Below are 57,671 nucleotides of genomic sequence, written 5' to 3'. Positions count from 1 at the left end.
TCTCTTTTCTTTTTTCAAAGCTGCCGCAGGTACACCTTTGGCAGTGACATCCTGTGTTTTCATTCATATAGCCTCCCTTCATCATTATGCATGTGTACACTGTATCTTAAGAATGAAAAATCCGTCTACAATCATATCATCAGATCATATTTCCTTAGGGGAAACTACTCAAAACGTTACATAAAACATAAGAAAATGATCCTAATCACAGAAAATGATTATTGACAAACCTACCAGTTTTTTGGATTAATAAATAGAGGGGATAGACCGTTTCGTTGAAAATGGGGGGGTTTTATGAAAAGAAGGCAATATAAATTTTATTACAAGCTTGTGACGTTTTTTTTCATCCTTAGTACGATTCCTGTTATCATAGTCGGTATTTTTTCTTATCAGCATTCACAAAAAACAGCACTTGAAAATATCTCAAATGAAAAACTGGATAGCGTCAAACAAACACAATCCAACATTGAACATATGTTAAAAACAGTGGATCATTCTCTCACACACTATGTCAGTTCGCCGCCTCTCCTTCAAACACTGACAGAACCTTTAAAACCGGACCAATTCCAGCTCTATAATCAAGTACAACAGGAGCTGAACTACCTACAAACCTTTGACACAGACCTTTCCAATATTACACTCGTTAGCGAAATAGAAGACTGGTACATGAACAATTCAGGCCTTTATCATGTTACGAACAGTGATCAAGAAAAGACGTTACAATCTTATATCAACATTCCAAGTCACTCTAGCTGGGCACTTGAAGAGAATAATTCACTTGTCTCGACAAAAGAAGGAAATGGTTCCTCTTGCAAATACAATGTGAATTTAATCAAACAGCTCCCCATGAACAGCGTTCAAAAAAAGGGAATCGCTGTTGCCAGCATTCCAAGCTGTGTGATCGCTGATAAAATACCTGACTTCACTCAATCTGATAGCATGTTTGTCATTGATACAAAAGGGAAAGTGCTACTACATAATCGCAAAGAACAAATCGGGACATCATTGAAAAAACAAGACTTTGTCAAACGTGTGCTATCACTTGAAGAACGTTCAGGACAATTTGATATGCGAATCGACGAGATGAATTATCAAATTACCTTTCAAAAATCTGATTATAATGAATGGACATATCTCTCATTTGTCTCCATCCCAGAGTTGAAGCAACAAACGAAGTCAATCGGATGGATCACCTTTATCATTTGCTTCTTTTTGTTAGCGTTTTCATTACTTTTTTCTTGGTTTGGTTCAAAACACTTTTATCAACCAATCCGCTTATTATACGAATCATTCGCCCGTAACGAATCATTTTTACAAAAGCAGCCTTTTCAAAATGAATTTGAACTGATTGAATCAAGCATCAACCAAATCAAAGAACAGAATCATGATTTAGAAGAGCGGATTGAGCAGCAAGTCACTCATTTACAGCAATACTTTATGGTACGGCTTTTACTCGGAAAATTAACGGAAGAAGAAATTCATAATCGATTCCAAAGTCTCGGATTCCCTCGTGACTGGTCCAGCTTATCCATGCTCGTCACACAAATTGATACATTAAAAGGCACACAATATGAAAAAAAGGATGCCGATTTGCTCTTGTTTGCGATCAACGGGCTCATTGAACAAATCATTCCACAAGATGAACATCTCCAACCAACTGTCGTGGGGCAGTATCAAACAACGATTGTTCTCAATCAGGTCAAGTCAGAAGAAGAATTTACAGAATATTTAAACCAATTGACCGAAACGATCCAGGAACGAATCGAAGAGGAGCTTGGCTTATCGATTAGTATCGGAGTCAGTCGTCAGTTTAAAGAGCTCACCATGGCCAAGCATGCATACATTGAAGGGACAGAAGCCTTAAAATACAGACTCAAAGCAGAAAAGAAATCGATTATCTTTTATCAACATGTGCAGCAAGGAAAAACGTTTAAAACCCATTTCCCAAAACAGTTACAGCGTGATTTATTCGATGCTGTGAAAGCAGGAGATCAGGGCAAGGCGGACCATTATTTACATGTGCTCTTACAATCTATTTTCTCTAAAAATGCAGGACCACATGAATACCATATCGCACTCGCTCGTTTTTTAAATAACTTGATTGAGCTGATGCACTTGTTAGGGATTGAGTTATTTGAAGTTGAAGACAACAAAATGTTGTATGATACGATCTTCGAGTTTAAAACATTTGAAGATACAGAGGCATGGCTCAAGCACGAGATCATTCGCCCAATCATCGAACAGCTTAGTGCACGTGAGGACTCGCAATACAAAAACATCTCAGAAAAGATCATTCATATCATCCATCAAGAGTTTGACTCAGATCTGACACTGGATGAAATCGCCACACGCCTCCACTACAATCCAAATTATTTAAGCAGCATCTTCAGAAAGGAAATGGACATCTCCTTTAGTGAATACCTCTCCTCCTACAGACATCATGTCGCCAAAAATTGGCTTGTGGAAACAGATATGTCTGTGAAAGAAATCTCAGAAAAGCTAAAATATAAAAACCCACAAAATTTTATCCGGTCCTTTAAGAAATTAGAAGGCACAACCCCTGGCAAGTACCGTGAACACAAAAAAGGAACCTAACAAAAAAAGTCCCATGCTTCATCAGAAGCGGGACTTTTTTTATTTAAATTGTTCATTCAGAATGTTGTCTTCCAGCACAGAAAGTGGCTCTCCGTATACACGCTCAATATGGGCTGCTCCCCAGTCACATAAAGCATTAAGGATTCGTTCAAGCGACTGTCCGTATTCACTTAATTCGTATTCCACCTTAGGCGGCACCTGTTCATAGACAATGCGGTTAATCACACCATCACTTTCAAGCTCTCTTAGCTGCTGTGTGAGCATTTTCTGGGTGATATTTGGCATGAGTCGCTTCAGCTCGCTCGTCCGCTTTTTCCCATGTGTCAAATGACATAGTATGACACACTTCCACTTCCCGCCGATGACCTCAAGCGTTGCCTCGACAGAAATATTATACTTTTTCTTTTCCATCAATGTTTCCACTCCTTTTACGCCTATAGGTACTTTTTAGTACCTATATTACAAAAAAGTACGTACTATTTTTCTTGTCATCTATGTTAGATAATAACTCTTGTCGATCGACTTCGTCTATCAAAATGTCAGAAAAGAAGGATGTGGTGTTGTTTGGAAACAAAGGAAACCAATCAAAACCGTTTTGCACTCTTTGCACTCGCTATTAGTGCATTTGCCATCGGAACAACTGAATTTATTAGTGTTGGCCTGTTGCCGATGATCGCTGCGGATTTCCATGTGAGCGTGAGTCAGGCTGGCTGGACCGTCTCTTTATATGCGCTTGGTGTAACCTTCGGCGCACCGATTCTTACTTCACTCACCTCAACGATGAGAAGAAAAACACTGCTTTCGTCCATTATGCTTGTCTTTTTGGTGGGAAATATCCTTGCCACAATCGCCCCAACTTTCTCAGTGTTACTCGTTGGGCGTGTGATTTCAGCGTTATCACATGGTGTCTTTATGTCCATCGGTTCAACGATTGCCGCAAGCCTTGTAGTAAAAGAAAAACGAGCGAGCGCCATCGCTTTGATGTTTACCGGTTTAACGGTCGCCACTGTCACTGGGGTGCCATTCGGTACGTTTTTAGGTCAGGTATTCGGCTGGCGGATGTCATTTGGCATCATCGTCATCATTGGTCTAGTTGCACTGATCGCCAACTATTTTCTTGTCCCGTCTCATTTAAAACGAGGCATAAAAACAACGTTTAAAGACCAAGCAGCCTTGTTAAAAACAAAAAGAATTGTCCTGCTGTTTCTCATTACAGCGACAGGATATGGTGGAACTTTTGTTGTCTTTACGTATTTGTCACCACTGCTACAACATGTGACTGGTCTTCAGCCTGAAACAGTCGCCCTGATGCTTCTGTTATATGGCATTGCGATTGCCTTCGGGAATATGATTGGTGGCAAGGTAGCGAACAAGCAACCACTAAAAGCGCTGATCTATATGTTTATCATTCAAAGTATCATTTTGTTTATTCTTCACTTCACGGCCGCATACACGATCATAGGTATTGGAACAGTCATGCTGATGGGACTATTCGCATTTATGAACGTTCCAGGTTTGCAATTATCCGTTGTAGACTTTGCAGAGAGATACGCACCAAGAGCAGTAGATGTTGCCTCCGCTCTTAATATTGCTGCCTTTAATGCTGGCATCGCCATTGGTTCATTGTTAGGCGGAATCGTAACAGATACATTAGGCCTTGTGCATACAGCATGGGTTGGCGGCATCATGGTACTGATGGCATCGCTTCTCACAATGATTAGCTATCAGATCGAACAAAAAGCATCACCAAAATCGTGAAATCACATAAAGGAGTCATGAAAATGAAAAACTTACAAAGTACAAAAACATTAAATAACGGTGTAAACATGCCAGGCTTTGGCCTTGGTGTTTTCCAAGTAGAGGATGGAGTAGAATTAATTGAAGCGGTGAAAACTGCCATTCAATTAGGCTATCGTAGCATTGACACAGCTTCTATTTATGGAAATGAGGAAGGCGTGGGCAAAGGGATACAACTTGGCTTACAGGAGACAGGACTTCGCCGCGAAGATGTGTTTGTTACCTCAAAAGTGTGGAATGCCGATCTCGGCTATGAAGCAACACGAAAAGCATACGAGGAAAGTGTCAGAAAGCTTCAGCTTGATTATCTTGACTTGTATCTCATTCATTGGCCAGTTGAAGGAAAATACAAGGAAGCTTGGCGTGCACTTGAAGACCTTTATCGAGAAGGAAAAGTGAAAGCCATTGGGGTGAGTAACTTCCAGCCACATCATTTAGATGAACTATTAAAAGACGCACACATCACACCGGCGATCAATCAAGTAGAATTTCATCCAAAGCTCACTCAACACGAGCTACACACGTATTTGAAAAAACATGGTATCCAAATGGAAGCTTGGTCACCCCTTATGCAAGGCGAACTATTGACACACCCGCTCATCGAAGAACTGGCGACAGCATACAGCAAAACCCCTGCACAAATCATTTTACGTTGGGATATTCAGCAAGACGTCATCACCATTCCAAAATCAACGAAACCCCATCGTCTAAAAGAAAATGCAGACATTTTTGATTTTGTTCTATCCGATGAAGATATGCAGCGGTTATCCGATCTAAATGAAAATAAACGAATTGGTCCTGATCCGGACAATTTCGACTTCTAATGAAACATCCCCCGCTCTTTTATCGAGACGGGGGATGTTTTATTTATTCTTTTGCTTTCTTAAATGAGGCTTCATATTCCTCTATGATTTTGTTTCCACCATTTGATTTCCATTTCTCTATTTCTTTCTTAAATTGTGCTTCATCAATATCTCCAAGAATAAACTTATACGTCGCATCATCGACTATCTTCTTCAGTTCATTCCCCCGCTCTGATGCTGTCTCTGAATACAAACTTTCAGCAGGATTGGCGACAATGATGTTTTGATTATCCGCTTCAAGTTCTTCATATTTTGTGCGAACAGGGTCACCCTTGTTTTTCAAATAACGTTTCTCGATGCCAACAAGACTCACAAGCGGCTGTACATCTGTTTGCCAGCCTTTCACTTGACTCTCTTCACGGACAAATGTATTCCCTTCCTCTTTCTTATAATGCTTTCCGTCAACCCCATACGTCATTAAACCATAGACATCCTCTTCAGCAATGCGATCAAAGAAAGCCAAAATTCGTTTCAACTCTGCCTCTGATTTCACACTTGTTTTAGGAAAGGCGAAAATGCCATTATGTCCGCCTGATGCCCATACGCGCTCTTTCCCATCAGGTCCTTTAATGCGATTGATGATATCGACTTCCAGATCTTTATCTGAAGCATCATCTCTCAAATTCACTGCATCGACCATATTCCCAACATAAATGCCTGCTTTTCCTTGTGAGAATAATTCCTGCTGTTGTGTTTTGCTTGTGACAGGGAAATCCTTATTGATGAAGCCATTGTCCCGAAGTTTCTTCATGTATTTCATTGTATTCATGTACTCATTTGTCATAAAGTCTGGCGTGAATGTACCATTTTCCTCTTTCCAATCTGTCGGCATTCCTTCGTATGACCCAAGTGTTTTAAATGCCCCATAGATCAAATCATTACGATCTGTAAAACCAATCGTATCCGCTTTACCATTCTGATCTGGATCTTTTTCAGTAAATGCTTTGGCTACTTCATAAAGATCATCCAATGAGTTTGGTGTATCCAAATTTAAATTTTCAAGCCAATCCTTTCGAATGACAATTCCTTGTCTTGAAAGTGGTCTCTCTCTATAAATGCCATAAAGCTTACCGTCTATAGAGGCGTTTTTATTAATCAGTTCGTTCATCTTACTTAAATTTGGATAATCCTTTAAATACGGACCGATTTCCCAAAACATGCCTGATCTGAACGCATTAATCGCAGACGAGTTCTTAATGTCTTGTATTGTCACAATTTGCGGCAGATTCCCTGCGGCAAGTGCAGAATTTAAACGGTCTTCCTTCACCGCATCAGGCACCCATGTGATATCAAGCTCTGTATTTGTGAGCTTCTCAATCTCCTTTAACACTGAATCTTTTGGTGGCTGCTGATGATACAAAATGGCCATCCACGTCAGCTTCACCTTTTTGTCTAAATCTACCTTCTCATCTGATGCATTTGTTCCTTGACTTGAACATGCTGAAAGAATGCCACTCGCTGTAAACAGCAGGACAAACGCAATCAACCATAATTTCTTTCTCCCCATAAGATCCCTCCGTTGTACTATCTTTTTAGCCCTTTACAGAACCAAGTAAAGCCCCTTTGTTAAAATGTTTTTGAATAAATGGATAGACAAGTAGAACCGGAATCGTCGCCACCACAATGACAGCCATCTTAATGGTTTGATCTGGCGGTGGTGTAGATGAGCCCATATCCGACATATCTCCCTGCATCCCACTTGAGACAATGACGATTTGCCTTAGCAATACTTGAATGGGCCATTTCACAGAATCATTTAAATACAAAATGGCAGTCATGTACGTATTCCAATACGTCACAGCATAAAAAAGTGAGATCGTTGCAATCGCCGGTAAAGAAAGTGGCAGCACAATTTTAAAGAAAATCCCTAAATCGTTGCAGCCATCCATCTTCGCTGATTCCTCCAGACTCGCAGGAATGTTTTGAAAGAAGTTCTTTAAAATGATCAAATTAAATGCATTGATCGCAACTGGTAGAATGAGTGACCAATAGGAATCAAGTAGTCCAAGTGTTTTCACGACAATAAACGTCGGGATCATCCCTCCACTAAACAGCATCGTGAACACCACGAGAAACATGAGTGTTCTCCGGCCTTTTAACTCGTGACGAGACAATCCGTATGCCATGAGTGAGGATAAGAACATACTAACGGCAGTTCCAACGAGCGTGACAAGAATCGATACAATGAGGCTACGATACACAATATCTGTGGAAAAAATATATTCATATGCCTCTAAAGAAAACGTCGTCGGAAACAAAATAAACTTCTTCGAGATAACCTCTTCAACCGTCGCAAAAGAGGCGGCAATGACATGGATGAACGGAAGCACACATATTAATGCGAACATGAGGAGAAAAGAGTAATTGAATATATTGAACAATCGGCCTTTAATAGAACGATCTATGTTCATCACGTCCCTTCTTTGAAAGCGTTATCATTTCACTTTGACATTCGCTGCAGCTTGTGACGATATCGTGATTAAAATGTAACAAAAAGGGAAAGACAGCGTCTATAATCATCTCGACAGTCCAAACGGATAGCCATGCTCTTTGTACTTCTTTTCCTATGAAACAAAAGAATAAGAGCATGAACTGATGAGATGATTATCACCTATGACTGATCATGTTCTTCAAGTATGTTTGTTGTATTCATATCCGGTCTATAGCCTAACTCCTGTTTCGCTTTTTCTGTAGACCAAGGCTTACCCTCGTTTTCTGACACAGCATAATATGTCCCAAAAGATACGTCAGTTTCAATCGCCGCTTTTGTGATAGCGAACAGATCTTCATGCGAGAGCAGTGTTCTCTTCGTTCTTTTCTTCTTGTGTAATGCTTTCATCTCATCTGTCACGACCGTTCCTATCCGCAAATTGATGACAGACATCCCAGTTTGATCATGAAACAAACGACCTAATTGTTCAGATGCGAATTTTAAAATGCCGTACACATTTTTCGTCGCAGGTACATCATCTGTCGTAATATCTCGTCCTAATAAGGAACAGCCATCTTGCTCATAACGATCCGTCACATGATTACTGCTTGCAAAAATGACTTTTCGAATGTTGTAACGAGCCGCTGATCGAAACATCTGATACGTGCTTTTCCAAAAGATATCACTCATTTTCGCAAACTCCTCTGCATTCATCACGTCATGCGACATGTCCATGTTCAAAAGATGAATGATGACATCGGTCTCTTTCGGAATCGCCCGATATAATTCCTGTTCATTTGTTGCATCTGCTTGAATCACTTCTGCTACACATTTCGCTTGATCAATGATGGTCACATCATATTCTAAAGAAAGTTCTGTTGATAAAAGGCGTCCGATGACACCACAGCCGCCAATGATGGTGATGTTCTTCATACGTCTCCTCCTTTTGGCGTAGTATGTCCAAGCCTTTCAATCCTTACAGCCACTTTTTCAAAAAACGGGTGACCTCATGGCGCATAGCTGCGGTTTCAAAATGCCCTGCATGAAAACCAACAAGCTGATATCGCTCTTTTAATGATCCAGCTTGATACGTCTGACTCAACCTTTTTTGTATGCGCTGGACCCCTTCTGATGGGGTCAGTCGATCTAATGTACCGATCAAACTCAAGTGTGGTCTTGGGAAAATTAACTCCTGTATCTCTCCCGCAGTAAAATGCTTGGCTAAACTCGGTACATAATAATAAAAACTGTGCCGATCTAAATTGTTTGTCTCAATTAATGTATGATGATCTACTTGTGCACATAAGTCGATACAAACACTTACCCTCTCATCAAGTGCTGCTGTCCACCACGAGAGTAAGCCCCCCATCGACATCCCTAACACAGCTAGCCGCTCTGGCAAAACATCAGACCGAGATAATAAATAATCAATGGCACACATGCTTTCATGCAACATCATTCCCCACATGACCTTCCCTGTTATCAGCATTTCCTTAAAGATTTCACTTTCTGTTCTTCCTCTTCTTTCACCAAATCCGGCATGATCAATTGCCAACACACTATACCCTTTAGACGTGAATTCTTTTGCATTTGAAGGCGTTTGTAAATAATGCGCCCCCTGTAACAACTCTTCTTTTCCATCAGTATAATTTCCCCCGTGAGAATGCTGGAATAAAACAACAGGCCTTTTTTTCACAGTGTCTTTCGGCTTCACAAAATAGGCAGGAATCTCCTCCACTCCATGAATGGACAGAATAAGCGTTTCAATTAAGAAAGATTCACGTTCTTCAATTTTTAATGTATAAGCTTCGACAGGCTGGCGTTCTGGCATATCACCTAAAAGACTGAGCAGTTGTTCACGTTTGCTTTCTTTTTCCATCGACGTCACTCCTCATTTTCTTAATCTCCATTAAAATACGAGATCAAATCAGCAATCACCTTGTTTTCGACAAAATTATGTCCCGGGAAATAAAACACACCCATCGGATTGTTCCGATGGGTGTGTTGGAATTAGTTAGCTACAATATTCACAAGCTTTCCAGGAACGGCAATCACTTTACGAATTGTTTTCCCTTCAAGCTGCTCTTTGACTCGTTCATCATTTTTCGCAAGCTCTTCTAGTTGCTCTCTTGTTGCGTCAGCTGGAACCGTCAGTTTCGCTTTCACTTTACCATTTAACTGCACGACAATTTCCACTTCATCATCGACAAGTTTTGACTCTTCGTATTGTGGCCAAGCTTCGTACGAAATCGAACCTTCATGACCAAGTTTATTCCAAAGCTCTTCCGCTATGTGCGGCGCAATTGGAGATAGAAGTTTGATAAAACCTTCTGCATATTCTTTCGGCAATGTTTCTGCTTTGTATGCATCGTTGATGAATACCATCAATTGAGAAATCCCTGTATTAAAACGTAAGTCTTCATAATGATCCGTTACTTTCATCACCGTCTCATGATAGCTTCGCTCTAATGCTCCACCCGATTGCTCGGTGATTTTCTCACTGATTGTCCCATCCTCATTTGTAAACAAGCGCCATACACGGTCAAGGAATCGACGTGCGCCATCAAGTCCTGTTTCTGACCAAGCGATTGAAGCATCTAAAGGTCCCATGAACATTTCATATAGTCTTAATGTGTCCGCACCATGAGATTCTACGATATCATCTGGGTTTACGACGTTCCCTTTAGATTTACTCATTTTTTCATTGTTTTCACCAAGAATCATTCCTTGGTTAAACAATTTCATGAATGGCTCTTTTGTTGGAACAACCCCAATATCATACAAGAACTTATGCCAGAAACGAGCATATAAAAGATGCAATACGGCATGTTCCGCTCCACCAATGTACACATCAACAGGCAGCCATTTTTTCAGCTTTTCAGGAGATGCCAGTTGTTCTGAGTTATGTGGATCAATATAACGCAAGAAGTACCAGCAGCTACCAGCCCATTGCGGCATCGTGTTTGTTTCACGACGGCCTTTTTTGCCCGTCACTGGGTCCACGACTTCTACCCAATCTTGGATATTGGCTAGTGGTGATTCACCTGTTCCACTCGGCTTAATTTCCGTCGTTTTCGGCAAGATCAATGGAAGCTCTTCCTCTGCAACAGCTGTAGAAGTTCCATCTTCCCAATGAATAATTGGAATCGGTTCCCCCCAGTAACGTTGACGGCTGAATAACCAATCTCGTAAACGATACGTGACTTTTTTCTCACCTTTTTTATGATCTTCAAGCCATGCTATTGCCTTTTCGATCGCTTCTTCTTTGCCTAAACCATTTAAGAAGTCAGAGTTCACATGCTTCCCATCGCCAGTGTATGCTTCTTTGTCAACGTCTCCACCTTCTACAACTTCTTTGATTGGGAGGTCGAAAGCTTTGGCAAATTCGTAGTCACGCTCATCATGCGCTGGTACCGCCATAATGGCACCTGTGCCATATGTGGCTAACACGTAATCAGCAATCCAAATCGGCATCTTTTCTCCGTTAATTGGATTGATGGCGTAAGCACCTGTGAAAATACCTGTTTTCGTTTTGGCAAGATCTGTCCGCTCCAAGTCACTCTTCGACTGAATTTCTTTCAGATACGCGTCTACTGCTTCTTTTTGCTCTGTAGTTGTAATTTTTTCAACAAGGGCATGTTCTGGTGCAAGAACCGCATATGTTGCACCGAATAGCGTATCAGGACGTGTCGTAAACACAGTAAACTGTTCGTTATGTCCTTCTACTTCAAAGTGAACATGTGCCCCTTCAGAGCGACCAATCCAGTTACGCTGCATATCTTTAATGCTTTCAGGCCAATCAATTTCTTCTAAATCATCTAACAGCCTGTCCGCATAAGCCGTAATTTTCAGCATCCACTGTTTCATTGGACGTCTTTCAACTGGATGCCCTCCGCGTTCACTTTTACCATCAATCACTTCTTCGTTCGCAAGGACTGTACCAAGCGCTGGACACCAGTTAACAGGTACTTCATCAATATACGCCAAACCTTTTTCGTACAATTTCAAGAAAATCCATTGTGTCCATTTGTAATAGTTTGGATCTGTCGTATTGATTTCACGATCCCAGTCATACGAGAATCCAAGAGATTGAATCTGGCGGCGGAAATTATTGATGTTCTGTTCTGTAAATAGAGCTGGATCATTCCCTGTATCAAGTGCATACTGCTCTGCTGGAAGTCCAAATGCATCCCATCCCATCGGATGCAGCACATCATATCCTTGCATACGCTTCATGCGTGAAAGGATATCAGTCGCTGTATAGCCCTCAGGATGTCCTACATGTAGCCCTGCACCTGAAGGATATGGGAACATATCCAGCGCATAAAACTTTGGTTTATCTTCCGAGTCAGATGTGGCGAATGTTTTATGTGTCAGCCAGTAATCCTGCCACTTCTTTTCCATTTCCCGATGTTGAAAACTCAATGTGAAAACCTCCTTTAATATGTACGGCTTTATCTGCTAAGTGGACAATGGGAGAATTCAGACTTTTCTAAAATCAACAAAAAACCCTCATCCCTGGAAAGGGACGAGAGATTTTTGTTTCCCGCGGTACCACCCTTGTTAGCGTAACATGCTTCACATACGCTCACTTAATATCTTTAACGCAGACATGCGACAGAAGCTTTAACGCAACTGCAACTCTGAGGCGAGTTCAGAAGCAGATTTGATTGACTTTCACCAGCCGTCAATTCTCTAGGGACAAATACTGCTTTCTTACTACTCCTCTTCACTGTTCTTATCGTAACCGTCATCTAAGTAGTATTTTATAGAATTATGATCATAAGTGCAAGCAGGTTTGTATACAATGGGAATGTACCCTAGGCTAGGGTAAAGTAGAGGATATTTATTCGTGTGGAGAACGGTTGTGACGGTTGGAGTCTGCATCCTGTGAACGCTGCTCTCTAACAAAATCAAAGCTTCGCAGAACTGCTTCTCCTCCGTAACCTGAAATAATTGATAAAATGACTAAGTGCAGACTTGAATCGGGATTTGAGGATAATACAAGCAGTGTAGCGGCAATCATCCCAACGAGCCAATCTTCAATAAACCCTAAGTAAATAAACTTCTTTGTCATTCTGGGCTTCTCAAGCCTGCCTTTTTTCTTTACGTGACCGAGAATGCCCATGACCCCTCCAATGGCGCAAGCAATAATGACTTGTTGCAGCATTTTCATCACCTTCCTAAAGCCCTTAGAATAGTAAAGCGACTTCAGGCTGTCCAGCCCCCTGTAATGCCATTCTGCTGTTCGGTCATAATCCATGTCAAAAGGTCTATTCTCTCTAACGAAGAAAAAAAAGCTTGTTTCTTCCATTATATGTGAATGACCCAGAAACAATCTTGATGCATTGGAATCATTTTTACCTAATACATATTAACCATTTTTATTATTATATGAATAATAAGTAAATGATTACCTATTTTTCAAAATAAAAGTCTCCTTACTAACTCTATTCTAATGGAGGACAAACAATGATGACAAATTTAACAAAGCGTTTGCAATCATTGAAACAGAACATACGTTATGTTACGTTATTAAAGTATGTTTTGGATAGAATATATCTGATAAGCAGTTAAGGAGGGTAATATGGTCAGCTCAAATATTTTCGGCGTACAAAAACAGCTCGAACTCATAAAAAAGGCGCTAGATCATGCGCGAATTGGTGTTGTCATTACAGACCCTTCTTTGGAAGATAACCCGATCATTTATGTGAATCATGGTTTTTCACAACTAACTGGATACCATCCAGATGAAATTCTTGGTCAGAATTGTCGTTTCCTACAAGGAAATGAAACAAACCAAGAGCAGATTGCTCTAATTCGTCAAGGAATCCAAAACAAAACACCTATTACCACTCAGCTAAAAAATTTTAAAAAAGACGGCACTTTATTTTGGAATGAATTGAATATAGATCCTCTATACATTGAACAGGATGACAAAACATTTTTTATTGGATTTCAAAAGGATATCACCAAACAGAAAGAATATGAACAACTCCTTGAAGATTCCTTAAAGGAAGTCACCTCCCTTTCAACGCCAATCGTCCCGATTAAAGATGGTGTGTCCGCTCTTCCGCTGATCGGAAAGCTATCTGAAGATCGTTTTGATGCGATTGTAGCCAAGCTTACTTCGATATTAGGAGATTCAAAAGATGATTACTTAATTTTGGATCTGTCTGGTTTAATTGATGTAGATGAATCAGTGGTTGTACGAATTTTCAAGCTCCATCAACTTCTCAATCTAACCGGAACAGAACTAATCATCACTGGAATCAAACCACAGCTAGCGATGAAAATGAAAGACTTGGATACAGATTTTCAAAACACCATGACGTATTTGACAATCAAAGAGGCCATCAACCATTTGCCATTAGCTGAAAACCCTGTGTAAACAGTTTTTTAAAATCGCAAACAATGGTCAAGCATTCCCTGCACATAAAAAACCTCCTGTCAGCCAATCGCGGACAGGAGGTTTTTTTATATTTCTCTTCTTAATGCTGTTAACACATTTGTTTTCGTTGCTTTACGTGCTGGATTAAGACCTGATATGATGGCAACACCTGCACTAATCAACGTCGCAGTGATCACAAGACTTAATGGGATGTAGGAGAAGGTAATAGATAATTCCTCGCTCGATCTCCCCTCAGACATGGAAGATAGAATCGCTGGAATGATTAAATTCATGGCGAAACTAATGATATACGAGATGATAATCCCTATGACAGAGCCAATCACGCCAATATACGCACTTTCCATTAGGAACATTCGCTTAATCATTGAAGGGTTAGCTCCTATCGCTTTCATAATTCCAATCTCTTGTGTTCGTTCCGTTACCGCCATTGTCATCGTATTAAAAATACCGATCGCAGAAATAATCACTGCAATACACCCGACAAAGATAAGTCCAATTTTAAAGACGTTAAAAAACATATCCATTCCCTCTAATTGATTCGTTACTGAGACCACCTGATAGCCGTCATCTGTCAGCTTATCCGTCAATGCACCAACATTGTCGAATTTATCAGCATAGACAGAGATCTTCCGTTCGACATTGCCACCATCTTCAGACAAATCCATCATTTGGCCAAATTCTTTTTGGTAAGCATTCGGAATGAGGATTCTATCATCTATCTGCCAATCTGTATTTGGCTTTTTCAAGACACCTACAACACGAAAATCAAATGTTTTTTCTGCAGTGACTTCATTTTTCTCATCGAATTTTGGGACTTTGATTTGGATCACTTGATTTAAAATATCCTTCGTGTAGCCTTTTGGCTCTTTAGGAATCTCTTCATCGTTCGACGGCTGGTTGGATTCCTTTTCGTACGCTTTTCGTTCCTTTTCAGTCCACAGCCCTTTTGCCATGTGATAACCCACAACGACTTCATTTGCTGATGTTGGCACTTTCCCACGATCGAGTTCAAGCCCAGCTCCCTTTTCTTCTTTCATATTCGTAAAGGAAATTTGCAATTCACTTGAGCGATTATCTAGGTCCACTTCTAACAGTGAAGTAATTGACGTTCTTGAGACAACGGATTTGACATGATCATAGGACTTCAAATCCTGAACCTTGATGTCTCCTTTCTCTTTCCCAAACACATTAATTTCAGTGATAATTTGCTGGTTCATGATTTCATCCTGTGCTGACTTTTGCAAACCAAAACCGACAGAAGCAAGCACAATTAAGAAAGAACAGGCCATTGTGGTTGCAAGAATGGTCATAAACACACGCAATCTATTTTTCTTCATATTTCTTCTAATGAATTTGACCTGATCTCTAAACTTCAATGGACTTTTCCCCCTTCTGTAGCACTCCGTCATGAAGCTGGAATGTCGTGTCTGCGATTGAAGCAACTTCATCGTCGTGTGTAATGATGACAAATGTAATGCCTTTTTCACGATTTAGCTGCTGAATCATATCTAGAATTTCTCTTTCTGTTTCAGAATCAAGACTACCTGTTGGCTCATCCGCTAAAATGATAGACGGATTTAAAATTAAGGCTCTTGCAATACTGACCCGCTGCTGTTGTCCCCCAGATAGTTCATTTGGATAATGTCCCGCATGGTGTTCGAGCCCCACTCGTTTCAACATCTCTTTGACCTTGATCTTTCGTTCAGACGGCTTCACCCCTTTTAAGGTAAGCGGCAGTTCAATATTCTCAAACGTTGTTAAGCTTGCGATCAATTGAAAGCTTTGAAAAATAAACCCAAAATGCTCTAATCTAAAATCTGCCCACTTTTTTTCATTGAAGCTCGTCACATTGGTCCCATTGATGATAATTTGTCCGTTTGTTGGGGGAATGTAGCCCGAGATTAAATTGAGCAAGGTTGATTTACCGGAGCCACTTCGACCAACGATACAGGCAATTTCCCCGCCTTTAATGGTTAAATCAATGTTTTTTAACACAGGTATTTTATTTTCCCTACCCTTTTTCCCAATGATAAAGGCGTGGTCTAATGATTGAATCTGGATCATTTCTTCTCCTCCACTCTCTGTTTATTATTTTTTTCGATAGATTAAGATATAGCTCAACAAGGCGCCAACAGCCCCACCTATCAGCATGAAAACGATATAACTAAATAATGATGAATTCTCTGTAGGCATGCCTGTCATGCCAAATCCTAATACACCAAAGGCAATGACCATAATTTGAATGGGTCGGTTCATTTTTGGATAAAGAAAGAAATGGCCAGTTCGTTCAATAGGGTGTTTTTTAAAGCTAATCAAACCGATGATATAAAATAAAACAATCATCAAGATTGGAATGATAATATCTTCACCTGCAAATAAATGAGGTTCTGTCACATTGGGTCCAAATTCCAAATAGACAATCGGTGATATTGCCATAATGAAGCCTTCCAGTATATAGTAAATTGAATAGGTTTGTAAAAAAAAGTCTAAATGAACAACTGGTAAGCCGATCAATAAGATAGGTAAAATAGATGTACTGAATGCAACAATCGCTTGGGCAATGGCACTCCCTGTTAATGCACCTGCTGCCAAAACTAAACTATATACCATCAATGCTTGGATCAGTGCGAATAAATAATCATAGTGGAAACTATTGATTTCAGATGGATGCAGCAATACAGTCAATAAAAATGAAAGGCCGTAAGAAACCACATGAATCAAGATCAAGATACCTGTAGCCAGCATAAATTTTGAGTGATAAATGGAACTTCTACTAAAAGGCAATGACAATGTAAAATCCATTAGTCCTTTGTTTCTTTCAATACCAAGTTGCATTAGTGCAAAAAACAAACCAATGATCCATGAACTATTTAAAAAGGTGTCTACATAAAAGCTATAATAAAAATGATCTCCTGCTGGTGTACACGTAGTGTCATTTAAGCAAGATTGAAAGGATGAATATTCCATTAAAAATGTAAAGGGCGTTGCAAGCGCCGCAATAATCATCACTAAAATGAATGTCAGCTCTGATTGCTTCCACTCCTTATATAATAATTGCCGCTTTACCATCTTCGTTTCCCTCCAAATTTTGCGATGAATACTTCTTCTAAATTGACAGGTAGTTCGTTCCATACTTTAGGCTGTAACGACTTCAAATACGCGATTGTGTCTACATCTGTTTTTAAGACAAGCACTGTATAGAAAACACCCGCCTGATCTAATATGGCAACGTCCTTTTTTCTAATACTGACATTCATATCTTCTTCAAACGCCATTTGGATTTTGACATAGTCCTTCTTTAATTCATCTAAATCCATGACATTCGTCATTTGATTGCCTTCTAAGAAGCCGATTCGGTTACACATCCGCTCAATGTCCTCTAAGCGATGAGATGTGATGAGAATAGAGGTTTGTCGTTCTGCGACTTCATCAATCATGAGCTGCAGCACGTCGTTTCTTGTCACAGCGTCAATCCCATCTGTCGGCTCATCTAACAAAATGACCGCAGGTTTAATGGCAAAGCTTAAAATTAATGAGAGCTGTTTTTTTAGCCCAGTGGAAAGATCACGATATTTCACTTTTTCTGGGATCTCATACCGGTTCACAAGCTCATTGGCGTATGTCACGTCAAACTTCGGATAGATTTTCCTTAGTAGCTGGACAAGCTGCCCGTAATGGTACCGGTCAAAATACGGATTAATGACTGGCATATATACAATATTTTGCTTTACTAAAGGATGGTCTTTTATCAGCACATTTTTAAAATAAATCTCGCCTTCATCTGGAAGTAGTATTTGTTGAATCAGCCTAAGTAAGGTTGTTTTTCCAGAGCCATTTCGACCAAGCAGACCGAAGATCTCCCCTTCCTCTAGCTTGAAGGAAATTTCACTAAGGACTTCGCGTCCATTTAATTTCTTTGACACATTTCTAACCTCAATCAACTTGCTTTCCTCCTTTTAGGCTTATGCTAATTTCTTCTATCCAATCCTTTAGTTGATGTATATCAATCCCAGCATAATGAGCTTCGATGATGAGTTGTTTCAATTGTTCCTTCATCTCCAACACCTTCCCTTCATTTAACTTTAGCTGTGCTTGTTCGGTCACATATGTCCCTCGGCCTCTCAGCGTCTCAATGATCCCTTCCCGTTCAAGCTCTTTATACGCCTTGCTGACGGTATTTGGATTGGCAATGATGATGGTGGCCAGCTCTCTCACAGAGGGCAATTTATCACCAGGCTTCATCACTCCTTTTAAGCATAAAATTTTCAATTGCTCAATGATTTGCTCGTAAATTGGTACAGCGCTTCTTGGATCTATTTGAATCATGATGAATCCCTCTTTCCTCATTCATGCTTTTACAGTCACTTGCATTAAAGAGACAACATCGGCATAAAATCTTTTTGAATTTCAAAACCAATGAAAACGAGTACGAAAAAAAATGTACATGCTAGCATAATGGCTAGTACGGTCCATTTGAGATGAATTGGCTTTTTTTCTTTTTTCATGGTTGAACACCTTTCTTCACTTTTAAGTGTATAAAGTGTATTAGTTGATGTAGTACACCTAATACATTATATACACTTAGTCAGAAAGTCAACGATTTTTTTGAAAAATAAAAACAGATCCTTAAAAGAAGGATCTGCTTGTCATTCGTTATCATATGAAATGCCTATTATCATTTGGTTTTGCATACTTTGAATTTGGACACGTGCTCTGTCTAAACGCTCTCTCTGTTGATCATTGGCGACATCTTTTAATTTTTCTAATTCATTCACTGTATCCTCAAGCATAAGCTGTGCTTTTGAAAATTCTTCTTCGTTGTAGTGTTCTTGCCGCTGACTTAAATCAAATTGTTCACTTGCAAATTCAAGGGTTTCAGTACTTTTTTGCATAAATTCATCAATTGACTTTCTAGTTGCCATCTTGCATTCCTCCCATCTCTTCAATGACTCCCGCCTATTTTGCCCAATCCTCCCCATTTCAATTACGAAAATGTTGACAGATCAATTGTTCTCATCCGTAATTTTTGTTAAACTTTTAGGATGCCTATTATTATGCAAGGAGGTTACTGACTTGGATCAGCATAACCCTTTTTTATATTCAAACAGCGAAAAACGTTATCACACATGGAATTATCATTTGCGTGAGCACTTTGGTCATAAAGTGTTTAAAGTCGCATTAGACGGTGGCTTTGATTGCCCTAACCGTGACGGTACCGTCGCCCATGGCGGTTGTACATTTTGTAGTGCCGCTGGCTCCGGTGACTTCGCAGGAAATCGAGCAGATGATCTGATCACCCAGTTCAATGAAATCAAAGATCGGATGCACACAAAGTGGAAAGATGGAAAATACATGGCGTATTTCCAAGCATATACGAATACACATGCACCACTCCCTGTCCTAAAAGAAAAATATGAAACCGTCATGAATCTTGATGGAGTGGTTGGTTTATCGATTGCAACGAGACCCGACTGTTTACCAGATGATGTTGTCGAATATTTAGCTGAATTAAATGAGCGGACTTATTTATGGGTAGAGCTTGGTTTACAAACCGTCCACGAACGGACAGCCATGCTCATTAACCGTGCCCACGACTTTGAATGTTATGTAGAAGGTGTAGAAAAATTGCGGAAACATGGCATTCGTGTCTGTTCGCATATCATCAATGGATTACCCCTTGAAAATCGAGACATGATGATGGAAACAGCAAAAGCCGTCGCTGATTTAGATGTGCAAGGCATTAAAATTCATTTACTTCATCTTCTAAAAGGAACGCCAATGGTGAAACAATACGAGAAAGGCAAGCTGGAGTTTTTAAGCCAGGAAGAATATGTGAAGCTTGTGTGTGATCAGCTAGAAATTTTGCCACCAGAAATGATCATTCACCGAATCACAGGTGACGGTCCGATTGAATTAATGGTTGGGCCAATGTGGAGTGTGAATAAGTGGGAAGTGCTGAATGCCATTAATGCGGAGCTTGAAAGACGTAATAGCTACCAGGGCAAACGATTCGTCAGATTGGAAGAAGCGTCCAAATGATTTTAAAACGCATGCTTCCTTTTAGTAAAGAGCTATTAGAACGAGCTTGTAAAAAGGGTGACATCGTCATTGATGCAACAATGGGGAATGGCCACGATACACTCTATTTAGCGGACCTTGTAGGAAAAGATGGACAAGTTTTCGCATTTGACGTTCAAGAAGAGGCCTTACAGCAAACAAGCAAAAGGCTTGGTGAACAATACCCTTACGTTCACCTCATTCACAGCGGACATGAAAAACTTGCTGATCACTTACCAACCGATACGTATGGACACATATCTGGTGCGGTATTTAACCTTGGATACCTACCTGGCGGCGATAAATCTGTCACCACGCAAGCTCATACGACCATTGAAGCGATCAAACAACTCATTGACTGGATGAAACCCGGCGGTCTGATCGTTCTCGTCATTTATCACGGTCACCCTGAAGGTAAAAAAGAAAAAGAAGAGCTGCTTGACTACTGCAGATCACTTGATCATGAAGAAGTACAAGTACTGTCATATCAATACATGAACATTCATAACGATCCACCTTTTGTGGTAGCCATTGAAAAAAAGCTATAGAATCTGAACTCGTTTCACATACGAAGCGAGTTCTTTTTTTATGAAAAAAAGAGCCTATTTTAACTGTGGCTCTTCCTCATGATTGATTATGCGTATTGATCTATGATTTCTGCTAATATCTCTTCAAGCTCTTCTGTATCTTCAAGCTCTGATTGGTTAAAACGGATACGTACAAGCTGTTCTCCGTCATTATACATCTCTTCCAACCATCCTCGCAGTCCTCTTGCTCTACGATCGATTTCAAATACAATGTCTAAACCATCTTCATCTATTAGGAAAATAAGTTCTAATTCGTCAAGCATTTGACGATAGTAGCCCGCTGTCGGGATGAATTCAAATTCTTGAACGAACGGCAGGCGTCGCTGGAAGTAAGGCGCTTGTTCGCAGTCTGCTTCATGAAGGCGGAAACCTAGATGACTGACTGCTCCTAGTACACTGTCAATCCAAGGATGTGCCTTCACGATGATGCGGTCATTATCAAATTTATCAATACCACCTTGAATATCAAGGTCTGTCACCACAGAGACCTCTACTTTTCCTACAGAGATCGGTGTATCGAGGGGAAGAGTGAATGAGAACGAAAATTGATGCTCTTCTCCAGGCTGAATGGTGAATGAATCAGTCACCCGTAAAGAATGGATTGTCGCATACTTGCGGTGCTCCTCATCATCCTTTACAATGACGTACCGCGTGTTAAGCTTTAAATCAATATAGCGAATGTCCTGAGCGATCTTTCCGCCTTTGACATGGACAGTTCCCCTCACTTCTTCTCCTGGAACATACGCTTCTCTCTCCAATATCGTATCTACTTTTGCTGCACCAATGCCAACACTCGCCGCAAACTTCTTTAAAAATGACATCATATCTTCTCCTTTTTCGTTTTCTGAACACTTATACGCAAGGCAGAGGAAAAAAGATTCATTTTATTCATACTTTTTTCCTATTTTTTATGTATATTCGATCAGATGTAGAAGAAGTTTGACATCAAGAAACAAAAAAAGCTTGTAGAAAAAACATCGTTTTCTCTACAAGCTAAACATAAATTACATTTTTTATGAAGATTTCATCCATGGCATTTTCTGATAGGTTCGATAGGCTCTTCCATTGATATAGAAAAAGAATGACGTTTTTCCACTTGATTTGATCAGCCGCTTCGCCAGCTTGTTCATTTCTTTTTGGGCTGTTACTTTTTCATCAGACAAATAGACCGCCAATAATCCTCTATTAATCAGTTTGTGGAAATTTTCGTGCGGAATGCCTTTCAGCTGTTCATCTGCTTTTTCAATAAAATGCTGAAGTCGATCCATCATCTCATGATGGGAATTGTAATATGTGCAGAAATTCAGATCCCCTCCAAGACGATCCTCTTCTTGATCAATTAAATAATCCAGTAAAATATGCAAACCTTGGATATAAGGAAAATAGCTCTCATAAATTTGCTTCGCTTGCTTCTCTGTGAATTCAGGCTGAAGTGCATACGCCACAAGACAGAAAATCCCTAACGTTGATCCTGCACATGCGGAAAACTCATACCATTCCATCTTCGGCAGATCCTGTTCATATTGGCGAAACCATGATTCTAGCCGGGGCACACGTTCATGAGGAACAACGTGCTTATGTACTTGCAAATCACTATAGTAATCGCAAAGCGTATGTAAATAAGGCTGAATGATCGGATAATGCGCTACGCGTGACAGCACGTTTTGACATGTACGCACGAGCGCATGTAAATACCCATGATCCTCTTGCTCCTCACGGAATTGATAATACGGTTTGAGCTCAGCATGAATATCAAGCGCATCTCTCATTGCTTGATGCAGCATATGAAAGTCCTTTGGGTCAAGCGATGTACTGCGGTCACATAGGTTATCTAAGTAATCGCTGATCGTTTGGTACGCCACAATAAATTCAATACAAGTCTCCTTCTCTTCACCTGCTAGTAGAGATAAGATGCCTCCACCTTCACAATGAAATGTTTTACTGGAAATACTCGCTAGTGCCTGCGTTCTCAGTTCTTCATTTTCAATCATTTCTGCATGAGCTCGCCACTTATTTAGCTCCTGATGTACAAGCGGAAAAATATCTTTATACACCCTCGTCATCAGTGCAAATGGACGCTCTGGTACTGACAAATCAATCCACCCCCAACTTTAGCTGACAATCAAATATATTGATCTGTAAAGGCTCTTGCCGCCTTAAACACATCTTCTCGTTCCGGCTCGTTAAAAATTTCGTGATACAGTCCTTCCCATTCACGGTATGATTTATTCAATGATTCAATGCCATTAAACCACTTGACCACTTTTGTTTGATCAACAATTTTATCATCACCCGCTTGCATTAAGAGCAAAGGAATCGCCTTAAACGCGTTTGTTGGTTGCATTGCTGCATCAATATTTTTAACAAGCTCTCGGTACCATCTCACCGACACCTTTGTCACATAAAGAGAATCATTGGAGTCTGCTTCAATGACATCCTGATTACGTGTCGCCAGTTCAATTGAAAGCCCAGACTCCACCTTAAAAGATGGTGCCAACACATTTAGCCCTTTTGATGCAAAATCCATCAGCTTTTTCGGTTTAAATTGCAGACCTAAACAAGGTGATGATAAAATAAGGCCATCAATCTTCGTATGGGTATACTGCTTGACCCATTCAATGGAAACGAGTCCACCCATACTATGACCAAGTAAAAATGTAGGAAGCCTAAATGACTTTGCATGGTCAATCCATTCATCTACTGTATCAATGTATTCTTGAAATGAGCGAATGTGGCCCCGCGCTCGTGTCGAAGTTCCTTGTCCAGGCAAATCACCCATGACAACGTGATAGCCTGCATTTCGCCACATTTCAATGAGCCATTTATAACGGCCATGATATTCACTTGCACCATGTACAATCACAATTGTGCCTACTGGTCTTTCAGCATGCCACGTCCACATAGTAAACACCTCACACATGTTGTATTTAGAAAGGAAGTCGAAAAAAGTGATATATCCATATCATCAGTTTACACCTGAGATTCATGAAACGGTCTTTGTTGCAGATAACGCCACCATTACAGGTGATGTTACCATCGGAGAATATTCAAGTGTTTGGTTCCAAACCGTCATCAGAGGGGACGTTGCCCCTGTCAGAATCGGAAAGAACGTCAACATTCAAGATTTATCCTGTCTGCATCAAAGCCCTGGAAAAACACTTCTTATTGAAGATGGTGCTACCATTGGACACCAAGTTACATTACATAGCTCTATTATTCGAAAAAATGCCCTCATTGGCATGGGGTCCATCATTCTTGATGGTGCGGAGATTGGTGAAGGTGCCTTTATCGGTGCAGGCAGCCTTGTCCCGCAAGGTAAAGTCATCCCAAAAGGATCACTCGCTTTTGGTCGTCCAGCCAAAGTTGTTCGTTCTTTAACAGATGAAGACATTCAAGATATGGACCGTATTCGTAGAGAATATGTAGAAAAAGGGCAATACTATCGTTCCCTTTTATCTCGTTAACATCATACGTCTATCTTCACTTTATCATGTTTTTTTCAGTATATTAAGCAATAACTATGAATCACTTGTTATTTTACCCTTCCGCTTCACTTTCTATCATGACAAAAAAGGTTTTCAGCTTAACGCTGAAAACCTTTTTTATTAACTAAAAATCACTTCTTTTGGTTGATGATTCAACTGTTCTGGATCAATACTGCGCTCGACAAATATGCTATGCCAAATCATAAAGATCAAGACAGTCCAAATTTTACGGCTGTGGTCAGCTTTACCAGCACAATGTTCATTTAATAAATGTAGAACATATTCTTTGTTCAAATATTCATCCGTTTGGCTATTTTGAATGATGTCTTTCGCCCAAGCGTTCATCTCATTTTTCAGCCAATGACGAATTGGAACAGGGAAACCTAATTTTTTACGATTTAACACATGGTCTGGCACAATGCCTTCTGCTGCTTTACGCAATAAATACTTTGTTGTCCCATCTTTTGTTTTCAGCTCTTCTGGAATTTTAGAAGCCGCTTCAAAAACGACCTTATCAAGGAATGGTACACGAAGTTCTAGGGAATTCGCCATCGTCACTTTGTCTGCTTTCAGCAAGATATCACCACGCATCCACGTATGAATATCAACATATTGCATTTTGTTAATATCACTGTAGCCAGCACTCTCTTGGAAATATGTTTTTGTGATGTCACGATAGGTGACGTTCGGATCGTACTGCTTTAAGAGTTTTTTCTTCACTGGTTCTTCAAAGATTTTTGCATTCCCAATATATCGGTCCTCTAGCGGTGTACAGCCACGTTCGATAAAGCTTTTCCCTTTCATTCCCTCTGGCATTAAACGCGAGAGACGAAGAAGAAGCTTTTTCAACATAGATGGAACAGATTCAAACGGTTTTAGAGAAAGGGGCTCACGGTAAATGTTATATCCACCGAATAGCTCATCCGCTCCTTCACCAGAAAGCACAACAGTTACTTGTTTCTTCGCTTCTTTTGCAACGAAATAAAGAGGAATCGCCGCCGGATCAGCTAAAGGATCATCCAAATGCCAAACAATTTTCGGAAGCTCGTTCATATACTCCTCTGGAGAGATCACAGCACTAAAGTTTTGTAAGCCAAGCTTATCAGCTGTTTCCTTCGCTACATCAACCTCACTAAAGCCGTCTTGCTGGAAGCCAACTGAGAACGTTTTGAGATCAGGGTGAAATTCTTTGGCTACAGAAACAATGAAAGAAGAATCAATTCCACCTGATAAGAATGAACCAACAGGCACATCACTTCTCATGTGCACTTTCACAGAATCGTAAATTGCTTCTCGCACTTCTTGGATTAATTTCTGCTCTTGTGTTTGTTCAGGCTTAAATTGCACTTTCCAATAGGTCTTGAATTGGATGTCTTGTCCAGGGCGCAATGTGAACTGATGACCTGGCTCCACTTTATGCACATTTTGGTCAAGTGTATTTGGCTCAGGAACGAACTGGAAAGACATATATTGCTGCAAAGATGTCTTATCAAATTCAATGTCCTCATTTACAGCCATTAAGCTTTTACGTTCAGAAGCAAAGTACACTTGCTCGTCCTTGTGTGTAACATATAGCGGTTTGATTCCAAAAGGATCTCTGGCGCCATATAGCAACTGCGCTTCTTTATCCCAGATCAAAAACGCAAACATTCCTCGAAGCTTTGAAGCTGCTTCTTCCTTGTAGTGACGATATGTGGCAAGAAGGACTTCCGTATCAGAATCTGTACTGAATGTATAGCCTTCTTTTACAAGCTCTTCTTTCAGCTCCACATAGTTATAAATTTCTCCGTTAAACACAATCCAGTATTTCTCATCTTCATAAGAAAGTGGCTGTTTTCCGTGTTCCACATCTATAATACTTAAACGTCTAAATCCAAATCCTACATGTTCATCATGAAAATATCCCTCATCATCCGGACCACGGTGAACGATGAGACCATTCATTTGTTTTATCAATTCTTCTTGTTCAGTAGTATCGGACAATGGACGGTGATTAAATACACCAACAAACCCACACATATTATTGCCTCCACGTCATGTTATTTCTTAAAAGTAAACCTCTAATTAGACAGTATTTTGTCCTATTTTGTTTCACATTTTTAAGCTTTTTTTAAATTTTTTTAATCAAAAGGAAAACCGCTTAAATTAAGCGGTTTTTATGTTGTTATGATTGACCTAATGCTTCCTTGCGAAGCGTGTCGGCCTTATCTGTTTTTTCCCACGGTAGATCTAAGTCGTGTCGGCCAAAATGTCCATATGCAGCTGTCTGTTTGTAAATCGGACGGCGTAAATCAAGCATTTTAATAATGCCAGCCGGACGAAGATCAAAGTTCGCACGAACCACTTCAATTAATTTCTCTTCAGATGCTTTTCCTGTTCCGAACGTATCAATTGAGATGGATACAGGCTGTGCAACACCAATCGCATAGGCAAGTTGTACTTCACAAGAGTCCGCAAGACCCGCTGCTACGATGTTTTTCGCCACGTAACGGGCAGCATATGCTGCAGAACGGTCAACCTTTGTTGCATCCTTACCTGAGAAAGCACCGCCGCCATGACGTGCATAACCGCCATACGTATCGACGATGATTTTACGGCCTGTCAATCCAGCATCCCCTTGAGGTCCACCGATGACGAAACGGCCTGTTGGATTAATAAAGTATTTCGTCTCTTCATCAATCAATTGACTCGGAACAACAGGACCAATCACATGCTCTTTTAAGTCAGATTGGATTTGCTCCAGCGTCACCTCTGGTGCATGCTGTGTAGAGATAACCACTGTATCAATACGTACTGGTTTATTTTGATCGTCATATTCAACTGTTACTTGTGTTTTCCCATCTGGACGAAGATAAGCAAGTGTCTCATTCTTACGCACTTCCGTTAAACGACGAGATAATTTATGCGCGAGCGAAATCGGTAATGGCATGAGCTCTTCCGTTTCGTTATTGGCGAAGCCAAACATCAGCCCTTGGTCACCTGCACCGATCGCATCAATTTCTTCTTCAGTCATTGTTCCTTCACGAGCTTCAAGTGCTTTATCTACACCTTGTGCAATATCAGCTGACTGCTCATCAATCGACGTAAGAACTGCACATGTTTCCGCATCAAAACCATATTTCGCACGTGTGTAGCCAATTTCCTTAATGGTGTCACGTACCGTCTTTGGAATATCGACATAAGTAGACGTTGTGATCTCACCGCTTACTAATACAAGACCTGTCGTTACAGAAGTTTCACAAGCAACACGTGCATTCGGATCTTTCTTTAAAATTTCATCTAAAATGCTGTCTGAAATTTGATCACAGATTTTATCTGGGTGTCCTTCCGTTACTGATTCTGAAGTAAATAAACGACGATTTTGACTCATAATGGCTATTTCCTCCTGTACAAGACCACATCCTCCCAAGATGGGGCCTCCAATATGATACGGAACTCGTTCCCTCTTATATGAAACGTTTATATTAGAGATGTATTTGGCAATTTGTTCATATGAAATCCCGAAAATAAAAAAACCATTTCCATCATTGCGAGGAAAGGGTCAGAGATCGCATGCCTTTCACTCTTATCGCTCAAGGTGTTCTAGTGTACCTTGCATCAGGTTAGCACCTTGGTTTCTCAGGCACATTCATGCCTTTTTAAAAGAAACCGGTTGCTGGGCTTCATTGGGCCTGTCCCTCCACCAACTCGGGATAAGAGTATCCGTTCAATAAGATATCTTATCTTAAAACCCTGCATGATGTCAATGCTTCAAAGGATTTATCTCCTTTCTTTTTGACCCGTTTATTAGCATCACCAAAACGTATATTTTCATAGCAGAAATGAAAAAACACACACAAAAATATTCAAATAGTATAGACTATTATTATCAATGTGTTATACTAATCAAAAATAACCAAATTCAACGGTAAAGGAAGGGTTTTTTTATGAACTCAGTTGATTTAAAAGAAGATTTGCAGTCATTGCTCTCATTAGAAAATACGCACCAAAACTTATCTGTCCCGAAACTTGTTGAAAAGATTTTGGCACGCCATGAAGGCGTTTTAACATCAACTGGAGCTGTCCGCGCTACGACAGGTGCTTATACTGGACGTTCACCTAAAGATAAATTTATCGTAAGAGAAGAAAGCTCTGAGCATAAAATTGATTGGGGTTCTGTAAACCAACCAATCTCAAAAGACGCATTTGACCGTTTATATACAAAAGTTGTGTCATACTTAAAAGAACGTGATGAACTATTTGTATTTGAAGGATTTGCAGGTGCTGACGACAGATACCGCATGCCGATTACAGTCGTAAACGAATTTGCATGGCACAATCTGTTTGCCAAACAATTATTTATCAGACCTGACGGAACAACCCCTTCTTCAAAAGAGGAGCCTTTCACCATCTTATCTGCACCTCACTTCAAAGCAGATCCTGAAACAGATGGCACAAACTCAGAAACGTTCATTATCGTTTCTTTTGAAAAACGGACGATTCTCATCGGTGGAACAGAATATGCAGGAGAGATGAAAAAATCCATCTTCTCTGTCATGAACTACTTACTACCAGAACAAGATATTCTCTCGATGCACTGCTCAGCAAACGTCGGTCAAGAAGGCGATGTCGCATTATTCTTCGGTCTATCAGGGACTGGGAAAACAACGCTTTCTGCAAGCGCAAGTCGTAAGCTTATCGGGGATGATGAACACGGATGGTCTGGAACAGGCGTCTTTAATATTGAGGGCGGCTGCTACGCAAAATGCGTAAACTTAAGCGAAGAAAAGGAACCGCAAATTTACAAGGCGATCCGATTCGGTTCGGTTCTTGAGAATGTGGTGCTTGATGAAGAAACACGTGAAGCCGATTATGATGACACATTCTTTACTGAAAATACACGTGCTGCATATCCAATTGAGATGATTGATAATATTGTGAAACCAAGCATCGCAGGACATCCATCTGCCATTGTCTTTTTAACAGCTGATGCATTTGGCGTCTTACCTCCAATCAGCCGTTTAACAAAAGAACAAGCGATGTATCATTTCTTGAGCGGCTATACAAGTAAGTTAGCCGGAACAGAGCGCGGGATCACTTCACCAGAAACGACGTTCTCTACGTGCTTCGGTTCACCATTTCTTCCACTCCCAGCTCATGTATATGCGGAAATGCTTGGCAAAAAGATCGATGAGCACGGTGCAAAAGTATTTCTTGTGAATACAGGTTGGACTGGCGGAGGATATGGCATAGGTAAACGGATGAATCTAGCTCATACAAGAGCAATGGTTCAAGCGGCGATCGAGGGAGATCTTGACCAATCAGAAATGATCACGGACGAGATCTTCGGGTTACACATCCCGCTTCATATTCCTGGTGTACCAGATGAAGTGCTTCAGCCTTCTAAAACGTGGGCGGACCAAGATGCATATCAAGAAAAAGCGCGTTTCCTTGCCAACGAATTTAAAAAGAACTTCAAAAAATTCAGCCATGCGGCAAGTGATATTGAAGCAAATGGCGGACCACTCGTCTAACATGACGAAAGCTGAGGGAATTTTCCCTCAGCTTTTTTAATTCGTTGAATGCAATGACAAAAGGCGATACGTCACCTTCGTCACATCTTCAGTCAGTTCCAGCTTTTCTACATGGGCTGTCCCTGTTTTTTCTCCATCTTTCGTTTTCCGCACCTCAATTGGAATGTTTAGTGGATAAATGCGGTATCCTTCCTTCATGAGTTCAAACACATTTTCTTCAATTCTTGTCTCTTTTCCTTTTGTGACAATCATTGTATTAAATTCAACAGGCATTCCCATAACGAAAATCCCCCTACTTTCTAAAATTCTTGATCTTCGTTTATTTTACCACATTTCCTCTCTGACGGCTTTGCATCCATGTGGACAATCGTCTCACAATCTCTCGATTATGATGAGGAGGGAAGTAATGGTTATATCCATGGAAATACCATGTTTCCACAGACTTCCCATGCTGGCGTAGCGCTTCCTCTAATAAATAGGCATGTTCAATCGACACATTTTGATCTTGCTCACCATGAATAATTAAAACTGGCGCTTCCATCTTGTCGACATCGTTCAGAGGGGTTCTCCCCTCGTATGCCTCTGGTACTTTATGCGGCGCACCGCCTATTACCCGCTTCATCATTCTTCTCATATCCACACGTTCTTCATAGGTCAGCTTCATATCACTTACGCCTCCCCATGTCACAAATGAAGCGGCCTCATGTTTCATTTCGATCGCCGTCCAAATGCCCATGATCCCGCCCCGTGAAAAGCCGAAGATATGAATTCGATCTGGCTTCACTTTAGGATGGTTTTTCAATAGTTGAAAGGCAGCGAATGCATCTTTCCTATCTTCTCCTGCAAAGTCTTCATTGCCTTCTCCACCTTGATTCCCCCGATAAAAAGGAGCAAAAACGACAAAGCCTTGTGCTGCAAATTGGACGATCCGCCCCGGTCTGACCATCCCCACATTTTTAATTCCGCCTCGTAAATAAAGAAACCCATCATAGTGACCTTGTCCGATCGGTTCAGCGAGGAGCCCCTTGATTCGAAGTCCATCTGCTACATACGTCACTGTATACAAATGAATCTTCGGATGGGGCGAAGGAAATCTTCTTTTTTCCACAATCACTTACAAATCTCTCCTTTTACTCATGCTGTTTCATGATCGCCTCTGCGACAAGCTGGCCTGATTTGGTCACCATTGGGGTACCACCCCCAGGATGACTTGTACCTCCAACAAACCAAAGCCCTTCAATGTCTTTCGATTGATTGTTGATGCGGAAGAACGCCTGCTTGAATGAGTTTGAAGACATGCCATAGATGGCGCCGTGGTAAGCCCCTGTTTTCTGTTGCAAATCAAGCGGCGTTTGAACCGCTTCATACTCAACAAGCTGATCAATTCCGAAAAGACCTTTTTCTTTTAATTTTGCTTTTATCAGCTGAGGATATGTTTCCTTTAGCATGTCCCATTTTTGCGTTTTTGTCACATATGGCGCATTTGCTAAGACAAAGAGGTTACTTTTCCCCGTTCCACCACTCAATTCAGGTTCAGAAAAACCTGAATTGCATATGTACAGCGTTGGATCCTGTGGTAACTGTTTTTTTTGAAAAATATCCTTGAATTCCTGTTCATAATTGTCCGGAAAAAACACATTGTGATGAGATAACTGGTCATACACTTTCGGTACACCAAGTAGTAAGACAAAACCAGATAATGATGGTTCAATGTGAGACAACTTTTGATCAGAAACGCTCGGACGATCCTTTTCATCAATGAGCTCGCGGTAGACAGTCAGTGCATCAGCACCTGCAATAACCTGGTCTGCTTCATATATGTGCTGATTCGTCTCTACTCCTTGAATACGACGATTCTTCACAAGAACCCTTTGCACAGGTTCATTGAGATGAATTTGCACACCTAGCTCCTTTGCCAGCGTCTCAAACGCCTCGACTAAACGATAGGTTCCTCCTTTTATGCCATAAATGCCTTTTTCCCCTTCTAGATAAGCCATCATATTAAAGATTGCTGGTGCCTCATAGGGAGAGGAACCAATATATGTTGCATACCGTCCAAACATCGCCAACGTATGAGGATGACGAAAATATCGGCGTAAAAGCTGATGAACGGATGTAAAAGGTTTGACAGCAAGAAGCGCTCTCATCAGCCTCAAATCCACCTTGTCCTTCCACGTTAATAACAAACGATTTAAAAAATGATTCTCCGCCAACTGAAAGAACGTTTTAGATTCTCGTAAAAATGCACGATATTGCGTTGCATCCTCAGGACTAAATGCCGCAATTTGTGCTTCCATCTGCTCAATATGAGACGTAAACTCAACCGTATGACCATCTGCGAAAACATTTTTTGTGAGTGGAGAAATCGGATAAAATGTCACGTAATCCTCCATCCGCCTCTGACAAGACGTAAATACTTCCTCAAAATACGTCTTCATCGTGATGGTACTTGGTCCGAGGTCAAAAGAGTAACCACCGCCTAGATGGCGCTGTAACTTCCCGCCTAAAGAAGCTTCTTTTTCAAGAATGGTGACCTGAAATCCGTGTGACTGCAAGCGAATCGCCGCTGATAAGCCGCCAAGCCCGCCGCCGATGATGATCACTTTTTTCATTCGTACCTTCTTCCTTTCCATACGTAACCTTCTTTTTTCAATCCGATTTTCATAGAAGCTAAGCCAATCGCAATCAACACCACAATGGATACTGGTAATAAAAAGGACATAGCTACTGTTCTCCCATTCTCTCTATCAATCACCGCTTTAATCGACACCCCTAGTGCATAGCAAACAATGGCTAAGGATAGGTTCATGACATTAAATTGAATCAGAGCAATGACAAAACAAATGATAGGGAGGACATAAAGCAAAGTATAAAAACAGAAAACACCACTTAACAATGCAATGTTTCGATTTACCCCAGGAAACATATTTTTTCGGTAGCCTTCCCACACCTCGCGCCCATTATCATACATCCTCATAAAAACAAATGGGTGAATACGTGCAAGGGTGAATGGGTAGCCCTTTTCCTTCACCCTTCTTGCTAGTGCCATGTCATCAACTAGCGAATCTTTGATCGCTTCATGTCCCCCTATTGCAGCATAACAGTCCTTTGCCATCGCAATAAAGCCACCATGAGCTGCAGCGAAAGCTGGATTCTTTGATGTCCTCACCCACTTCACCGGCAAATGGCACCCAATCGTAAACATCATCATCGGCACAACAAGATGCTCAAGGAAAGTACCTGTTTTTTGCTGCGGAAAACCTGAGATCATTCCTGTTTGTTGACTGCACATTGCGTCATACACAGCCTCGATTGCCCCCTTCTTGAACCTGACATCCGCATCTAAGAATAACAGCCAATCACCTGATGCTTCCTCAGCAAGTTGGGAACAAGCATACGATTTACCAAGCCAGCCGTCGGGCAATGCTTTGCCAGATACAATGCGAATCCATGGATATCTTTTAGCGAAGCGTTCCACAACCGTTCGCGTCTGATCTGTCGAATGATCGTCGAGGACGATCAACTCCTTCGGATGAAAAGACTGATCAACAATAGACTGGAGACATGCTTCAATTCGTTTTTCCTCATTTCTCGCTGGAATAAGAATTGATAATGAGATTGGTTCAGCGGATGGAAAAGACACAGGTTTAAGTGCAGGAAACTGTTTTACATTCCATAGCGTAAAAATGAGCTGACACAGCAAGATCACACTCACAATGATTAAGAGGAGCGCCATGTGTTCACCCACCTTTTAAAGGAATCAAATGCATCACTTGTTGACCGGCTTTTCCTTGTCATCTGTACATATTCTTCCGTCATCATCAAATCTGGATCCGCAATGACCTGCGCTTGATGAGTATTTAATTGTCCTTCAAGTAGCTGTGCCAACATAGATGTCGTTTCTCTGCTTCGAAGTGAGCGACCAGAGACAGGAACACCTTCTCCAAACACAACGGATACGGTCGGTTTTTGAAATTGATGAAATGTATATTGCAAGGTCACTGGCTTAACCACGACCTGTTCAAATTGTTTGACTAAAAAAGAAGCACCACTTTCTAGCTCAAGTGGCCGAGTGTCCTGATGCATGATTTTCCCTTGAGGAAATAGCCAGACAGCAGCACCAGCTTCCATTTTCTCTTTTGCCGTCATTAATGCTTGTTTCACACTTCGTATGTTCTCTTTCTGAACTGGAAACGCACCAAGTTTCCGGAAGAAGGCATATTGCTTGAACTGTTTCTCCTCCATCATCATAAAATGATCGGCTTCAGAAGCTTTCTCTGTTAATAAAAATATGATAAGTCCATCCCACCACGAACTGTGATTAGCGAGGTAAAGAACAGGAAGCTTCTCCTGCGAATCCACCTTTCCTTTCATCATGAGACAGTGAAAATGTTTACAGAATAAGTATCGTTCAAGATACAGATAAAACACTCGTCTAAACGAGCGGCTTTTGTCGCTTTCTTTCAAATTGAACCCTTCCTTCACACAAAATGACAATGACAAGTGCTAAATAAAAGATCACGTCCAGCCCGCCTTTTAATGCCAGCAGACCGAAAAAGAACACCATGGCCTGATAGATTCGACTCGTCCAGCGCAACGCTTTTTGATCAATTGACACAAGTGGAAACAGAAAAGAAAGACCTGCTCCAATCATACCCCAGCTCACAAAATTCTCAAATGGGATCCCGAAAAAACCACCGCCATCATACCAGACCCAAAACTTCCGCTCTGCCGCTACCGGATCTAAAATGAGATCAAGCAGCACAATCCAAATGCCCGTTTCAATTGCTCGTTTCCATTTTGACTCTTGTCTTGATAAAAAAAGACTATTCAAAAACACCCCAACCCATGCAAAAGCAATCGTTAATGGAACTCCTGCAACAAGGAAACCTAATGTTGGATAATAGTCATACGCTCCGAATGGAAAATCCGTATTGATTCCCACCCATTCCACTGTGAACGTCAATAGCCCAACAATGGCCGCCCGTTTTATGACAAATCCCCACGTCCCATAAATGTTTCGTCCAATCTCCATGACGCAGCATGCGTACAAGACGAGAAAGATGCCGTTTGCAAATTGAAGCCATGCAGGCACTGTCAAAAACACCATTAAGATCAATCCAACCATATACCACCCAACAAATACCCAACTAAGTCTATACACGAAATCGCTCCTTTATTTCTACCAAATTCAGGGGAAACATTCACGCTTCTAGTATAGAAAAAAAGAGGCGTTCTATAAATATTCAATGCGCTTATGATGTCACCATAGGCACTCACCAAAAATCCCTTTTGACATACTTTAATTAGTGATCTAGAACAAAGGAGGCGAACCACTCTTGAATCGTTCCATCAAAGTCAGACTGGTATTCATATTCGTTGTCCTGCTCTTTATCCCATTTGTCGCCTGTCAAAAAGAACAAGAGCAAACCGTACAAGTAGCCGAGGTCACACATTCGGTGTTTTATGCCCCACTTTACGTTGCTTTGTCAGAAGAGTTCTTCAAAGAAGAAGGACTAGAGGTTGAGCTAAAAACCACATGGGGCGGCGACAAAACCATGACAGCGCTCTTATCTGGCGGTGCAGACATTGCCCTGACCGGATCAGAATCGTCGATTTATGTGGAAGCACAAGAAACCAAAGATTCCGTCATCAACTTTGCACAACTGACACAAACAGACGGCACATTTCTTGTCTCACGCGAAAAAGTGACGCAATTCTCATGGGATATGCTCAAAGGAAAAGACTTTCTAGGACAGCGAAAAGGCGGCATGCCACAAATGGTCGGTGAATATGTGCTGAAAAAGGAAGGCATTGATCTAAAGAAAGACCTACGGATGATTCAAAATATTGATTTTGCCAATATTTCAGGTGCTTTCTCCTCTGGAACGGGCGACTTTGTCCAGCTATTTGAACCTACCGCCTCTTTAATTGAAAAAGAAGGAAAAGGGTACATTACAGCTTCCTTTGGAGAAGCTTCCGGTCAAGTACCGTACACAACCTTTATGGCGAAAAAGAGCTACTTAGAGGAGAACAAAGAAACGGCTGAATCCTTTACCCGTGCCATTTACAAAGCACAACAATGGGTAGAAGCGAAAAGCCCAGAAGTCATCGCTAAGACGATACAATCACACTTCCCTGATACAGATCTAGATGTATTAGCCACAGCCATTAAACGCTACAAACAGCAACATTCTTATGCCACAGATCCTCTTTTGAATGAAGAAGAATGGAATCAATTACAGGAGATCATGAAAGCTAGCGGTGAATTACCACGATTCATCCCATACGATCAACTTGTCGATTCAACCATCGCAAAGAAGGTCACGGATCACAAATAGAATAGGAGGTAGCACATGTCTTTCCTTCAAATTGACCATGTGACCCACACGTACTTCTCTTTAAAAGAAAAAACAACAGCCATTCAAAAGATCAATATGGACATCTCACAAGGTGAATTCATTTCATTTATTGGACCTAGCGGATGCGGAAAAACAACCTTACTATCCATTATCGCTGGAATCACTCCGCCCTCTGAAGGTCGAATTTTAATCGAAGGAAAAGAACCAAACCAACAAGAGCACCAAATCGGCTATATGCTACAGCAAGATTATTTATTTCCCTGGAAAACGATCAAAGAAAACATCATTCTCGGTTTAAAAATTGCCAAACAAGATTCTCATGAAGCCACATCAAGTGCTCTCAGTTTATTGCCAAAGCTCGGCTTGCACAATGTCGAGGAGAAATATCCGAAGGAGCTGTCAGGAGGCATGAGGCAGCGTGCAGCACTCGCACGCACACTTGCTGTGGACCCTGGATTACTTTTACTAGATGAACCCTTCTCCGCACTCGATTATCAAACCAAACTAACATTAGAAGACCTCGTCTTCCATACATTAAAAAACTATCAAAAAACAGCTGTACTCGTCACTCATGACATCGGAGAAGCGATTGCAATGAGTGATCGAATTTATTTATTTTCAAAGCATCCAGGCTCTATTCAGCGTATTTTCTCTATTCCAGACGACCTCAGGGCTCTCTCACCATTTGAAGCACGAAAGACCGCTCAATTTCAGGAGCTCTTTCAAACCATTTGGGAGGAGCTGAAATCCGTTGAAACACAGTGACCTTTTACATGAAGCATACCGAAAAAAGTATCGAATGGAAAAACGCATCACACGTTTGTATCAGCTCATCATTTTCATCGCTTTCTTTTCACTATGGGAGCTTGCCAGCCATGTCCGGCTCATTGATCCATTAATCTTTAGTTCACCCTCTGCCGTTTGCCAGTTGTTTTTACAAAAGATATCAGATGGTTCATTGGTCAATCATATGAGTATTACGTTGTTTGAAACCATTTTAGGGTTTCTACTCGGCACTTTTTGCGGGATCTTATTGGCTGCTGCTTTATGGTGGTCCACTCGGCTCGCAAACGTTCTTGACCCTTATTTAGTCATTTTAAACGCGATGCCAAAAGTCGCGCTGGCGCCGATTCTCATTGTCGCACTTGGTCCTGGCATGATTAGCATTGTCGCCATGGGGGCGATCATCAGTGTCATCATTACGACCATCGTCATTTACACAGCGTTCCAAGAAGTCGATGAAAACTATTTAAAAGTCATGAAAACATTTGGTGCAAAAAAAAGAGTGGTTTTCCAAGAAGTCATTTTGCCAGCAAGTATTCCAACCATGATCTCTGCCATCAAAGTCAATGTTGGTCTTTCTTGGGTTGGGGTGATCGTAGGGGAATTTTTAGTTTCTTCACAAGGTCTCGGTTATATGATTATTTATGGCTTTCAAGTCTTCAATTTTACACTCGTGTTTTTAAGCCTGTTCATCATCGCAGTGTTTGCCACCATCATGTATCAACTAGTCGAATGGCTTGAGCGCCGCTTTTTACAAAAATAGAGGTGTATGCCTAATTGTCATTGAACAAAAGCCTGTACCTTGCAGGCTTTTTTGTATGTAGAAATCAATACTTGCCCCCATTTATAAGCGAAAATAAAAAAGCACAGGGATCGTCTCCCTGCACTTTTTTACTGAATCAAGCCGTTCTTTTCTAAATAAACGAGACTTTGTTTGAGTACATCATCTTTCATAATAAAGCTGAAATTTTTGTTTTTCGCAATGGATCTTGGTAAATCGGCAAACAGAACGGGCCCTTTCGTTTCAAAATACGTGTCTTGCTTCACGAGCTTTTCAATATCAGCAAAGTAAATATTTTTGACAATCGTTTTTTCTCTACCAAGCACCTGATATTGGCCAATATACGTTAATTCCCGAACAACAGCACCCGTCTCTTCTTGAATCTCCCGTATAGCGGCTTCGTCTGCTCCTTCATTTGGCTCTACTTTTCCTCCAGGAAATTCATAACCCCGATCCTCATGTTCAGTGAGCAACCATTTCCCTTGATACCGGCAAATGGCCCACACATGCTTTGGATGACTTGAAAAAGGCTTCTCCTTGAAAGAAAGCTTTACCGTATTGTGATAATAATCTTTAAATACATGCATGTGAAATCCCTCATATCCTGTCCTTGCTTCTTGTACAACATCATACCACAGATCACATTTCCTTGAAGAATTTTTATGTCAAGTGAAACAATGAGGTGACACTTTTTCTTGTAAGAGTTCTCTGGCCATCACGAAAATAAGCATGTAGAAAAAACACTACATGCTTTTCAATTCAATAACCCATTTGCCACGATAAAACCCTTTGTTTCTTCATTTCCGAGCTCATAAATCATGGCGTAAATGTCTTTTCTTCTTCTGTCCATTTCATCATTTGGACTGTCATAATGATACTCGAGATATGGAATATGTGCCCGAAAAAAGCCTTTCCAATCTGTCATATACTGATCATCAAAATAATCTCTTAACTGTAAAATTTGATCGTCATCCGCTTCGATTTGAAATTGCCATGAAGCCGCATCTCTGTGCTGCGAAATAGACCCATCCTGCACGGATACATAGTACGTGTGTCTCGGCATCTGATTCATCCTTTTTCCTTTAGTATGACCAGATCTGGGCAACTTACAGCTTTTTTCGCAATTTATTTTTAATCATATCTAACACATCAATAAATAACTGTGGAATGGGAATCCCAAGGGCCTTTGCTGTCGAGACAATTTGATATGACTCATAAATAATATAAAAAATGATCGCTAAATCTTTAATTGTCCCGTTTGTGTTGAGCATGACATCAAAGAAATGTGTCATCGATATTAAAGAGATCGTCACAACTTTTCGCACAATGCGTGTAAAAAAACGTTTCAGCGTGAGCTGTCCCGTCACTGATTCTCTTAGGCTTGAACAAATTAACTCTAAACTCATTAAGGTCACTAATATCATGAGTAAATATCCTGCTCCACCAAATAGAAAGCCCATTGCCGACAAAGAGACTGTAAACAACGAAAAGATGCCTATATCTTTGCTCACTTGGCATCAACATCCTTTCAAAAGTGGAACTGTTTATGTACATAGTATATGCCGGTTCTCTAAAATAGCTTGGACGACTAAAAATAAAGGCGGTGTGCAGATGTTGGTTCACAAAAAAGCCGCCTGTCATGGCGGCTTCCTTCGTTAAATTCTCACATCAATAAATGACGCATCTGAATCTTTTGGCTGAACAGCTTGTGGTTGCTGCTGAACTTGATCCAGCATCACCATGGCCTGCGCTGTATTCGTGGCCAACTGTGAGTTCAATAAACTGATGTTAAGCGTTTTTTGAATACTTGCCACATGCTGACTCATCATTCCTGCAATTGAAGACATATTCTCTCCTCCCTTCTCTATTCTCTTCGGCTTAAAGTCCATTGATTTCAATGGGTTGTCAGTTACAAATCACATAAAAAAAGAATGCCGATTTTTTATGTCGACATTCCTTGTTTGCACGTATTATCCTAAATATGCTTTAAGCATCCAGTTATGTTTTTCAATGGATTGATGAATCGCTAGTAACATATCACCTGTTGTTTCATCGCCAACCTCTGCAGCGAGCTCCATTCCTTGCTTTAACTCCTCTGCAATGTTGGAGAAGTCTTCAAATATATTTTTCACCATTTGCTCCGCTGATTCGCTTCCTTCTGCTTCTTGGATGCTAGATATCTCTAAGCACTCCTTCATCGTCGCAACAGGTTGTCCGTTTAACGCTAGCATACGTTCAGCCAAATCATCAATATATGTTGCTGTTTCTGTATATAATTCCTCAAATTTTTCATGCAGTGTAAAGAAGTCTTTTCCTTTTACATACCAGTGATAGTTATGTAATTTTACATAAAGTACAGTCCAATCCGCTACTTGTTTGTTGACAACGTTTAATAATTTCTCTGACATGTTGATTCCTCCTTATGTAATTGCACTTAGTATGACAATACCCTTTTTTTATTATACTGAAACATGTCATCAATTTCTTTTATTTTGACCGCTTGTCAGATATGTTAAGATGGAAATAAGGAGGGAGTTAGATGCTGTTACTCGGGATTATCAGCTTTATCATTATCTCTATCGTTGTCTTTTTATCACTGTGGACCACATCAAAAGCATATGATTATCAACATAAAGTCGATGCCCCACAGGATGCTGATTCAAGCAAACGTCCTACCCCAAAATAAAACCGTTTTCAATGATGTGAGGTTTTCTTTTCTTCAGTAGATGCTTGACTCTCTTTTTTAACCTCACCTACGTAGATATTCGTTTTCGGCATGTTATGCTGCTGTTTAGCTGTCACATGGACCTGGATGATATAATGGCCATCCTGTTTGAAAGTGGTATGTAATTCATACACGCCTTTCTTCTCTTTCTTTGGCTGAATCATCTTACTCTTATCTTTGTCGCCATCTTCCCACACTTCAAATTGAACATCATCTGCATCGTCAACAGGCGCATCACCGTATGTGACAGCTGCTTTTACTATAACGCTTTCATTTTTCTTGACCTGCTCTGGTCCTTCAAGCTTCACTTCTAATAACTCAGGCACTTCCCCTTTGTCATTGCTTGCTGCGGAGTTCCCGCATGCACTAAGCAATACTAGCATGATCATGATTCCCATCAATTTACGCATCCATATTCCCCTTTCTGTCGTGACAAGTCCATTTTAACAAATATCCCCTATTTTTACATCTCATGTTCTTTTTCATCAAAAAAACCGGACATTCGACATGTCCGGTTGATGATCTTATTAACCAAATACCTTTAAGAGCTCTTCTTGATCTTGAGAAAGCCAGAAACGCATTAAACGTTTTGCTCCTTCGAGGTCATGAAGCTTCGCCTGTCCGCATTGCTCTTCATTTGCTGCTGGGATCTCTGTGACTTCAACTGCATCCTTGAATGTTGCATCAAGCAGCTCAACAATTTCTTTTGGTGTTGGAGCACCGCTTACCACTAAATAATACCCCGTTTGACAACCCATTGGTGAAATATCAATGATATCAAAATGATTGTATTTCTCTGAGTGTGTTCTAATATTAAAAGCAAGTAAATGCTCTAAGGTGTGAATTGTATCAGGCTTCATTGCCTGTTTGTTTGGCTGACAAAAGCGAATATCAAATTTATTCACTTCGCCGTCTGAGCCTACCTTATGCACGCCGCAATGACGTACGTATGGCGCTTTTACTGCATTATGGTCAAGTTCAAAGCTTTCGACTGAAGGCATTATCACCACTCCTTTTTTCTACATTATAGCATATCTTTCCGAGTAGTTTAGTTGATAAAACTTCCCTTCCTTGTCCTTTTTTCTTATACTGTGAATGAAAGACAAGGAGGAACATGCATGAAACAGATTTTTATCGGCATCATTCGCTTTTATCAAAAATGGATTTCCCCCATTACACCGCCAAGCTGTCGGTTTTATCCGACGTGTTCAAACTATGGATTAGAAGCGATTAAAACACATGGCGCTTTAAAAGGCGGCTGGCTCACCATCAAACGGATCTTAAAATGCCATCCACTACACCCAGGCGGAGTGGACCTCGTCCCGCCTAAAAAGGAAAAATAAATTAGTTCGTTTTATATCCATTCACAACGACATCTAATTTTCCTGTACCAGGATCAATGACAAGTCCATGAACAGGCACATCAGCAGGAAGAAGCGGATGATTCTTGACAACACCTACACTGTCCTTCACGCTCTCTTCTACTGAACTGAAGCTTTTGAGCCATTGTTTAAAATCGATACCCGAGTACTCAAGGACTTCAATTCGTTTTTCTGGAATTCCGCGCTCAATGGCTTTGTCTAAAAGTGTTTTGCTGTCGATTTTACTCATTCCACAATCATGGTGACCAATCACATACACCTCTTCAGCATTTAGTTCATAAACAGCCACTAAAATGCTTCGCATAATACTACCAAATGGATGAGAAACAAGTGCACCAGCACTTTTGACAATTTTGATATCCCCATTTTTCATGTTCATTGCACGTGGCAGTAATTCTACAAGTCTTGTGTCCATACATGAAAGAATAACAGCCTTTTTCTCAGGAAATTTCGTTGTTGTGAACTCTTCGTATTTCTTCTCTTCAGTAAATTGTTGATTATATTCAATGATTTCATCTAAGAGTTTCATAAGTTTGTCCATTCCTTTTCTCTTTTTTTTAACAATAAATATAGCATAATGTTAGAAATTTCGTCACGTTTTGAACTGTTTTTTTAGATCAAACATCTGTTTTGAAGAGATTTTTTTTATTTTCCTCTTTTCAAATCGTAATTATTACGATACAATAACTCAGGACATTAAATCGGAATCATTTCTATCTAATAGGTTGAGAGGAGATATTTTCTAGTGAAAAAATTCTTTTTTATATTAACAACGGCTTTATTGTCAGTCGGCCTTGCTGCTTGCAGTGCGGGAACTACGGCTTCTAAAGGCAAGTCAGATGGGAAATTAACCATTTACACCACAATTTTTCCAATTCAAGATTTCACTGAAAAAATCGGCGGATCTTACGTCAATGCACAGAGCGTTTATCCAGCGAATGCAGATGCACATAGCTTTGAACCAAGTTCTAAAACCATGGTCGAAATGGCCGAAGGCGATGCCTTTATTTACAGCGGTTCAGGGGCTGAAGCATTCGCTGACAAAACAGCTACTACGTTAAAAGAACAAGGCGTCAAAACCGTCAAAGCGGCTGATGGCATCAAGCTTTTATCGACAAAAGAAGATCATGCACATGAGGAAGAAGGTCATGACCATGACCATGAAAGTGAAGAGCATAGCCACGAAGGTCACGATCATGGTGATCAAGACCCGCATGTATGGCTAGACCCTGTTTATGCACAGCAAATGGCAAAGAATATTAAAGACACGCTCGTTTCGTTAGATCCAGATCACAAAGAACAATACACAAAAAACTATGAAACACTTAAAAACGAGCTCGAATCCTTACACAAAGATTTCAAAACCACTTTAACAAATGCAAAGCATAAGGAAATTCTTGTTTCTCACGCGGCTTATGGATATTGGGAAAATCGCTATGACCTTGTGCAACTCAGTGTTCTTGGACTTTCCGCTTCAGAAGAACCGTCCCAAAAACAACTTGAGAACATTGTAAAACAGGCGGAAGAGCATGACATCCAATATGTTATTTTTGAAAATAACGTCAGCAGTAAGGTATCAGAAATTATTCGAAATGAGATCGGAGCAAAAAGCCTCACACTTAAAAACCTTGAATCTATTAGTGAAGATGATGCCAAAAAAGGTGAAAGCTACGTGAGTCTCATGAAACAAAATTTAAACACCTTAAAAACAGCATTAAATGATTAAACAATTAAACCCCGTGCACATGGCCGGGGTTTTTTCATTTCTTTACTTTTTAGAAGTCATTCGGCATTTGCATGCACTAGGATAGGCGCACTTGAACGATGTTGAAATGGTGCACTGATCATATCTGATATTTTTTCTTAAATAGCTCGGCTCTGCCGCCTTTTTCTCCGAACTTCTGTCGACCTGTATAAAAAGGATGCGTATCTGCGCTTGTTTCTACCTTAATGACAGGGTACGTTTTCCCATCTTCCCATTCTACTGTCTCATTCGATGTCTTTGTTGACCGACTCAAGAAACGATAGCCACTATTGACATCCATAAATACAACTTCATATGAGGTTGGGTGAATATGTCTTTTCATTGTCAAAAACTCCTTTCATAACACAAAACGTAACGATTACGTTTTGTGATTTTATTCTACTCTTCCTCACACCGATTGTCAAAAAACAAGCTTTCTTCATCAGGAAGAATAATCTAAAACTGGTGGAGAATAATAAACAGCAGAAAAAGAGATGTGATAAGAAAGGCGGAGAAGTAATTGACAGATCTCGTTTTAGCTAGAAGTTTGTTTGGCACCACCATGGGTTTTCATATTATTTATGCGACCCTAGGTGTCGGCATACCGCTCATGATTTTGTTGGCTGAACTCATCTTCCAAAAAACGAAAGACCCGCATTATGCCATCATGGCGAAGCGTTGGACGAAAGCACAAGCAGTTCTCTTAGGCGTAGCGATCCCAACAGGTACGATTGCCGGAACACAGCTTGCCTTACTGTGGCCAGGTTTTATGGAGGTCATTGGGAAAGTAATGTCCCTTCCATTTCAAATTGAAATCTATGCTTTTTTTATTGAAGCTTTATTTATGTCCATTTATGTTTACGCAGCAGATCGTCTATCACCAGCCATGCGGATCATTACTGTCATTTTTGTCGTCATTGGTGCGGCGGCTTCTGCGATCCTCATTACAAACGTACATGCTTTTGAAGGGACACCTGCCGGCTTCAAAATGGTCAATGGACAAATCACTGATATCGAACCTTGGAAAGCATTTTTCAATGCGAGCTTTGTTGTAACAGCTACACATGTGGTGCTATCTGCCTTTACAACAGGTGCATTCGTGATCGCTTCTGTGGCAGCCTATAAAATGCTGAAAACGAGACAAAATGAAAAGCTCTATGGCTTTCATCGAAAAGCCCTTTATCTCGGATTGATTGTAGGTGGACTTTTCTCATTTCTTACCGCTATCAATGGGCACGAATCCGCTCAGCTTCTACATGAATATCAGCCTGAAAAGTTGGCCGCAGCAGAAGGTTTATTTGAAACCCAATCACATGCCCCTCTCGCAATAGGGGGTTTTACAGATGCCGATACACAGGAAATCAAAGGAGCCATTGAGATCCCTTGGGCACTTAGTTTTCTAGCTGGGGATAGCTTTGATACGGTCGTTAAAGGATTAAATGATTTCCCTAGAGATGAATGGCCTCCTTTATTTGTTCACACGTTATTTAATGGGATGGTCATCATCGGATCCATGCTGATTTTCTTTGCGATGCTAGCCTTATTTTATCGGGTTATTTTAAAACGGAAACATTATCCGAAGTGGTTGCTTGTTCTCTACTTGTTTGGTGGTCCTCTTAGCCTTCTCAGCATTGAATTTGGTTGGATCTTTGCATGTACAGGCCGTCAACCATGGGTCATCTACCGTATGCTCAAAACATCAGAAGTGGTCACATCTTCAGGTTCTATCGGCACACTCTTTGTGCTCTTTACGATTGTCTATCTCATCTTAGGGATTGCAACCGTGATTGTACTAACGTACTACTTTAGAAAACATTCAATTGAAGAAGACCTACGAACATTAGAATCTTAAAAAGGAAGGATCTTGATGCAAATGGATATGACAACTGATGCACTTATTGCGATCACCATCTTATGGGGCTTTGTTTTTATCTATGCAGTGATGGCATCAATGGATTTTGGCGCAGGTTTTTGGTCAATGATTTATATGAATAAAGAGCACACAAAAGCTGCCAATATCGCAAATAAATATCTCTCCCCAACATGGGAAGTGACAAATGTGTTCATTGTGGCCATCGTCGTGGCACTGTTTAGCCTATTCCCAGGTGCCACCTTCGTACTTGGGACGGTTTTATTGATACCAGGAAGTATTATTTTATTACTGCTAGCCTTGCGAAGTGGGTTTCTTGTATTTTCACATTCATTACCTAGGAAATATCGGAAAGCTGTGACATACATTTCAGGGATTAGCGGATTTATTATTCCATCAATCCTCATTATGGTGCTTCCGATTACACATGGTGGATTTATCTCTCAGAATAATGGCGTTTACTCATTAGATCTCGGGCTCGTCTTTACAAGTGCAAATGTTTATTCATTCGTTGGCTTTGCCATCTTCAGCACGCTTTTCCTTTCTTCGATACTGTTAGCTGATTTTTCGAATGTTGCAGACGAAGATGAGGCGTACAACATTTATCGAAAAGGGGCGCTACTCTCAGGTCCACTTTCTCTGATGATGGCTTTTTTTATCATGCTGACCATGCGAAGCGAAGCAAATTGGCTTTTCTCAAACATGATGCAAGACATGCCGATTCTGCTTCTTTCTCTGCTAATGTTTTTGCTTGCAGGGGTCGCACTTTTTTTGCCAAACAGCCGTTTTAAACATCGAAAAGGAAAACCTCGTTTGGCTGTCGTCGCGATCACCATTCAGTATTTTCTAGCGAGCTATGTGTATGGACGATCACATTTACCTTATATGACGTATCCAGATATTACGATCATGTCTGGTTTTACAGACCCAGCCACATTTAGAGCACTATTTATTACGTACATCGTAGGGTTTATTATCTTATTTCCTGGGTTTTATTATTTCTGGAAATTATTTATGAAGGACAGGCGCTATATTCGTCAGGAAGATTAAATATTGAATGGACTACGGTCATTTCGGTTACATTATGAAGGAAAGACATACTCAGGTAGGAGGTCATCTATATGAGTCAAAAAATCCTTTGTGAAGTAAACAACTGCTCCTATTGGAATGCAGGAAACCGCTGCGGTGCAGATGCCATTTATGTTGTCAGCCACTCAGGAAACACAGCGGAAAAAAGTGAAGAAACTGACTGTAAAACGTTTAAACCACAAGACCTTTAAGTCTCGCTTTAAAGGAGGCGCTTCACTTTGAATCATGATCGACTGCTACAATCTTTTTTTGATGACATTCATGGGGCTGATGAAGCCACATTTCATCAGGCGGCTCACTCCTTTTTAAATCTTTGGGATTACGAATATGGTCATGTATCTGACATGCCAAATGAGATGCATCAGTATATTGGACAGCTTGCATATGATAGCGAGCTGATAGAAGAGTAAAAAAAGAGCGGTGATCCGCTCTTTTTTTGTTCAGACAGGAAGGAAAATCTTTCTCATACTGTACGTCATTTTCAATTTTGTTGCAAAAGAGCATAATTTCTTTTTCATTTCACAAAATCATGTTTTGTAAACACATCAATTTTATCAGAATAGGAACGAAGCGCCTGATAATCAACATCTACGCCTATCCCTGGTTGAGTTGGCACCTCAATAAAACCATTTTCAACCTTGATTTCAGGAAAAATGATATCCTGCTCCCAATATTTAGACGAAGCCGAAATATCACCTGGGATTGTAAATTGCGGGAGCGATGCTAGTGCGACATTCTGTGCCCGTGAAATACCCGTTTCAATCATTCCCCCACACCATAATGGAATTTGGTGTTCCTCACAAAAAGAATGGATCTTTAATGCTTCTGTCAGCCCTCCAACACGTGACGGCTTTACATTGATAATTTTACAACTCCCCAGTTCTACAGCTTTTCTGGCATCTTCTAACGAGCAAATACTCTCATCCAAACAAATAGACGTCTTTAAATGTTTCTGTAAATGGCGATGATCCACAATATCGTCAGCCGCCAATGGCTGTTCAATCATTAATAAACGAATCTCATCCAATTGCTTTAGTTTGCTTATATCCTTCAGTTCATAAGCAGAGTTGGCATCTGCCATTAAAGGTAGGTTTGGAAATCGCTCCCTAATTTTCTGTAAAAGTCCGATATCCTGCCCAGGCTTAATTTTGACCTTTACACGTTGATAGCCCTGTTCGACAAACTGCTGTATTTGCAACAACATATCATCTATTGGTCCTAAACTAACGACTACGCCAGAAGGAATTTTCGTCTTAGTACCACCTAATACGTCTCGTAACGGCTTATTCTCACGTTTCGCATAAAGATCCCAAACAGCTGCTTCAATCCCTGCTTTGGCCATTCTATTCCCTTTAAATTGATATAAGCTGTCTGGAATCTCTGAAGGGTGTGTAAATGATCGCGTCAACACATTGGGAATAAAGAACGCCCTTAGCATATGATAGCATGTCTCAATTGTTTCCTCTGTGTACCATGGAGAAGAGAACGCAGACACCTCTCCCCATCCCGTCAATCCTGTTTGATCCTTTACTTCAACGATAATAAATTCTCGGTTTGAGATCGTTCCTAGGCTTGTTGTAAATGGCTGCTTCAGCTTCATGGTGACATGATATAAGATCACTCGTTCAATTTGTATCATCTAAAAACTCCTTTGACCTTGAGTTTGTGCCTTTGTAATTTCTTCGATGCATTTCTCGGCAACTCATCTACAAAGTGAAACGCGGCTGGCCATTTATACTTGGCTAACTGCGACTGACATAAAGCAAATAGCTCATCAACCGGGATCTTCTCGTCCGTTACAAGAAAAGCAGCTGGTACCTCTCCCCATTTTTCATCATGTATTCCTGTCACTCCGGCTTCTTTTACGTAAGGATGTGTTAAAAGAACCGCTTCTATCTCAGCTGGATATATATTTTCGCCACCTGAAATAATTAAATCTGAACGCCGATCCAGGACAAATAAAAAGCCTTCTTCATCCACATACCCGATATCACCTGTTTTCAGCCAGCCTTCCTCAAAAGCAGCAGCCGTCTCTTCCTCACGATGAAGGTACCCTTTCATCACATTTGGACCTTTGACCATGATTTCACCATGTTCATAAGGACGGCATACCCGCTGACCATCTTGAATGTTCAGCTCACATCCAAACAGTGGCTTCCCAGCCGATCCAAGCTTTTCTTCACTAAACTCAGGCGCAAGTGTCACAATTTGTGAACAGGTTTCCGTCATCCCGTAAGATTGAAACACGGGAAATCCTTTTTGTTTGCTCTCCTTTAGCATTGTAAGCGGTGCAGGACCTCCCCCTAACAAAACACAACGCAAAGAGGACGGACATGCCTCTGACCTGCTTAATATACGGGATAGCATCGTTTGTACGACCGATATGATCGTCACACGATGTTGGCTTATGGACGCTTTGACCTCATCTACATCAAATTTTTGATGCAATACCACTGTCATCCCATAAATAACGGACTTACATAAGGCTGACAGACCACTTATATGAAAAAGGGGTAACGCGATGAGCCAGCGATCATCCTCTCTCAAGCCTAAATTCAGCGCAGAAGAGACCGCACTATGAAAATGATTGCCAAACGTTTGCTCAACCCCTTTAGGTCGTCCTGTCGTTCCAGATGTATACATGATGGTTGCTGTTTCATTTAAATCAAACTCTTTTATCAGTTGATCTGAATGAATTTGATGCGCTTCTGGTAACGTATCAATCGTATAAAAAGGTAAATCACCTTTATATGCTTTTGCAAACATGGGCTCTGTTAATAAAGCCACAGCGCCCGCATCTTCCAGCTGATATTGCCTTTCAGCATCCGTTAATTTATTGTTCAGTAACACAATTTTTACCCCAATTAAAAAACAAGCATGAACAAACATCACCATTTGAGGATGATTGTGCATCAAAAGAGCGACTGTCTGTCCTTTTTTGAGTGAAGCATGAGAAAGCCGTATCGCAAGCCGCTCTACTTCAATGGCTAATTCACGAAATGTCCACTCCTTGTCTCCATAAATTAACGCTACACGGTCTGGTGTTAAATCAGCACGGTGCAGCAGCCAATTAGGTTGTTTCATCATGGACACCTCCTCTCTTTTTCATAAAAGAAAACAGCTCAGGCGGGTGCACTAAGCTGTTTTCATCCATATCAATGAATCAAGGGAAACGCGGGAACTGACCGAAGTCTGGTTTTCTTTTTTCCTTAAAGGAATCGCGTCCTTCTTTTGCTTCATCTGTTGTGTAATAAAGAAGTGTCGCATCCCCTGCAAATTGCTGAATCCCAGCTAATCCATCAGTATCAGCATTAAATGCTGCCTTCAAGAATCGTAAAGCAGTCGGGCTCTTTTCGAGCATATCCTCACACCACTTCACTGTTTCTTCTTCAAGCTGCTCCAGTGGTACAACTGTGTTGACAAGTCCCATATCAAGCGCTTCTTGTGCATTGTATTGACGGCATAAGTACCAGATCTCTCTCGCTTTCTTATGTCCAACAATACGTGCAAGATAACCTGAGCCATAGCCTGCATCAAAGCTGCCTACTTTTGGTCCTGTTTGTCCAAAAATTGCATTGTCTGCTGCAATTGTCAAGTCACACACGACATGAAGCACATGACCGCCACCAATGGCATATCCTGCAACCATTGCAATCACTGGTTTTGGAATCACGCGAATGAGACGCTGTAAGTCTAATACGTTTAGACGTGGGATTTGATCGTCTCCTACATAGCCGCCATGACCACGTACTTTCTGATCTCCACCCGAGCAAAATGCTTTACCTCCAGCACCTGCAAGTACAATCACGCCAACTTGTGAATTGTCACGAGCACGTGAGAATGCATCAATTAATTCACTCACGGTTTTTGGTGTAAACGCGTTATGTACGTGCGGACGATTAATGGTAATCTTTGCAATTCCATTATACGTTTCATATAAAATTTCGTCATACTGACGCTCAGTTTGCCATTCAATAGCCATCCATATTTCCTCCTCTAATCTTGCCTTAAAATAAACTCACTTACTATTTTACCAAAAAAATGTGGTTGTTCCACATGAACTGTATGCCCAGCATCGTCTGCCAACACACATTGGCTGTTTATAAGCTCCTGTTGCATACGTTTGGCGATATGACAGAACTTCTCATCAAGCTTTCCACATATGAACAAAACAGGTTGTTTGATTTGTTTTAACGCGTGCCACATAGCAGGCTGTGAACCTGTTCCAATCCCTTCAAGACTTCGAGCTAAGCCGAGAGGATTGGCTTTTAACCTTTGTTCTCTCAATTGAGCGAGCTTGTCCTTAGGCAAGGTTTTTTGTGACGCAAATAACGGGATGTTCTCCCAAAAGTCCACAAACGCATGTAACCCTTCATGCCTCATTTTTTGAGCCAGCTGCTGATCATGCTTGAGCCTTGCCATCCGCTCCTTAAAAGATTGAAGTCCTGGGGACGTACTTTCAAGGATCAGTTTGTTTACACGCTCTGGATAGCGTGCGGCAAACGATAAAGCAATACGCCCTCCCATAGAATATCCGAGAATATTCAATTTGTGAAGATTTAACTGGTCTAATATTTCTGCAAGGTCTGCAAGCTGTTGGGACATTGCATATCTTCTCATACTTTGCGGTGAGTCTGTGTTGCCGTGTCCAAGTAAGCTCACCTGAATCATTCTTGTATGTTCCATATACGGTTTCAAAAATCCCCAGGAGGCTGCGCTCCCTGTAAAACCATGTAAACATAATGTGGCATTTGGGGCTGATTGATGCTGATCTAACACCTCGTACGCTACACCATCACGTGTTCTGATTATGAGTGAAGACATTCTTTTTTCACTTCTCCTAAAATCTCACCCATCATCTGACGGTGCTGACTCACCCGAGAATGCCTGTCAGTTTCAATTTCAATAAGATGTAGCCCCGGCTCTTTGATATGTGCCCTATACACATCATGTAATTCTTGCTTTGTTGCCGGCTTTGAATAGGTTCCCTCATATAACTTGGATACATACTCAAAATTTAACCCCGTCGGCGTACCGAAGAGTTTTTCATAATAAGGTTCATCAGATGCCTGAGGCAAGAAGGAGAAAATTCCCCCACCATCATTGTTTAATAAAATGACCGTAAGCGGGATCTGCATCAACTTTGCTGCCAAAAGGCCATTCATATCATGATAAAAAGAAAGGTCTCCGATGACCAAGGTGATCGGCTGCTTTAAAGCTTCATATGTGCCAAGTGCTGTTGAGACCACACCATCAATACCATTTGCTCCTCGATTCGCCATCATACGAAAAGGCGTTTCCTGCGTCTCGAAAAACGTATCCACATCACGAATTGGCATGCTATTGCCAATAAAAAGGACACTGTCCTTTGGCAAGAGGTTCTGAAGATGTCGATACACATTTCCCTCAAATGCAAGATTGTCAGCAGGGTAATGTGTCAAATGGGTTCGAAAGGATGCATTGACTCTCTGCCAACAACTTAAGTAATGTGTATCCTCAAGTTGATCCACTCTCTTCTGAATGTCATCTACAAAAGAAGGCACATGACTTTCAATAATAAATGATGCACTCAAGCCAGGATCTCGAAAACCTCCAGCAGCATCTACAACCACTTGTTTCACCTGAGGATGCTTTTCCAACCACTTGAAGAGTGGTTTAGAAACAGGCATCGGACCAAATCGAATGATGAGATCAGGCAATAGATGGTGTTGGATCTCTTCATCTTTTAATAAAGAGTCGTACGCATCTATCACATACCCTTTACTTTCATAGCCATTTCGCAATTGTGATAGCGGATCCGCTAATATAGGATAATGTAACGCTTTGGCTAAACGTAATACAGCTTCTTGCTCTTCCTTCGTATGTAGCTCACCAGCCACAATGAGTCCTCTTTTTGACTGATCAATGATGTCTGTTAGTTCAGACATGACATGGTGAGAAGGAATCGCTTGCCCCGCTCTCAATACCTTTTTCGTTTCTGTCTCTTCTCTATGAAAAGGATCAATTGACAAGTCTGGAAGCAACGGTTCGCGAAGCGGTACATTGACTTGAACAGGTCCTTTTGGCTCCTGCATGGCAATATGACCCGCACGAGCGGCAGCAGCCTGAACATACCGAAGCATCGTTTCACTATTTTCAGGTAATGCTAAGTCTGTGAACCATTTAACAAACTTACCGAATAAGAATTGCTGATCAATCGCTTGAGGTGCGCCTACCTCTCTCAATTCGTGCGGTCGATCAGCCGTTAATACAATAAGTGGTACCCGGGCATAATGTGCCTCAACAATAGCTGGATAAAAGTTAGCAGCTGCTGTACCAGATGTACAAATCAACAAGACGGGCTTTTGATTCGCTTTGGCAAGTCCGAGCGCAAAGAAAGCCGCAGAGCGCTCATCTACTAACACATGTACATTGATCTCTTGATGGGCAAGAGCCAGCATCGCAAGTGGCGTTGAGCGAGAACCTGGACAAACAACTGCCTCCTTCACTCCATGTTGTACAAATTCATCCATCATTCTGCCAATATAGGTTGTCATGATTTGATTATTCAATTTGAAAGACCTCCAAGTGCAGAGAGCATCGGTCTTAATTTCACTCGAGTCTCATCGTACTCTTTATTTGCAAGAGAATCCTCTACAATTCCGCATCCAGCAAACAAGCGCACACGGTTTTCTTCGATAAGACCAGACCGAATGGCGACAGCAAATTCCCCATTGTCCTGAGAATCAATCCAGCCCACTGGCGCTGCATACCACCCTCGTTTCAACGGTTCAATTTCACGAATGACTTCAACTGCTTTTTCCTTTGGATATCCGCCAAGTGCAGGCGTTGGATGAAGCTGATCAAGTAAGGAAAAAAGTGAACAACCGTTTTTGATGTTTCCAACAATCGGTGTAAATAAATGCTGAATATTTTTTGTTTTATACAAACTTGGTTGATGAGGCTTTTGCACATGATGACAATTTGCCTCAAATGCCTGTTCAATCATATTCACCACAATTTGATGTTCAATTAAATTCTTTTCATCATGAAGCAGTTCCTCACCTAATGCCTGATCTTCGATATCGCCTTTCCCCCGTTCAATTGAACCGGCTAAACAAGAAGAAAAGACGTCTTCACCGCTTTTTTTTACTAATCGTTCAGGTGTGGCACCAACAAATGCTTGCTTTCCCTGCTCGATCGCAAATACGTAACTTGTCGTTTGATGCTTTAATAATTCTCCTAATAACGGCGCCAGTTGAACTTGATCTTTATAATGAAGCAAGACTTCTCTTGCTAAAACAACCTTTTCATATTCATGATCACGAATGTGTGCGGTCGCATCATCGATCGCTTTCATCCATTCATCCACATTTAGCTCTTCCATATGAATCAGCTCAGCTTGTCCTTCAAATTGAACAGGTAATGCTTTAAAACGATCAGCTTTCATCTCTAAATCTTGAATGAGTTGATGAACATTCCCATCTACCTGTTTCCATTCATTGAACGTTAAGAACGTGCCTTCTTTTGACACAGTGAGCATGATACATGGGACAAAAAAATGAGCCTCACCGAAAGCTTCCCAGTGATGCGCTTTGTCTTCATACGGATCAAAAGAAAATCCCCCAAATAAAAGCGGACCAACGGCCGCTTGCTTTAACTCTTTTTCATCATGAATATGAAACATTTGCTGTTTCAACTGTTCCCATTCTTGATGGACTGTATCAAATCGTTCTGTCCCCTGCTCTGATGATTGAATGACGGCAGCTCTGCCGAGTCCAGAGAAAATCATTTGACTTTCTGGATCAGACCAAAAGAAACGCTCGCCGATAAAATCCGTTTCACCGCTTTGAAAAAAAGCAAGAGGATCCAGGTCGTCAACTCTTCTGGAGTAGCTTATCAAAACAGCATGGTTGACGTTATTCGCTTTTTCTAATGTCGCAAGCGCTTCCTGCCGGAAAGTACTTTGCACTGTTGTCACCATGATACATTCCTCCAAAATCCATGAAATAACATAAAAAATAAATCCTAATGAACAAATAAGTGAACATTCGAGTATATCGAATGACCTGCATTTCTATTATAAACCTTATCAAATGAACTTAGTAAAGAAAACAGCTTTTCAATCCGCGAATCCTTATTATATCACGCTTTCACTATTTTTTGGCTTCAGCTTTTTGAAACAAGAGCATCTACAGAATATTGGAACGTTTTGTCATGAAAGTGAGCTTTCTCTCGAGCTGGTAACGATTATAGAGATCTTTTTCGGGTTTCCTTCTTTCAATATATTGACACCTTTTCGAACTTTGCTAAACTGGAGTTTGGACGTGTACGTATTTTTCATTTAAAGGAGTATATTTTATGCAACATCATTCGATATCAGATCAGCTTTCACCAATTAAACCTGATAAAAACTGGCGGATTTGGTGGAATTTACTACGACCACATACTTTAACAGCGGCATTTATCCCTGTTACTTTAGGAACGGTTTTAGCACTTCCTACGGGTCAAATACATGTTGGTTTATTCTTAGCCATGCTATTTGCCTCTATGTTTATCCAAATCGCAACAAACATGTTTAATGAGTATTTTGACTATGCCCGCGGTTTAGACAATGAAAATTCCGTCGGCATCGGTGGTGCCATTGTCAGAAATGGGGTTAAACCGAAAACCGTACTTGGTCTCGCTTACGCATTATTCGCCCTTTCTTTATTGCTAGGGGTATATATTTGTATGATGTCTAGCTGGTGGATTGCACTCATTGGATTGATTTGTATGGCAGCAGGCTACTTCTACACTGGCGGACCTGTCCCAATTGCTTATACACCGTTTGGCGAAATTGTCTCGGGTGCTTTTATGGGATTAGGCATTATTTTAATTAGTTTCTATATCCAAACAGGAACACTCACTTCTACTCCAGTTCTCATTTCTTTGCCAATCTCCATATTGGTTGGGGCCATTTTACTTTCCAACAACATTCGAGATTTAGATGGGGATAAAGAAAATGGACGAAAAACCCTTGCGATCCTTGCTGGACGAAAAGCGGCGGTCAACATTTTACTTGCTATGTTTGTGATATCGTATGGACTCATTTTTGTTTATATCTTCACAGATATAGTTGGTCTTTGGAGTCTACTTGTATTACTTAGTTTGCCAAAAGCTTTTACGGCAATTAAAGAATTTAAACAAAAAGAAAAACCGATTGAATTGATGAATGCCATGAAGTCCACAGCTCAAACCAACACATTCTTCGGTTTCTTATTAACCATCGCATTGATTTTACAATTTTATCTCACGTAAAAGAAAACGTCTGCACTTGCAGGCGTTTTTTTACGTGGATTTGCTTCAATTTGGAACAAGTCTTACATCTAAAGATGCTCATACTAACACTATGATGGATATGAAAGGATGATCAATTTGTTATCAAAAGATGAATTACATCAATTGAAGCAACGTCTTCTAAATGAAAAGCAAGAGCTTGAAGCAAAAAGTCATGACGATGAACAGAAAGTATCGTTCCCATATGATTCAGTAGGGGATTTATCAGCGTATGATAACCACCCTGGAGATCAAGGAACAGAGCTTTTTGAGCGTGGTAAAGATATCGCATTAAACCAACTGACGCATGAACATGTATCAGACATCAATGAAGCACTCCAAGCAATCGAAGACGGCACATATGGCTTTTGCAAGGTATGTAAAGCCCCCATCCCTAAAGAACGATTAGAAGCGCTACCAACTGCCGTTACATGCATGGCCCATTCAAAAGAACAGACCGTTTCACAATCTCGTCCGATTGAAGAAGATATATTGAATCCACCATCAGGTAAATTTGAAAACGAAGATCAGGCTGCCTACGATGGAGAGGATGCGTATCAAGACGTGGAACGATACGGGAACTCTGATACCCCTTCCGATATGGAATATCCACCGCTCACATACGATGATGTGTATACCCAATCAGACGATGAAAAAGATGTAGAAGCGTATGAAGGCTTCGCAGCCGCTGACATCACCGGCAAAGCAAGCAAAATTTATCCGAACAAAGCTCATGAAGAGTATGAAGATGCATTAGATGAAGATGGTGTCATGGCGGTTTTTGGCGATTTAAAACCTTACGAAAAAGAACCTTATACAAAAGAAAATAAATAGTCCCCTCATATTGGGGGCTTTATGTTTATATTATGTAATAACTGGGAAATCAGTTAAAGAAAGAAATTGAATTGGAGGAGATGCTTTATGGCTAAAAAAAGTATCATTTGGGCGGTTATCGTCTTCATTATTACATACGGGCTGTTTTCAATCTCAGGCTTTCTGTTCCCTGTCGATAGAGAATGGTATGATGCTTTAAACAAACCAGAATGGACCCCTAGTGGAGGAGTCATTGGAGCAGTCTGGGCAGTCTTATTTGCTCTTATTTCGTTATCAGCAGCGATCATCTTTGCGAAGTTTGGATTTCAAAAAATCACCTTACCTTTTTGGATTCTCTTTATTTTAAACTACGTGTTCAACCAAGCTTATAGCTATTTTCAATTTTTCCAAAAGGATTTGTTTGCGGCGACCATTGACTGTTTACTCGTTGCACTGACTGCTCTCGCCCTTGCCATTATTTCAGGAAGACTCAGTAAGATCGTTCCTATCTTACTCATTCCTTATATTTTATGGGGATTTTTTGCAACGTACTTATCCTATACAATCTATTCCATGAATCTATAAAGAAAAGGCCGCTGAAATAGCGGCCTTTCACTTTTTTAACAACAAAAAAAGAGATCTATCACATAGACCTCTTTTAAGATGACCCGTACGGGATTCGAACCCGTGTTACCGCCGTGAAAGGGCGGTGTCTTAACCGCTTGACCAACGGGCCTTGATAATGGCGGAGAAGGAGGGATTTGAACCCTCGCGCCGCTTGCGCGACCTACACCCTTAGCAGGGGCGCCTCTTCAGCCACTTGAGTACTTCTCCATTTGGCTCCGCAGGTAGGATTCGAACCTACGACCGATCGGTTAACAGCCGATAGCTCTACCACTGAGCTACTGCGGAAGATCATGGTGGGCCTGAGTGGACTCGAACCACCGACCTCACGCTTATCAGGCGTGCGCTCTAACCAGCTGAGCTACAGGCCCATGAACGATATACAAATGGAGCGGGTGATGAGAATCGAACTCACGACATCAGCTTGGAAGGCTGAGGTTTTACCACTAAACTACACCCGC

62 protein-coding genes, 5 tRNA genes, 1 riboswitch and 1 other annotated feature (1 of these 69 running past the window's edge) are annotated in these 57,671 nt (G+C 40.9%); of the genes, 21 read left to right on the top strand and 46 right to left on the bottom strand.

Translation table 11 applies throughout. The features are described from left to right. Positions 1–63 carry the start of an ABC transporter permease gene (locus AB1K80_RS03390; protein WP_412855209.1) on the bottom strand. Its footprint begins 903 nt before the window's first position, so the window shows 63 of its 966 coding nt (coding positions 1–63); its start codon is at positions 61–63; its stop codon lies beyond the left edge, outside the window. A gap of 231 nt (positions 64–294) precedes the next feature. On the opposite strand from AB1K80_RS03390, the gene AB1K80_RS03385 reads away from it, so the two are divergent. Further along, positions 295–2,595: an AraC family transcriptional regulator gene (locus tag AB1K80_RS03385; RefSeq protein WP_412855208.1), complete on the top strand. Its 2,301-nt coding sequence runs from the start codon at positions 295–297 to the stop codon at positions 2,593–2,595. Positions 2,596–2,634: 39 nt separating this feature from the next. On the opposite strand, the gene AB1K80_RS03380 is transcribed toward AB1K80_RS03385, so the two are convergent. Continuing rightward, a complete protein-coding gene (locus tag AB1K80_RS03380; RefSeq protein ID WP_412855207.1) occupies positions 2,635–3,006 on the bottom strand; it encodes a winged helix-turn-helix transcriptional regulator in 372 nt (123 codons plus the stop codon). A gap of 153 nt (positions 3,007–3,159) precedes the next feature. On the opposite strand from AB1K80_RS03380, the gene AB1K80_RS03375 reads away from it, so the two are divergent. Then, positions 3,160–4,353 carry an MFS transporter gene (locus AB1K80_RS03375; RefSeq protein WP_412855206.1) on the top strand — a complete coding sequence of 398 codons (1,194 nt, stop codon included), beginning with the start codon at positions 3,160–3,162 and terminating at the stop codon, positions 4,351–4,353. A gap of 23 nt (positions 4,354–4,376) precedes the next feature. Next, on the top strand, positions 4,377–5,216 hold the full coding sequence (locus AB1K80_RS03370) for an aldo/keto reductase (RefSeq protein WP_412855205.1): 840 nt from the start codon (positions 4,377–4,379) through the stop codon (positions 5,214–5,216). A gap of 43 nt (positions 5,217–5,259) precedes the next feature. On the opposite strand, the gene AB1K80_RS03365 is transcribed toward AB1K80_RS03370, so the two are convergent. The 6 genes from AB1K80_RS03365 to AB1K80_RS03340 form a co-directional block, all read right to left on the bottom strand. Continuing rightward, the gene (locus AB1K80_RS03365) at positions 5,260–6,762 is read right to left on the bottom strand and encodes an extracellular solute-binding protein (RefSeq protein ID WP_412855204.1); all 1,503 of its coding nucleotides are present in this window, start codon (positions 6,760–6,762) and stop codon (positions 5,260–5,262) included. A 25-nt stretch (positions 6,763–6,787) separates the two neighbouring features. Beyond that, complete coding sequence (locus tag AB1K80_RS03360) at positions 6,788–7,648, bottom strand: carbohydrate ABC transporter permease (protein WP_412855332.1); 861 nt, start codon at positions 7,646–7,648, stop codon at positions 6,788–6,790. 218 nt (positions 7,649–7,866) lie between these two features. Continuing rightward, a complete protein-coding gene (locus AB1K80_RS03355) occupies positions 7,867–8,619 on the bottom strand; it encodes an NAD-dependent epimerase/dehydratase family protein (RefSeq protein ID WP_412855203.1) in 753 nt (250 codons plus the stop codon). Positions 8,620–8,662: 43 nt separating this feature from the next. Then, positions 8,663–9,565, bottom strand: coding sequence for an alpha/beta hydrolase family protein (locus AB1K80_RS03350; protein ID WP_412855202.1), 903 nt, complete (start codon positions 9,563–9,565; stop codon positions 8,663–8,665). Positions 9,566–9,696: 131 nt separating this feature from the next. Continuing rightward, the gene (gene leuS / locus AB1K80_RS03345; protein WP_412855201.1) at positions 9,697–12,111 is read right to left on the bottom strand and encodes a leucine--tRNA ligase; all 2,415 of its coding nucleotides are present in this window, start codon (positions 12,109–12,111) and stop codon (positions 9,697–9,699) included. Positions 12,112–12,207: 96 nt separating this feature from the next. Then, positions 12,208–12,428, bottom strand: a binding site (T-box leader). Between the two features lie 104 nt (positions 12,429–12,532). Beyond that, positions 12,533–12,862, bottom strand: coding sequence for a DUF4257 domain-containing protein (locus tag AB1K80_RS03340; RefSeq protein WP_223249904.1), 330 nt, complete (start codon positions 12,860–12,862; stop codon positions 12,533–12,535). 411 nt (positions 12,863–13,273) lie between these two features. On the opposite strand from AB1K80_RS03340, the gene AB1K80_RS03335 reads away from it, so the two are divergent. Then, positions 13,274–14,077, top strand: a complete 804-nt coding sequence (locus AB1K80_RS03335) for a PAS domain-containing protein (RefSeq protein WP_412855200.1) — start codon at positions 13,274–13,276, stop codon at positions 14,075–14,077. 86 nt (positions 14,078–14,163) lie between these two features. On the opposite strand, the gene AB1K80_RS03330 is transcribed toward AB1K80_RS03335, so the two are convergent. The 7 genes from AB1K80_RS03330 to AB1K80_RS03300 all read right to left on the bottom strand — a co-directional run bounded on the left by AB1K80_RS03330 (position 14,164) and on the right by AB1K80_RS03300 (position 19,020). Further along, complete coding sequence (locus AB1K80_RS03330) at positions 14,164–15,474, bottom strand: ABC transporter permease (protein WP_412855199.1); 1,311 nt, start codon at positions 15,472–15,474, stop codon at positions 14,164–14,166. Next, entirely contained in the window at positions 15,464–16,162 is a 699-nt protein-coding gene (locus AB1K80_RS03325) for an ABC transporter ATP-binding protein (RefSeq protein WP_412855198.1), read from the bottom strand. The genes AB1K80_RS03330 and AB1K80_RS03325 overlap by 11 nt, the downstream gene beginning before the upstream one ends. Positions 16,163–16,186: 24 nt before the next feature. Beyond that, the gene (locus tag AB1K80_RS03320; protein ID WP_412855197.1) at positions 16,187–17,167 is read right to left on the bottom strand and encodes an ABC transporter ATP-binding protein; all 981 of its coding nucleotides are present in this window, start codon (positions 17,165–17,167) and stop codon (positions 16,187–16,189) included. Further along, complete coding sequence (locus tag AB1K80_RS03315; protein ID WP_412855196.1) at positions 17,161–18,039, bottom strand: ATP-binding cassette domain-containing protein; 879 nt, start codon at positions 18,037–18,039, stop codon at positions 17,161–17,163. Before AB1K80_RS03315 ends, AB1K80_RS03320 begins: the two co-directional genes overlap by 7 nt. Continuing rightward, positions 18,032–18,424: a GntR family transcriptional regulator gene (locus tag AB1K80_RS03310; RefSeq protein WP_412855195.1), complete on the bottom strand. Its 393-nt coding sequence runs from the start codon at positions 18,422–18,424 to the stop codon at positions 18,032–18,034. The genes AB1K80_RS03315 and AB1K80_RS03310 overlap by 8 nt, the downstream gene beginning before the upstream one ends. A gap of 44 nt (positions 18,425–18,468) precedes the next feature. Beyond that, positions 18,469–18,603, bottom strand: a complete 135-nt coding sequence (locus tag AB1K80_RS03305) for a hypothetical protein (protein WP_412855194.1) — start codon at positions 18,601–18,603, stop codon at positions 18,469–18,471. A gap of 141 nt (positions 18,604–18,744) precedes the next feature. Continuing rightward, complete coding sequence (locus tag AB1K80_RS03300; protein ID WP_412855193.1) at positions 18,745–19,020, bottom strand: YtzC family protein; 276 nt, start codon at positions 19,018–19,020, stop codon at positions 18,745–18,747. A gap of 151 nt (positions 19,021–19,171) precedes the next feature. Between AB1K80_RS03300 and AB1K80_RS03295 the strand changes: the two genes are divergently transcribed. Together AB1K80_RS03295 and AB1K80_RS03290 are read left to right on the top strand one after the other, a co-directional pair. Further along, complete coding sequence (locus AB1K80_RS03295) at positions 19,172–20,137, top strand: TIGR01212 family radical SAM protein (RefSeq protein WP_412855192.1); 966 nt, start codon at positions 19,172–19,174, stop codon at positions 20,135–20,137. Beyond that, positions 20,134–20,703, top strand: a complete 570-nt coding sequence (locus AB1K80_RS03290) for a class I SAM-dependent methyltransferase (protein ID WP_412855191.1) — start codon at positions 20,134–20,136, stop codon at positions 20,701–20,703. Before AB1K80_RS03295 ends, AB1K80_RS03290 begins: the two co-directional genes overlap by 4 nt. Positions 20,704–20,789: 86 nt before the next feature. Here the strand turns inward: AB1K80_RS03290 and AB1K80_RS03285 are convergent, their stop codons facing one another. From AB1K80_RS03285 to AB1K80_RS03275, 3 genes are all read right to left on the bottom strand, one after another. Then, complete coding sequence (locus AB1K80_RS03285; protein WP_412855190.1) at positions 20,790–21,563, bottom strand: sporulation protein; 774 nt, start codon at positions 21,561–21,563, stop codon at positions 20,790–20,792. Between the two features lie 192 nt (positions 21,564–21,755). Beyond that, the gene (locus tag AB1K80_RS03280) at positions 21,756–22,835 is read right to left on the bottom strand and encodes a tetraprenyl-beta-curcumene synthase family protein (RefSeq protein WP_412855189.1); all 1,080 of its coding nucleotides are present in this window, start codon (positions 22,833–22,835) and stop codon (positions 21,756–21,758) included. Between the two features lie 29 nt (positions 22,836–22,864). Beyond that, complete coding sequence (locus tag AB1K80_RS03275; protein WP_412855188.1) at positions 22,865–23,644, bottom strand: alpha/beta hydrolase; 780 nt, start codon at positions 23,642–23,644, stop codon at positions 22,865–22,867. A 46-nt stretch (positions 23,645–23,690) separates the two neighbouring features. Between AB1K80_RS03275 and AB1K80_RS03270 the strand changes: the two genes are divergently transcribed. Next, on the top strand, positions 23,691–24,206 hold the full coding sequence (locus tag AB1K80_RS03270) for a gamma carbonic anhydrase family protein (RefSeq protein ID WP_412855187.1): 516 nt from the start codon (positions 23,691–23,693) through the stop codon (positions 24,204–24,206). Positions 24,207–24,347: 141 nt separating this feature from the next. Here AB1K80_RS03270 and asnB read toward each other — a convergent pair whose 3' ends face one another. Both asnB and metK read right to left on the bottom strand, forming a co-directional pair. Then, positions 24,348–26,246, bottom strand: a complete 1,899-nt coding sequence (asnB, locus tag AB1K80_RS03265; RefSeq protein ID WP_412855186.1) for an asparagine synthase (glutamine-hydrolyzing) — start codon at positions 26,244–26,246, stop codon at positions 24,348–24,350. Between the two features lie 145 nt (positions 26,247–26,391). After that, positions 26,392–27,597: a methionine adenosyltransferase gene (gene metK / locus AB1K80_RS03260; protein ID WP_412855185.1), complete on the bottom strand. Its 1,206-nt coding sequence runs from the start codon at positions 27,595–27,597 to the stop codon at positions 26,392–26,394. A gap of 192 nt (positions 27,598–27,789) precedes the next feature. Beyond that, positions 27,790–27,926, bottom strand: a riboswitch (SAM riboswitch). 227 nt (positions 27,927–28,153) lie between these two features. On the opposite strand from metK, the gene pckA reads away from it, so the two are divergent. Further along, a complete protein-coding gene (pckA, locus tag AB1K80_RS03255) occupies positions 28,154–29,740 on the top strand; it encodes a phosphoenolpyruvate carboxykinase (ATP) (RefSeq protein ID WP_412855184.1) in 1,587 nt (528 codons plus the stop codon). Between the two features lie 36 nt (positions 29,741–29,776). On the opposite strand, the gene AB1K80_RS03250 is transcribed toward pckA, so the two are convergent. Genes AB1K80_RS03250 through AB1K80_RS03225 form a run of 6 tightly spaced genes read right to left on the bottom strand, consistent with a single transcriptional unit; the run spans position 29,777 to position 34,904 of the window. Next, positions 29,777–30,019: a DUF2584 domain-containing protein gene (locus AB1K80_RS03250; protein WP_412855183.1), complete on the bottom strand. Its 243-nt coding sequence runs from the start codon at positions 30,017–30,019 to the stop codon at positions 29,777–29,779. 40 nt (positions 30,020–30,059) lie between these two features. After that, entirely contained in the window at positions 30,060–30,854 is a 795-nt protein-coding gene (locus AB1K80_RS03245) for an alpha/beta hydrolase family protein (protein ID WP_412855182.1), read from the bottom strand. A gap of 16 nt (positions 30,855–30,870) precedes the next feature. After that, positions 30,871–32,352 carry a phytoene desaturase family protein gene (locus AB1K80_RS03240; RefSeq protein ID WP_412855181.1) on the bottom strand — a complete coding sequence of 494 codons (1,482 nt, stop codon included), beginning with the start codon at positions 32,350–32,352 and terminating at the stop codon, positions 30,871–30,873. Next, positions 32,349–33,476 carry a glycosyltransferase gene (locus tag AB1K80_RS03235; RefSeq protein WP_412855180.1) on the bottom strand — a complete coding sequence of 376 codons (1,128 nt, stop codon included), beginning with the start codon at positions 33,474–33,476 and terminating at the stop codon, positions 32,349–32,351. The genes AB1K80_RS03240 and AB1K80_RS03235 overlap by 4 nt, the downstream gene beginning before the upstream one ends. After that, the gene (locus AB1K80_RS03230) at positions 33,461–34,207 is read right to left on the bottom strand and encodes a lysophospholipid acyltransferase family protein (protein ID WP_412855179.1); all 747 of its coding nucleotides are present in this window, start codon (positions 34,205–34,207) and stop codon (positions 33,461–33,463) included. The genes AB1K80_RS03235 and AB1K80_RS03230 overlap by 16 nt, the downstream gene beginning before the upstream one ends. Further along, positions 34,176–34,904 (bottom strand): carotenoid biosynthesis protein, encoded by a 729-nt coding sequence (locus tag AB1K80_RS03225; RefSeq protein WP_412855178.1) that lies wholly within the window; start codon positions 34,902–34,904, stop codon positions 34,176–34,178. The genes AB1K80_RS03230 and AB1K80_RS03225 overlap by 32 nt, the downstream gene beginning before the upstream one ends. A 208-nt stretch (positions 34,905–35,112) precedes the next feature. Here AB1K80_RS03225 and AB1K80_RS03220 point away from each other — a divergent pair, with 208 nt between their 5' ends. From AB1K80_RS03220 to AB1K80_RS03210, 3 genes are read left to right on the top strand one after another with little or no spacing between them, the layout of a single operon-like run. Further along, entirely contained in the window at positions 35,113–36,081 is a 969-nt protein-coding gene (locus AB1K80_RS03220) for an ABC transporter substrate-binding protein (RefSeq protein ID WP_412855331.1), read from the top strand. A 15-nt stretch (positions 36,082–36,096) separates the two neighbouring features. After that, complete coding sequence (locus AB1K80_RS03215) at positions 36,097–36,867, top strand: ABC transporter ATP-binding protein (protein WP_412855177.1); 771 nt, start codon at positions 36,097–36,099, stop codon at positions 36,865–36,867. A 34-nt stretch (positions 36,868–36,901) separates the two neighbouring features. Then, a complete protein-coding gene (locus AB1K80_RS03210; RefSeq protein ID WP_412855330.1) occupies positions 36,902–37,648 on the top strand; it encodes an ABC transporter permease in 747 nt (248 codons plus the stop codon). 128 nt (positions 37,649–37,776) lie between these two features. On the opposite strand, the gene ytkD is transcribed toward AB1K80_RS03210, so the two are convergent. The 5 genes from ytkD to AB1K80_RS03185 all read right to left on the bottom strand — a co-directional run bounded on the left by ytkD (position 37,777) and on the right by AB1K80_RS03185 (position 40,074). Continuing rightward, positions 37,777–38,253, bottom strand: a complete 477-nt coding sequence (gene ytkD / locus AB1K80_RS03205) for an RNA deprotection pyrophosphohydrolase (protein WP_412855176.1) — start codon at positions 38,251–38,253, stop codon at positions 37,777–37,779. 167 nt (positions 38,254–38,420) lie between these two features. Beyond that, positions 38,421–38,729 (bottom strand): hydrolase, encoded by a 309-nt coding sequence (locus AB1K80_RS03200; protein ID WP_412855175.1) that lies wholly within the window; start codon positions 38,727–38,729, stop codon positions 38,421–38,423. Between the two features lie 43 nt (positions 38,730–38,772). Beyond that, entirely contained in the window at positions 38,773–39,177 is a 405-nt protein-coding gene (locus AB1K80_RS03195) for a holin family protein (RefSeq protein WP_412855174.1), read from the bottom strand. 144 nt (positions 39,178–39,321) lie between these two features. Continuing rightward, entirely contained in the window at positions 39,322–39,513 is a 192-nt protein-coding gene (locus tag AB1K80_RS03190) for a hypothetical protein (protein ID WP_412855173.1), read from the bottom strand. 123 nt (positions 39,514–39,636) lie between these two features. Next, positions 39,637–40,074 (bottom strand): Dps family protein, encoded by a 438-nt coding sequence (locus tag AB1K80_RS03185; RefSeq protein ID WP_412855172.1) that lies wholly within the window; start codon positions 40,072–40,074, stop codon positions 39,637–39,639. A gap of 131 nt (positions 40,075–40,205) precedes the next feature. Between AB1K80_RS03185 and ytzI the strand changes: the two genes are divergently transcribed. Further along, positions 40,206–40,352, top strand: coding sequence for a YtzI protein (gene ytzI, locus AB1K80_RS03180; protein ID WP_412855171.1), 147 nt, complete (start codon positions 40,206–40,208; stop codon positions 40,350–40,352). Between the two features lie 8 nt (positions 40,353–40,360). On the opposite strand, the gene AB1K80_RS03175 is transcribed toward ytzI, so the two are convergent. Continuing rightward, entirely contained in the window at positions 40,361–40,801 is a 441-nt protein-coding gene (locus tag AB1K80_RS03175; RefSeq protein WP_412855170.1) for a FixH family protein, read from the bottom strand. Positions 40,802–40,918: 117 nt separating this feature from the next. Further along, positions 40,919–41,392, bottom strand: a complete 474-nt coding sequence (locus AB1K80_RS03170; RefSeq protein WP_412855169.1) for an S-ribosylhomocysteine lyase — start codon at positions 41,390–41,392, stop codon at positions 40,919–40,921. Positions 41,393–41,509: 117 nt separating this feature from the next. Here AB1K80_RS03170 and yidD point away from each other — a divergent pair, with 117 nt between their 5' ends. Further along, positions 41,510–41,734 (top strand): membrane protein insertion efficiency factor YidD, encoded by a 225-nt coding sequence (gene yidD, locus AB1K80_RS03165; protein WP_412855168.1) that lies wholly within the window; start codon positions 41,510–41,512, stop codon positions 41,732–41,734. 1 nt (position 41,735) lies between these two features. On the opposite strand, the gene AB1K80_RS03160 is transcribed toward yidD, so the two are convergent. Further along, positions 41,736–42,302: a beta-class carbonic anhydrase gene (locus AB1K80_RS03160; RefSeq protein WP_412855329.1), complete on the bottom strand. Its 567-nt coding sequence runs from the start codon at positions 42,300–42,302 to the stop codon at positions 41,736–41,738. Positions 42,303–42,518: 216 nt separating this feature from the next. Between AB1K80_RS03160 and AB1K80_RS03155 the strand changes: the two genes are divergently transcribed. Further along, positions 42,519–43,499, top strand: coding sequence for a metal ABC transporter solute-binding protein, Zn/Mn family (locus AB1K80_RS03155; RefSeq protein ID WP_412855167.1), 981 nt, complete (start codon positions 42,519–42,521; stop codon positions 43,497–43,499). 118 nt (positions 43,500–43,617) lie between these two features. Here the strand turns inward: AB1K80_RS03155 and AB1K80_RS03150 are convergent, their stop codons facing one another. Further along, positions 43,618–43,860, bottom strand: coding sequence for a type B 50S ribosomal protein L31 (locus tag AB1K80_RS03150; RefSeq protein ID WP_412855166.1), 243 nt, complete (start codon positions 43,858–43,860; stop codon positions 43,618–43,620). 177 nt (positions 43,861–44,037) lie between these two features. Between AB1K80_RS03150 and AB1K80_RS03145 the strand changes: the two genes are divergently transcribed. The 4 genes from AB1K80_RS03145 (at position 44,038) to AB1K80_RS03130 (ending at position 46,886) form a co-directional block, all read left to right on the top strand. Continuing rightward, positions 44,038–45,369 (top strand): cytochrome ubiquinol oxidase subunit I, encoded by a 1,332-nt coding sequence (locus tag AB1K80_RS03145; protein ID WP_412855165.1) that lies wholly within the window; start codon positions 44,038–44,040, stop codon positions 45,367–45,369. A 21-nt stretch (positions 45,370–45,390) separates the two neighbouring features. Continuing rightward, the gene (locus tag AB1K80_RS03140; RefSeq protein WP_412855328.1) at positions 45,391–46,437 is read left to right on the top strand and encodes a cytochrome d ubiquinol oxidase subunit II; all 1,047 of its coding nucleotides are present in this window, start codon (positions 45,391–45,393) and stop codon (positions 46,435–46,437) included. A 71-nt stretch (positions 46,438–46,508) separates the two neighbouring features. Then, on the top strand, positions 46,509–46,667 hold the full coding sequence (locus AB1K80_RS03135) for a DUF1540 domain-containing protein (protein ID WP_412855164.1): 159 nt from the start codon (positions 46,509–46,511) through the stop codon (positions 46,665–46,667). A gap of 27 nt (positions 46,668–46,694) precedes the next feature. Then, complete coding sequence (locus AB1K80_RS03130; protein ID WP_412855163.1) at positions 46,695–46,886, top strand: hypothetical protein; 192 nt, start codon at positions 46,695–46,697, stop codon at positions 46,884–46,886. Positions 46,887–46,990: 104 nt separating this feature from the next. Here the strand turns inward: AB1K80_RS03130 and menC are convergent, their stop codons facing one another. From menC to AB1K80_RS03100, 6 genes are all read right to left on the bottom strand, one after another. After that, the gene (gene menC / locus AB1K80_RS03125; protein WP_412855162.1) at positions 46,991–48,115 is read right to left on the bottom strand and encodes an o-succinylbenzoate synthase; all 1,125 of its coding nucleotides are present in this window, start codon (positions 48,113–48,115) and stop codon (positions 46,991–46,993) included. Further along, positions 48,112–49,563: an o-succinylbenzoate--CoA ligase gene (locus AB1K80_RS03120; protein WP_412855161.1), complete on the bottom strand. Its 1,452-nt coding sequence runs from the start codon at positions 49,561–49,563 to the stop codon at positions 48,112–48,114. Before AB1K80_RS03120 ends, menC begins: the two co-directional genes overlap by 4 nt. 76 nt (positions 49,564–49,639) lie before the next feature. Then, a complete protein-coding gene (gene menB / locus AB1K80_RS03115; RefSeq protein WP_412855160.1) occupies positions 49,640–50,458 on the bottom strand; it encodes a 1,4-dihydroxy-2-naphthoyl-CoA synthase in 819 nt (272 codons plus the stop codon). A 14-nt stretch (positions 50,459–50,472) separates the two neighbouring features. Further along, entirely contained in the window at positions 50,473–51,300 is an 828-nt protein-coding gene (gene menH, locus AB1K80_RS03110; protein WP_412855159.1) for a 2-succinyl-6-hydroxy-2,4-cyclohexadiene-1-carboxylate synthase, read from the bottom strand. After that, complete coding sequence (gene menD, locus AB1K80_RS03105; protein ID WP_412855158.1) at positions 51,285–53,027, bottom strand: 2-succinyl-5-enolpyruvyl-6-hydroxy-3-cyclohexene-1-carboxylic-acid synthase; 1,743 nt, start codon at positions 53,025–53,027, stop codon at positions 51,285–51,287. The genes menH and menD overlap by 16 nt, the downstream gene beginning before the upstream one ends. Further along, the gene (locus AB1K80_RS03100; RefSeq protein WP_412855157.1) at positions 53,024–54,439 is read right to left on the bottom strand and encodes an isochorismate synthase; all 1,416 of its coding nucleotides are present in this window, start codon (positions 54,437–54,439) and stop codon (positions 53,024–53,026) included. The genes menD and AB1K80_RS03100 overlap by 4 nt, the downstream gene beginning before the upstream one ends. Before the next feature lie 377 nt (positions 54,440–54,816). On the opposite strand from AB1K80_RS03100, the gene AB1K80_RS03095 reads away from it, so the two are divergent. From AB1K80_RS03095 to AB1K80_RS03085, 3 genes are all read left to right on the top strand, one after another. Further along, positions 54,817–55,755, top strand: a complete 939-nt coding sequence (locus AB1K80_RS03095; RefSeq protein ID WP_412855156.1) for a 1,4-dihydroxy-2-naphthoate polyprenyltransferase — start codon at positions 54,817–54,819, stop codon at positions 55,753–55,755. A 117-nt stretch (positions 55,756–55,872) separates the two neighbouring features. Beyond that, positions 55,873–56,607, top strand: a complete 735-nt coding sequence (locus AB1K80_RS03090; protein ID WP_412855155.1) for a TraR/DksA C4-type zinc finger protein — start codon at positions 55,873–55,875, stop codon at positions 56,605–56,607. A gap of 87 nt (positions 56,608–56,694) precedes the next feature. Beyond that, positions 56,695–57,171 carry a TspO/MBR family protein gene (locus AB1K80_RS03085; protein WP_412855154.1) on the top strand — a complete coding sequence of 159 codons (477 nt, stop codon included), beginning with the start codon at positions 56,695–56,697 and terminating at the stop codon, positions 57,169–57,171. A gap of 79 nt (positions 57,172–57,250) precedes the next feature. Here the strand turns inward: AB1K80_RS03085 and AB1K80_RS03080 are convergent. The 5 genes from AB1K80_RS03080 to AB1K80_RS03060 form a co-directional block, all read right to left on the bottom strand. Beyond that, positions 57,251–57,322, bottom strand: a tRNA-Glu gene (locus tag AB1K80_RS03080). Between the two features lie 7 nt (positions 57,323–57,329). Then, positions 57,330–57,420: transfer RNA gene (locus AB1K80_RS03075), tRNA-Ser, on the bottom strand. Between the two features lie 3 nt (positions 57,421–57,423). Next, positions 57,424–57,498: transfer RNA gene (locus tag AB1K80_RS03070), tRNA-Asn, on the bottom strand. A gap of 6 nt (positions 57,499–57,504) precedes the next feature. Next, positions 57,505–57,581, bottom strand: a tRNA-Ile gene (locus AB1K80_RS03065). A gap of 16 nt (positions 57,582–57,597) precedes the next feature. Further along, positions 57,598–57,671, bottom strand: a tRNA-Gly gene (locus AB1K80_RS03060).

The organism is Bacillus sp. 179-C3.3 HS (genome assembly GCF_047229225.1).
GTDB lineage: Bacteria > Bacillota > Bacilli > Bacillales > Bacillaceae > Bacillus.
Note: the sequence above shows the minus strand (reverse complement) of the source record. Positions and strands in the feature narration are given on the sequence as shown.

Bases quoted from the DNA above. Each gene is read 5' to 3' on its own strand.
- AB1K80_RS03200 (WP_412855175.1), bottom strand. From the start codon at position 38,729: ATGCCGAGACACACGTACTATGTATCCGTGCAGGATGGGTCTATTTCG.
- AB1K80_RS03215 (WP_412855177.1), top strand. From the start codon at position 36,097: ATGTCTTTCCTTCAAATTGACCATGTGACCCACACGTACTTCTCTTTA.
- AB1K80_RS03340 (WP_223249904.1), bottom strand. From the start codon at position 12,862: ATGAAAATGCTGCAACAAGTCATTATTGCTTGCGCCATTGGAGGGGTC.
- AB1K80_RS03370 (WP_412855205.1), top strand. From the start codon at position 4,377: ATGAAAAACTTACAAAGTACAAAAACATTAAATAACGGTGTAAACATG.
- ytzI (WP_412855171.1), top strand. From the start codon at position 40,206: ATGCTGTTACTCGGGATTATCAGCTTTATCATTATCTCTATCGTTGTC.
- AB1K80_RS03085 (WP_412855154.1), top strand. From the start codon at position 56,695: ATGGCTAAAAAAAGTATCATTTGGGCGGTTATCGTCTTCATTATTACA.
- AB1K80_RS03140 (WP_412855328.1), top strand. From the start codon at position 45,391: ATGGATATGACAACTGATGCACTTATTGCGATCACCATCTTATGGGGC.
- AB1K80_RS03290 (WP_412855191.1), top strand. From the start codon at position 20,134: ATGATTTTAAAACGCATGCTTCCTTTTAGTAAAGAGCTATTAGAACGA.
- yidD (WP_412855168.1), top strand. From the start codon at position 41,510: ATGAAACAGATTTTTATCGGCATCATTCGCTTTTATCAAAAATGGATT.
- AB1K80_RS03120 (WP_412855161.1), bottom strand. From the start codon at position 49,563: ATGATGAAACAACCTAATTGGCTGCTGCACCGTGCTGATTTAACACCA.
- ytkD (WP_412855176.1), bottom strand. From the start codon at position 38,253: ATGCATGTATTTAAAGATTATTATCACAATACGGTAAAGCTTTCTTTC.
- AB1K80_RS03380 (WP_412855207.1), bottom strand. From the start codon at position 3,006: ATGGAAAAGAAAAAGTATAATATTTCTGTCGAGGCAACGCTTGAGGTC.
- AB1K80_RS03385 (WP_412855208.1), top strand. From the start codon at position 295: ATGAAAAGAAGGCAATATAAATTTTATTACAAGCTTGTGACGTTTTTT.
- AB1K80_RS03355 (WP_412855203.1), bottom strand. From the start codon at position 8,619: ATGAAGAACATCACCATCATTGGCGGCTGTGGTGTCATCGGACGCCTT.
- asnB (WP_412855186.1), bottom strand. From the start codon at position 26,246: ATGTGTGGGTTTGTTGGTGTATTTAATCACCGTCCATTGTCCGATACT.
- AB1K80_RS03240 (WP_412855181.1), bottom strand. From the start codon at position 32,352: ATGAAAAAAGTGATCATCATCGGCGGCGGGCTTGGCGGCTTATCAGCG.
- AB1K80_RS03300 (WP_412855193.1), bottom strand. From the start codon at position 19,020: ATGGCAACTAGAAAGTCAATTGATGAATTTATGCAAAAAAGTACTGAA.
- AB1K80_RS03170 (WP_412855169.1), bottom strand. From the start codon at position 41,392: ATGCCTTCAGTCGAAAGCTTTGAACTTGACCATAATGCAGTAAAAGCG.
- menC (WP_412855162.1), bottom strand. From the start codon at position 48,115: ATGATACAAATTGAACGAGTGATCTTATATCATGTCACCATGAAGCTG.
- AB1K80_RS03285 (WP_412855190.1), bottom strand. From the start codon at position 21,563: ATGTCATTTTTAAAGAAGTTTGCGGCGAGTGTTGGCATTGGTGCAGCA.
- AB1K80_RS03350 (WP_412855202.1), bottom strand. From the start codon at position 9,565: ATGGAAAAAGAAAGCAAACGTGAACAACTGCTCAGTCTTTTAGGTGAT.
- AB1K80_RS03325 (WP_412855198.1), bottom strand. From the start codon at position 16,162: ATGATCCAGATTCAATCATTAGACCACGCCTTTATCATTGGGAAAAAG.
- AB1K80_RS03150 (WP_412855166.1), bottom strand. From the start codon at position 43,860: ATGAAAAGACATATTCACCCAACCTCATATGAAGTTGTATTTATGGAT.
- AB1K80_RS03175 (WP_412855170.1), bottom strand. From the start codon at position 40,801: ATGCGTAAATTGATGGGAATCATGATCATGCTAGTATTGCTTAGTGCA.
- AB1K80_RS03310 (WP_412855195.1), bottom strand. From the start codon at position 18,424: ATGATTCAAATAGATCCAAGAAGCGCTGTACCAATTTACGAGCAAATC.
- menH (WP_412855159.1), bottom strand. From the start codon at position 51,300: ATGTCTTCACTCATAATCAGAACACGTGATGGTGTAGCGTACGAGGTG.
- AB1K80_RS03160 (WP_412855329.1), bottom strand. From the start codon at position 42,302: ATGAAACTCTTAGATGAAATCATTGAATATAATCAACAATTTACTGAA.
- AB1K80_RS03100 (WP_412855157.1), bottom strand. From the start codon at position 54,439: ATGGTGACAACAGTGCAAAGTACTTTCCGGCAGGAAGCGCTTGCGACA.
- pckA (WP_412855184.1), top strand. From the start codon at position 28,154: ATGAACTCAGTTGATTTAAAAGAAGATTTGCAGTCATTGCTCTCATTA.
- metK (WP_412855185.1), bottom strand. From the start codon at position 27,597: ATGAGTCAAAATCGTCGTTTATTTACTTCAGAATCAGTAACGGAAGGA.
- AB1K80_RS03305 (WP_412855194.1), bottom strand. From the start codon at position 18,603: ATGAAAAAAGAAAAAAAGCCAATTCATCTCAAATGGACCGTACTAGCC.
- menB (WP_412855160.1), bottom strand. From the start codon at position 50,458: ATGGCTATTGAATGGCAAACTGAGCGTCAGTATGACGAAATTTTATAT.
- AB1K80_RS03365 (WP_412855204.1), bottom strand. From the start codon at position 6,762: ATGGGGAGAAAGAAATTATGGTTGATTGCGTTTGTCCTGCTGTTTACA.
- AB1K80_RS03275 (WP_412855188.1), bottom strand. From the start codon at position 23,644: ATGTGGACGTGGCATGCTGAAAGACCAGTAGGCACAATTGTGATTGTA.
- AB1K80_RS03320 (WP_412855197.1), bottom strand. From the start codon at position 17,167: ATGGTAAAGCGGCAATTATTATATAAGGAGTGGAAGCAATCAGAGCTG.
- AB1K80_RS03250 (WP_412855183.1), bottom strand. From the start codon at position 30,019: ATGGGAATGCCTGTTGAATTTAATACAATGATTGTCACAAAAGGAAAA.
- AB1K80_RS03135 (WP_412855164.1), top strand. From the start codon at position 46,509: ATGAGTCAAAAAATCCTTTGTGAAGTAAACAACTGCTCCTATTGGAAT.
- AB1K80_RS03210 (WP_412855330.1), top strand. From the start codon at position 36,902: ATGGAAAAACGCATCACACGTTTGTATCAGCTCATCATTTTCATCGCT.
- AB1K80_RS03335 (WP_412855200.1), top strand. From the start codon at position 13,274: ATGGTCAGCTCAAATATTTTCGGCGTACAAAAACAGCTCGAACTCATA.
- AB1K80_RS03185 (WP_412855172.1), bottom strand. From the start codon at position 40,074: ATGTCAGAGAAATTATTAAACGTTGTCAACAAACAAGTAGCGGATTGG.
- AB1K80_RS03190 (WP_412855173.1), bottom strand. From the start codon at position 39,513: ATGTCTTCAATTGCAGGAATGATGAGTCAGCATGTGGCAAGTATTCAA.
- AB1K80_RS03095 (WP_412855156.1), top strand. From the start codon at position 54,817: ATGCAACATCATTCGATATCAGATCAGCTTTCACCAATTAAACCTGAT.
- AB1K80_RS03235 (WP_412855180.1), bottom strand. From the start codon at position 33,476: ATGGCGCTCCTCTTAATCATTGTGAGTGTGATCTTGCTGTGTCAGCTC.